The organism is Streptomyces sp. NPDC052496, assembly GCF_040679095.1.
Lineage (GTDB): Bacteria > Actinomycetota > Actinomycetes > Streptomycetales > Streptomycetaceae > Streptomyces.
In genome coordinates, this window is the sequence record NZ_JBFAUH010000020.1 from 1 (window position 1) to 57671 (window position 57671).

At 72.8% G+C, this 57671-nt stretch carries 35 protein-coding genes and 2 pseudogenes (1 of these 37 running past the window's edge); 15 read left to right on the forward strand and 22 right to left on the reverse strand.

Features of this window, described 5'->3' with window-relative positions; translation table 11 throughout:
* Positions 1 to 81: 81 nt before the first annotated feature.
* The 6 genes from AB0L45_RS25290 to AB0L45_RS25315 form a co-directional block, all read right to left on the reverse strand.
* The gene (locus AB0L45_RS25290; RefSeq protein WP_365843636.1) at positions 82 to 2082 is read right to left on the reverse strand and encodes an alpha/beta fold hydrolase; all 2001 of its coding nucleotides are present in this window, start codon (positions 2080 to 2082) and stop codon (positions 82 to 84) included.
* Positions 2079 to 7478 (reverse strand): type I polyketide synthase, encoded by a 5400-nt coding sequence (locus AB0L45_RS25295; protein WP_365843638.1) that lies wholly within the window; start codon positions 7476 to 7478, stop codon positions 2079 to 2081. The genes AB0L45_RS25290 and AB0L45_RS25295 overlap by 4 nt, the downstream gene beginning before the upstream one ends.
* Positions 7475 to 12958, reverse strand: a complete 5484-nt coding sequence (locus AB0L45_RS25300) for a type I polyketide synthase (protein ID WP_365843640.1) — start codon at positions 12956 to 12958, stop codon at positions 7475 to 7477. Before AB0L45_RS25300 ends, AB0L45_RS25295 begins: the two co-directional genes overlap by 4 nt.
* A 2-nt stretch (positions 12959 to 12960) precedes the next feature.
* Entirely contained in the window at positions 12961 to 17079 is a 4119-nt protein-coding gene (locus AB0L45_RS25305) for an acyltransferase domain-containing protein (protein WP_365843642.1), read from the reverse strand.
* A gap of 65 nt (positions 17080 to 17144) precedes the next feature.
* The gene (locus tag AB0L45_RS25310) at positions 17145 to 18311 is read right to left on the reverse strand and encodes a cytochrome P450 (RefSeq protein WP_365843644.1); all 1167 of its coding nucleotides are present in this window, start codon (positions 18309 to 18311) and stop codon (positions 17145 to 17147) included.
* Positions 18312 to 18326: 15 nt separating this feature from the next.
* Positions 18327 to 19505: a pyridoxal phosphate-dependent aminotransferase gene (locus AB0L45_RS25315; RefSeq protein WP_365843646.1), complete on the reverse strand. Its 1179-nt coding sequence runs from the start codon at positions 19503 to 19505 to the stop codon at positions 18327 to 18329.
* A 525-nt stretch (positions 19506 to 20030) separates the two neighbouring features.
* On the opposite strand from AB0L45_RS25315, the gene AB0L45_RS25320 reads away from it, so the two are divergent.
* A complete protein-coding gene (locus AB0L45_RS25320; RefSeq protein WP_365843887.1) occupies positions 20031 to 21257 on the forward strand; it encodes a cytochrome P450 in 1227 nt (408 codons plus the stop codon).
* A gap of 23 nt (positions 21258 to 21280) precedes the next feature.
* Complete coding sequence (locus tag AB0L45_RS25325) at positions 21281 to 25975, forward strand: amino acid adenylation domain-containing protein (RefSeq protein ID WP_365843648.1); 4695 nt, start codon at positions 21281 to 21283, stop codon at positions 25973 to 25975.
* Positions 25976 to 26086: 111 nt separating this feature from the next.
* On the opposite strand, the gene AB0L45_RS25330 is transcribed toward AB0L45_RS25325, so the two are convergent.
* From AB0L45_RS25330 to AB0L45_RS25340, 3 genes are all read right to left on the reverse strand, one after another.
* Positions 26087 to 27286 (reverse strand): cytochrome P450, encoded by a 1200-nt coding sequence (locus AB0L45_RS25330; RefSeq protein ID WP_365843650.1) that lies wholly within the window; start codon positions 27284 to 27286, stop codon positions 26087 to 26089.
* A gap of 291 nt (positions 27287 to 27577) precedes the next feature.
* Positions 27578 to 28114 (reverse strand): DUF1707 domain-containing protein, encoded by a 537-nt coding sequence (locus AB0L45_RS25335; protein WP_365843652.1) that lies wholly within the window; start codon positions 28112 to 28114, stop codon positions 27578 to 27580.
* A gap of 70 nt (positions 28115 to 28184) precedes the next feature.
* Positions 28185 to 29501, reverse strand: a complete 1317-nt coding sequence (locus AB0L45_RS25340; RefSeq protein WP_365843654.1) for a SidA/IucD/PvdA family monooxygenase — start codon at positions 29499 to 29501, stop codon at positions 28185 to 28187.
* Between the two features lie 324 nt (positions 29502 to 29825).
* Here AB0L45_RS25340 and AB0L45_RS25345 point away from each other — a divergent pair, with 324 nt between their 5' ends.
* From AB0L45_RS25345 to AB0L45_RS25355, 3 genes are all read left to right on the forward strand, one after another.
* Positions 29826 to 30482 carry an FMN-binding negative transcriptional regulator gene (locus AB0L45_RS25345; protein ID WP_365843656.1) on the forward strand — a complete coding sequence of 219 codons (657 nt, stop codon included), beginning with the start codon at positions 29826 to 29828 and terminating at the stop codon, positions 30480 to 30482.
* 241 nt (positions 30483 to 30723) lie between these two features.
* Positions 30724 to 31782 carry an NAD-dependent epimerase/dehydratase family protein gene (locus tag AB0L45_RS25350; protein ID WP_365843658.1) on the forward strand — a complete coding sequence of 353 codons (1059 nt, stop codon included), beginning with the start codon at positions 30724 to 30726 and terminating at the stop codon, positions 31780 to 31782.
* A gap of 819 nt (positions 31783 to 32601) precedes the next feature.
* Positions 32602 to 33285 carry an LmbU family transcriptional regulator gene (locus AB0L45_RS25355; protein ID WP_365843660.1) on the forward strand — a complete coding sequence of 228 codons (684 nt, stop codon included), beginning with the start codon at positions 32602 to 32604 and terminating at the stop codon, positions 33283 to 33285.
* A 308-nt stretch (positions 33286 to 33593) separates the two neighbouring features.
* Here the strand turns inward: AB0L45_RS25355 and AB0L45_RS25360 are convergent, their stop codons facing one another.
* Entirely contained in the window at positions 33594 to 34415 is an 822-nt protein-coding gene (locus AB0L45_RS25360) for an ABC transporter permease (protein ID WP_365843662.1), read from the reverse strand.
* Positions 34412 to 35356, reverse strand: coding sequence for an ATP-binding cassette domain-containing protein (locus AB0L45_RS25365; RefSeq protein ID WP_365843664.1), 945 nt, complete (start codon positions 35354 to 35356; stop codon positions 34412 to 34414). Before AB0L45_RS25365 ends, AB0L45_RS25360 begins: the two co-directional genes overlap by 4 nt.
* 84 nt (positions 35357 to 35440) lie before the next feature.
* Between AB0L45_RS25365 and AB0L45_RS25370 the strand changes: the two genes are divergently transcribed.
* Both AB0L45_RS25370 and AB0L45_RS25375 read left to right on the forward strand, forming a co-directional pair.
* A complete protein-coding gene (locus AB0L45_RS25370; RefSeq protein WP_365843666.1) occupies positions 35441 to 36451 on the forward strand; it encodes a TetR/AcrR family transcriptional regulator in 1011 nt (336 codons plus the stop codon).
* 491 nt (positions 36452 to 36942) lie between these two features.
* Positions 36943 to 37713, forward strand: coding sequence for an AfsR/SARP family transcriptional regulator (locus tag AB0L45_RS25375; RefSeq protein WP_365843668.1), 771 nt, complete (start codon positions 36943 to 36945; stop codon positions 37711 to 37713).
* On the opposite strand, the gene AB0L45_RS25380 is transcribed toward AB0L45_RS25375, so the two are convergent.
* Positions 37673 to 39001 carry an activator-dependent family glycosyltransferase gene (locus AB0L45_RS25380; RefSeq protein ID WP_365843670.1) on the reverse strand — a complete coding sequence of 443 codons (1329 nt, stop codon included), beginning with the start codon at positions 38999 to 39001 and terminating at the stop codon, positions 37673 to 37675. The two genes, AB0L45_RS25375 and AB0L45_RS25380, sit on opposite strands and share 41 nt — an antisense overlap.
* 296 nt (positions 39002 to 39297) lie before the next feature.
* Between AB0L45_RS25380 and AB0L45_RS25385 the strand changes: the two genes are divergently transcribed.
* Positions 39298 to 39933, forward strand: coding sequence for a dTDP-4-dehydrorhamnose 3,5-epimerase family protein (locus tag AB0L45_RS25385; protein ID WP_365843672.1), 636 nt, complete (start codon positions 39298 to 39300; stop codon positions 39931 to 39933).
* Here the strand turns inward: AB0L45_RS25385 and AB0L45_RS25390 are convergent.
* Together AB0L45_RS25390 and AB0L45_RS25395 are read right to left on the reverse strand one after the other, a co-directional pair.
* Complete coding sequence (locus tag AB0L45_RS25390; RefSeq protein ID WP_365843674.1) at positions 39908 to 40672, reverse strand: TylF/MycF/NovP-related O-methyltransferase; 765 nt, start codon at positions 40670 to 40672, stop codon at positions 39908 to 39910. The genes AB0L45_RS25385 and AB0L45_RS25390 overlap by 26 nt on opposite strands.
* Positions 40673 to 40787: 115 nt before the next feature.
* On the reverse strand, positions 40788 to 41783 hold the full coding sequence (locus tag AB0L45_RS25395) for an aldo/keto reductase (RefSeq protein WP_365843676.1): 996 nt from the start codon (positions 41781 to 41783) through the stop codon (positions 40788 to 40790).
* Between the two features lie 295 nt (positions 41784 to 42078).
* On the opposite strand from AB0L45_RS25395, the gene AB0L45_RS25400 reads away from it, so the two are divergent.
* Positions 42079 to 43374: an activator-dependent family glycosyltransferase gene (locus tag AB0L45_RS25400; protein WP_365843678.1), complete on the forward strand. Its 1296-nt coding sequence runs from the start codon at positions 42079 to 42081 to the stop codon at positions 43372 to 43374.
* A 62-nt stretch (positions 43375 to 43436) separates the two neighbouring features.
* Here AB0L45_RS25400 and AB0L45_RS25405 read toward each other — a convergent pair whose 3' ends face one another.
* On the reverse strand, positions 43437 to 46724 hold the full coding sequence (locus AB0L45_RS25405; RefSeq protein WP_365843680.1) for a BTAD domain-containing putative transcriptional regulator: 3288 nt from the start codon (positions 46722 to 46724) through the stop codon (positions 43437 to 43439).
* A gap of 189 nt (positions 46725 to 46913) precedes the next feature.
* Between AB0L45_RS25405 and AB0L45_RS25410 the strand changes: the two are divergent.
* Positions 46914 to 47649, forward strand: a pseudogene (locus AB0L45_RS25410) (FAD-dependent oxidoreductase); the annotation flags it as partial.
* Positions 47650 to 47710: 61 nt separating this feature from the next.
* Here the strand turns inward: AB0L45_RS25410 and AB0L45_RS25415 are convergent.
* Together AB0L45_RS25415 and AB0L45_RS25420 are read right to left on the reverse strand one after the other, a co-directional pair.
* The gene (locus AB0L45_RS25415; RefSeq protein ID WP_365843682.1) at positions 47711 to 48730 is read right to left on the reverse strand and encodes an alpha/beta hydrolase; all 1020 of its coding nucleotides are present in this window, start codon (positions 48728 to 48730) and stop codon (positions 47711 to 47713) included.
* A gap of 120 nt (positions 48731 to 48850) precedes the next feature.
* Positions 48851 to 49282 carry a hypothetical protein gene (locus AB0L45_RS25420; RefSeq protein ID WP_365843684.1) on the reverse strand — a complete coding sequence of 144 codons (432 nt, stop codon included), beginning with the start codon at positions 49280 to 49282 and terminating at the stop codon, positions 48851 to 48853.
* Between the two features lie 534 nt (positions 49283 to 49816).
* Between AB0L45_RS25420 and AB0L45_RS25425 the strand changes: the two genes are divergently transcribed.
* Together AB0L45_RS25425 and AB0L45_RS25430 are read left to right on the forward strand one after the other, a co-directional pair.
* Positions 49817 to 50068 (forward strand): hypothetical protein, encoded by a 252-nt coding sequence (locus AB0L45_RS25425; protein ID WP_365843686.1) that lies wholly within the window; start codon positions 49817 to 49819, stop codon positions 50066 to 50068.
* Complete coding sequence (locus AB0L45_RS25430) at positions 50061 to 51248, forward strand: hypothetical protein (RefSeq protein WP_365843688.1); 1188 nt, start codon at positions 50061 to 50063, stop codon at positions 51246 to 51248. Before AB0L45_RS25425 ends, AB0L45_RS25430 begins: the two co-directional genes overlap by 8 nt.
* A 183-nt stretch (positions 51249 to 51431) precedes the next feature.
* Here the strand turns inward: AB0L45_RS25430 and AB0L45_RS25435 are convergent.
* Positions 51432 to 51578: pseudogene (locus AB0L45_RS25435) on the reverse strand (LuxR C-terminal-related transcriptional regulator); the annotation flags it as partial.
* A 236-nt stretch (positions 51579 to 51814) separates the two neighbouring features.
* On the opposite strand from AB0L45_RS25435, the gene AB0L45_RS25440 reads away from it, so the two are divergent.
* Positions 51815 to 52171 carry a hypothetical protein gene (locus AB0L45_RS25440; RefSeq protein ID WP_365843690.1) on the forward strand — a complete coding sequence of 119 codons (357 nt, stop codon included), beginning with the start codon at positions 51815 to 51817 and terminating at the stop codon, positions 52169 to 52171.
* A gap of 285 nt (positions 52172 to 52456) precedes the next feature.
* Here the strand turns inward: AB0L45_RS25440 and AB0L45_RS25445 are convergent, their stop codons facing one another.
* From AB0L45_RS25445 to AB0L45_RS25460, 4 genes are all read right to left on the reverse strand, one after another.
* Positions 52457 to 52777 (reverse strand): beta-ketoacyl synthase N-terminal-like domain-containing protein, encoded by a 321-nt coding sequence (locus AB0L45_RS25445; RefSeq protein WP_365843692.1) that lies wholly within the window; start codon positions 52775 to 52777, stop codon positions 52457 to 52459.
* A 56-nt stretch (positions 52778 to 52833) separates the two neighbouring features.
* Positions 52834 to 54387 (reverse strand): FAD-dependent monooxygenase, encoded by a 1554-nt coding sequence (locus AB0L45_RS25450; RefSeq protein ID WP_365843694.1) that lies wholly within the window; start codon positions 54385 to 54387, stop codon positions 52834 to 52836.
* A gap of 85 nt (positions 54388 to 54472) precedes the next feature.
* Positions 54473 to 55078, reverse strand: coding sequence for a TetR family transcriptional regulator (locus AB0L45_RS25455; RefSeq protein ID WP_365843696.1), 606 nt, complete (start codon positions 55076 to 55078; stop codon positions 54473 to 54475).
* Positions 55079 to 55220: 142 nt separating this feature from the next.
* Entirely contained in the window at positions 55221 to 56255 is a 1035-nt protein-coding gene (locus AB0L45_RS25460) for a helix-turn-helix domain-containing protein (RefSeq protein WP_365843698.1), read from the reverse strand.
* 118 nt (positions 56256 to 56373) lie between these two features.
* Here AB0L45_RS25460 and AB0L45_RS25465 point away from each other — a divergent pair, with 118 nt between their 5' ends.
* Positions 56374 to 57270, forward strand: coding sequence for an alpha/beta hydrolase (locus AB0L45_RS25465; protein WP_365843700.1), 897 nt, complete (start codon positions 56374 to 56376; stop codon positions 57268 to 57270).
* 7 nt (positions 57271 to 57277) lie between these two features.
* On the forward strand, positions 57278 to 57671 hold the start of the coding sequence (locus AB0L45_RS25470; RefSeq protein WP_365843702.1) for an ABC transporter ATP-binding protein. Its footprint extends 1433 nt past the window's final position; only the first 394 of its 1827 coding nucleotides appear in the window; its start codon is at positions 57278 to 57280; its stop codon lies beyond the right edge, outside the window.

Sequence of the window (57671 nt, forward strand, 5' to 3'; positions counted from 1 at the left end):
CAGCTCCGTCGCGGAGCTGTGCGGGCACGACGACGGGGCGGGGCCACATCGCATGTGGCCCCGCCCCGTCGCCTTTTCCGGTCAGCTCCGCGGCGCCGACGGAGATCCGGGCTCTCCGGGCAGCTGGAGCGGGCGTCCCGCAGGGGCGAGAAGGTCCGGGCCCAGGGCCTCGACGCTGTCCCGGCCGGCGAGCGTCAGCGCCAGGTCCAGCTCGGCGAGCAGGCACCGCAGTACATGGTGCACGCCGCGCCGTCCGCCGAGTGCCAGACCGTACTGGTACGGCCTGCCGTAGAGAACGGCGTCCGCGCCGAGGGCCAGGGCCTTGACGACGTCGCCACCGGTGCGGACGCCGGAGTCCAGCAGCACCGGAACCGCGTCCCCGACGGCGTCGCGCACCGCGGGCAGGCAGTCGAGGGCGGCCATCGTGCCGTCCAGCTGGCGCCCGCCGTGGTTGGAGACGATCACCCCGTCCGCGCCGCCGGCCAGCGCGAGCCGGGCGTCCTCCGGGTGCAGCACACCCTTGACGACGAGGGGCAGGTCGGTCAGCTCGCGCAACCAGGGCAGCCGGTCCCAGGCCAGGGAGGGATTGGCGAAGACACTCGCCCAGTGTCCGACGACCGCTGCGGTGCCGGCCCCCGACGGCAGCGCCGCCCGGAACACGGGGTCGCTGGTGTAGTTCGCCAGCCCTGTGCCGTCCACGAACGGCAGGAAGCCGTGGTCCAGGTCTCCGGGCCGGTAGCCGAAGGTGGGCGCGTCGACCGTGAGGACCAGCGCCGTGTAACCGCTCGCCTCGGCCCGGCGGACCAGCGACGCGGCGAGGTCGTCGTCCGAGGGCCAGTACAGCTGGAACCAGCGGGGGCCCGGGCCCGCCGCCGCGGCGACGTCCTCCAGGCTGTGGGACGAGAGGGAGGAGAGGACGAAGGGCAGCCCCGCATCTGCCGCGCCCCGGACGGCGGCCAACTCACCCTCCGGGTGCACGACGGCCTGCGCCGAGATCGGGGCCAGCAGGACGGGCGCGGCCAGCCGCTGGTCCAGGAAGGACACCGACAGGTCGCGGCGGGTGACGCCGCGCAGCACCCGGGGCACCAGGCGCCACCGGTCGAACGCCGCCCGGTTGGCGCGCCCGGTCTCCCCGGTTCCGGCGTCGCCGGCGACGAAGGCGTACGCGGCCGGCGGCAGCACCTCGCGGGCCGCGTCCGGCAGCAGCGTGAGATCGGTGGTGAGCCGGCCCGCGCGGCTCTCGGGGCCCGCCAGGTAGATCTCCCGCACCAGATCGGCCGGGACGCCGGTGGTGGTCCCCGCCAGGTCGTCACGGATGTACCCGGTGAGCAGTTCCGCGGTCGCCGACGCCCGGTCCGTCAGCCCGAAATGGCCGCCGGAGTGGCCCTCCACCGCGAACCCGGCGGTGGTGTGCCGGGACCAGTCCTGTACCTGGGCGCGGGAGTTCTTGGGATCGGACGCGGCGAGCAGCACCGTGAGCGGCGTCTTGAGCGTGACGTCCTCCGCGCTCCGGTAGCGGCGTACCAGACGGTTGTCGGCACGTGCCGTGCGCAGCACCTCCGCGAGGAAATCCGGCTCCTCGAACAGCGCTTCGGGCACGCCGCCCAGATGCCGGAGCATCGTCACGATCACCTCGTCCGCGCTGTCGTCGAGGTCGGGCTCCGCCCAGTCCTGCGACGGCGGCCGGGCGGCGGAGACGAACAGGCGTGTCACGGTGGAGCGCCGCTCCAGGAGGCGAGCCGTCTCGAAGGCCACGAGGGCGCCCATGCTGTGCCCGAGGAGGAACAGGGGTCGGCCGGTGTACGGGATCAGCGCGTCACAGGCCTCCCTGGCCAGGGCGGCGATGTCCGTGGCGAAGGGCTCCGCCCTGCGGTCCTCCCGTCCGGGATACTGCACGGCGAGGAGTTCGACGTCCTCGGGCAGCGCACCGGACAGGCCGGTGAAGGCATGGGCGGTACCGGCTCCGTGCGGGAAGCACACCAGCCGTGCGGAGCTGCGCGGCCTCGGGTGGAAGAGCCGGACGCAGCGCCCGGCGGCGGCCGGCGGAGCGGCCGGGGCGGGTGCGATCGTGCGCTCGGTCATGACGTCGCCGTCCCCTTCTCGGTGGTGGTGACCAGGTCGTCGAGCCGGACGGAACCCGCGCCGGCGTTCCGGGCGCCGGCCTCTCCCAGCTCTTCGCGCAGGTGGCCGGCGAGCGCGCGCGGGGTCGGCCAGTCGAAGACGAACGTGGCCGGGAGCCGGAACCCCAGGACGTCGCTGAGGCGGTTACGCAGGTTCATCGCGGCCAGCGAGTCCACGCCCACGTGGTCGAAGCCGAGATCCGGGTCGATCACGGCGGCGGAGGCGTGCCCCAGCACCCCGGCGATCTCGTCGAGGAGGCGGTCCAGGAAGACGTCACCGTCCCCCTGCGAGGAAGGCGCTGCGGAGCCGTCCGCGTGGTCCCCGGGTCCGTCCGGCGCGGTGGGGGACAGGGGCTCCACGAGGCGCGGCAGAGCGCCGCCCCGGTGCTGCGCGGCGAGGGCGTCGGCATCCCAGCGCCCCGCCACCACCACGGGCCGGTTCCGGCGGACCGCGGCGTCGAAGAAGGCCAGGCCCTGCTCGGCCGGCATCAGCAGGACACCGAGGCGGGCCAGATGGACGATCTGGGCTTCGGTGAGGGTGCTGCCCATGCCGCCCGCCACGTCCCACTGGCCCCACACGACGGACACGCCGGGCAGCCCCGCCGCGTGCCGCTGTTCCATCAGGCCGTCCAGGAACGCGTTGGCGGCGGCGTAAGCGCCCAGCCCCGGGGAGTTGAGCGTGCTCGCGACGGACGAGAAGACGACGAACGCGGACACGTCCAGCCCCGCCGTCAGCTCGTGCAGATGCAGCGCCGCGTCGGCCTTCGGGCGCAGCGGCCGCTCCAGCGCGCCGGCCGTCAGACCGGACAGCACGCCGCTCTCCAGTACACCCGCGGCGTGCACGACACCGCCGACGCGCACTCCGTCGCCGGCCAGTCCGTCGAGCGCGGCGGCCAGCGCGCCGCGGTCGGCGGCGTCACAGGCCACCACGCGGACGTCGGCACCCAGGCCGCGCAGGTCCGCGACGGCGCGCTCCGCGTCGGGGCCGGGGGCGCCGCGGCCCATCAGGACCAGCTGCCGCACACCGTGCCGCTCCACCAGGTGCCGGGCGGTGAGCCTGCCGAGCCATCCGAGACCGCCGGTGATCAGCACGGCCCGCGTGGTGTCCCACAGCCCCTCGGGTGCCGACAGCGGGCGGGCCGCCTCGCCGGTACGGGGGCCGGCGCTGAGGACGGGCCGGTACGCCGTGCCGTCCCGCAGCGCGAGCTGCGGCTCGCCGGTGGCCACGGCGGCGGCGAAGGCCGCGCGTGAGGCTTCCGTACCGTCCTCGTCCACCAGGACGAAACGGCCCGGGTGCTCGGCCTGCGCGGAGCGCAACAGGCCCCACACGGCGCGGTGCGCGGGCTGCGGCCCGGGCCCGTGTCCCCCGTCCACGACCACCGCGCCACGGGTGGCGACCACCAGCCGGGTGTCCGCCAGCCGCTCGTCCCCGAGCACGAACCGCGCCACTGCCAGAACGGCGCTCAGCGTGTCCCGTACGACCGCCGGCGTGGCGGCCGCGTGGACCGGACAGGACAGCGTGACCACCTGCGGAGCGGGTTCCCCGGCGGCGAGTGCCGCGGTGAGCGCCGTGACGGAAGCCGGCCGGTCGCGGCCACCACCGTCCGCACCGAACTCCACCCAGCGCTCGGCCGGTGCGGGCCCGGGCTGTTCGGGCAGCGGTGTCCAGGCCGGCAGCAACAGGCCGTCGGACGGTTCGCCGCCGGTGCCGCCGGTTCCGCCCGGACCGGGCCGCAGCGTGAGGGAACCGACCGAGACCAGCGGCCTCCCGTCGGGATCCGTGACCTCGGCCGTGAGCGTGTCGGTTCCTGTGGGCGTCACGCAGACCCGTACGCGGTCCGCGGCGACGGTGTGGATCCGTACACCGGTCCAGCTGTGCGGCAGCAGGCCTCGGCCTGCCGGAACCTCGGCACCTCCGGCCAGCGACGGGTGCAGGACGGCGGCGAGCAGGGCGGGGTGCAGCACATGCGTACGGGAACGAACCCCTTCCGGAAGCGCCGCATCGATGTACGTGCGCGTACCGTGCCGTGCGACTCCCCGGACGGTACGGAAGGCCGGCCCGTAGTGCACTCCCTGTTCCGAGAGGCCGAGGTAGAGGTCCTCGGGCGATGTGTCGAGGGGAACGGCGGTGTCGGGCATGACGCCCTGCGGGCCGGTGGCCGCGTCCGGCCCCTGCCGCGATACGGTGCCGCGGGCGTGGCGGGTCCAGGCCGGCGGTCCGCTGCCGTCCGCGCGGCGGGCGTGCACGGTGACGGCGCGGCTGCCGTCGGTGCCGGCCGCGGCGATGAACACGCGGAGTGCGACGTCCGCGCCGTCCGGCACGGTCAGCGGCGCCTCCAGGACGAGTTCGTCGACCAGGTCGCAGCCCACCGCGCCGGCGGAGCTCGCCACCAGGTCGAGCAGGGCGGTGCCGGGCAGCGTCACCCGGCCCGCGATGCGGTGGTCGGCCAGCCAGGGGAGCGCGGTGTGCGAGAGCCGCCCGGTGAGCAGGGTGCCCCCGGGTTCGGGCAGCTCGGCGACGGCGGCCAGAACCGGGTGGTCGATGCCGGTGAGCCCGGCGGACCGTACGTCCCCGCTGCTCCCGGAGGGTTCGAGCCAGTAGCGGCGGCGCTGGAAGGGGTACGTCGGCAGCGCGACGGCCCGGGCGCCGCGGCCGGCGAACACGGCGGCCCAGTCGACCTCGGTGCCGACGGCGTACATCCGGGCGAGCGCGGTCAGCAGGGCGGTGGCCTCCGGCTGCCGTCGGTGCTGAGCCGGTATCAGGCTGGGCGCGGGCCCGGCGGCAAGGCAGTCGGCGGCCATCGCGGTGAGGTCGCCCGCGGGGCCCACCTCCAGGAACCGGTCGCAGCCCAGCTCCACCAGGGACCGGACGCCGTCCTGGAAGCGGACCGCTTCGGCGGCGTGGCGGACCCAGTACGCAGGAGTCGCGAGCGCGCCCGGCCGGGCCGGCCGCCCGGTCAGGTCGGAGACCACCGTCAGCTGCGGCTCCCGGAAGGTCAGGCGCTCGACGACGGCGCGGAGTTCGTCCAGAGCGGGTTCCATCAGCGGCGAGTGGAAGGCGTGGCTGACCTTCAGCCAGGTGGCCTTGCCGCCGGAGTCCTCGAACTCGGCGACGACCGCCACCAGGTCCTGCCGGTCGCCGGAGAGCACCGTGGCCGAAGGCCCGTTGACGGCCGCGACGGAGATCCGCTCCGTCCGGCCGGCGATCAGGGCGGCGGCCGTCTCCTCGTCCGTACGCAGCGCCACCATGGCGCCGCCCTCCGGGAGACGTTGCATGATCCGGCCCCGGGCCACGGCCAGTTCGGCCGCGTCCGCGAGGGAGAGCACGCCCGCGGCGTGCACCGCGGCCAGGGCCCCTACGGAGTGCCCGATCACGACGTCAGGCTTGATCCCCCAGGAATCGAAGAGGCGGAACAGGGCCACTTCGTAGGCGAAGAGCGCGGGCTGGGTGTACTCGGTGCGGGCCAGCAGCTCACCCTCGGCGGAGCCCTCGGGCGCGAGGACGACCTCGCGCAGCGGACGGCCGAGGCGGGGGTCGAGCTCGGCGCAGACGGCGTCGAAGGCGGCGGCGAACGCCGGGAAGAGGCGGTACAGCTCCCGGCCCATGCCGGGGCGCTGGGAGCCCTGCCCGGCGAAGAGGAACGCGCTGCGGCCCTCGGCCGCCCTGCCCCGCACGGCCGAGGGCCCGTCGGTGTGCTCCGCGAGGGCGCGCAGGCCGTCCAGCAGGTTCTGCCGCCCCTCGGGGAGCAGCACCGCGCGGTGCCGGTGGTGGCTGCGGGTGGTGGCCAAGGAGAAGCCGAGATCGAGGAGGCCGGCGGGCGCGCCGGGGTCGGCGGTCAGCAGGTCGAGGACGCGGGCGGCCTGCGCCCGCAGCGCGTCCTCGCTGCGCGCCGACAGGACGACCGGTACGGCGGGCAGCGGCGGCGCGGCCGCTTCACCGGAGCGGGCCGCCGTGTCCTCGACGGGATCAGGGGCCTGCTCCAGGATCACATGGGCGTTGCTGCCGCTGATGCCGAACGAGGACACCGCGGCCCGCCGCGGTCGCCCGTACTCGGGCCACGGTCTCGCTTCGGCCAGCAGCGCCAGACCGCTCCCGGACCACTCCACGTGGGGCGTGGGCTCGTCCGCGTGCAGGGTTCTCGGCAGCACGCCGCCGCGCAGTGCCGCCGTCATCTTGATGACGCCGCCGACCCCGGCGGCGGCCTGCGAGTGGCCGATGTTGGACTTCAGGGATCCCAGGTGGAGCGGGCGGCCCGCAGGACGGTCCGCGCCGTAGACGGCGCGGAGGGCGTCGGCCTCGATGGGATCGCCGAGCGGGGTGCCGGTGCCGTGTGCCTCGACGGCGTCGATCTCGGCGGGGGAGAGGCCGGCGTCCGCGAGGGCCTGCCTGATGACCTCTTCCTGGGCGTGGCGGCTGGGTGCGGTCAGGCCGTTGCTGCCGCCGCTCTGGTTGACGGCGGAGCCGCGGATCACGGCGAGGACGGGGTGGCCGAGGCGCCGGGCGTCCTCCAGGCGTTCCAGGAGCAGCAGGCCGGCGCCCTCGGACCAGCCGGTGCCGTCCGCGGACGCGGCGAACGACTTGCAGCGCCCGTCGGGGGCGAGACCGCGCTGGCGGCTGAACTCCACGAACGGCCTGGGTGTCGACATGACCGTGGCGCCCCCGGCCAGGGCGAGGGAGCACTCGCCGCGGCGCAGCGCCGAGCCGGCCAGATGCAGCGCTACGAGGGAGGACGCGCAGGCCGTGTCGACGGTCAGGGCGGGTCCTTCGAACCCGAAGGTGTAGGCGATGCGCCCGGAGGCGACGCTGGCCGCGCTGCCGAGCAGCAGGTAGCCCTCGTAATCGGCCGGAGCCGGCGAGAGGCGGGAGCCGTAATCGTCGTACATGGTGCCGACGAAGACGCCCGTACGGCTGCCGCGCAGCGCGGCCGGGTCCAGGCCCGCACTCTCGAACGCCTCCCACGCGGTTTCCAGCAGCAGCCGTTGCTGCGGGTCCATGGCGTGCGCCTCACGGGGCGACACCCCGAAGAACTCGGCGTCGAACTCCGCGGCGCCGTGCAGGAAACCCCCCTCCTTGACGTAGGACGTCCCCGGCTGGTCCGGGTCCGGGTCGTACAGCGCGGACAGGTCCCAGCCACGGTCGGTGGGGAACGGTCCGACGGCGTCGACCTCGTCGGTGACCAGGCGCCACAAGTCCTGGGGGGACGCGACGCCACCGGGGTAGCGGCAGGCCGTGCCGACGATGGCGATCGGGCCGTGGGCGCGCTCGTCCCGCCGTGCGGCTGCGGTCCGCAACCGCTCGTTGTCCTTCAACGCGGCGCGCAGCGCCTGGACGACTTGCTCGTGGGATGTGGCCGTCATCGCGTTTCTCCATCGGTTCCGTGCGGTGGCGGGTCGGTGCGGCCCGCGCCCAGTGCCAGGCGAACCAGTTCGTCGGCGGTCATGGTGTCCAGGGCGTCGCCGGCCGGCCCGCCGGCGGCGACGGCCCCTGGTGTGCCGGGCCGCACGCCGTCGGCCTGGGGCTCTGCGGTCCCGACGGCGAGTTCGGCGGCGAGGCGATCCGCGAGGGCGCTCGGCGTGGAGCTGTCGAACAGCAGCGTCGGGGGCAGCCGTACGCCGGTCACCGCGCTGAGCCGGTTGCGCAGTTCGAGTGCGGTCAGGGAGTCGAAGCCCATCTCCCGGAAACGGCCGGTGACCGCGACCCGGTCCTGATCGGCGTGCCCGAGGACGGCGGCGACCTCGGCCCGTACGGTGCCCAGGACGATGTGCCGCCGCTCCGCGAGGGGCACGCCGGCCAGCCGGACGCGCAGCTCGGCGGCCGGATCCCCGGCGGGACGCGGGGCCGCCGCCACGCGTGCGGGCGCTGCCGGGACGAGCGCCCGCAGGACGGGCGGCGCCGACCCCGCTTCGAGCCCGCTCAGGTCCAGACGGGCGGGTACGAGGACGGGCGCCGCGTCCGCGACGGCGGTGTCGAAGAGGGCGAGACCTTCGTCGACGGACAGCGCGGCGATCCCGGAGCGCGCCAGGCGCCGCAGGTCCGCGGTACCGAGGCCGTCGGCCAGACCGTCCGCGGGCACGGCCGCGCCTTCCTCGGTTCCCCCGGCCCACAGCCCCCAGGCCAACGACACGGCGGGCAGCCCTGCGGCGCGGCGCCGGTGGGCCAGGGCGTCGAGGAAGGCGTTGCCGGCCGCGTAATTGCCCTGACCGGCGGTGCCGAGCACGCCCGCGACGGAGGAGAACAGCACGAACGCGGTCAGGTCCAGGTGCCGGGTCAGTTCATGCAGGTGGACGGCGGCGTCGGCCTTGGGGCGCAGGACGGTGTCCAGACCCCGCGAGGTCAGCTTCTCGACGACGGTGTCGTCGAGAACGCCCGCCAGGTGCACCACGGCGGTCGGCGGCTGCTCCAGCCCGTCCAGGACGGCGGCCACGGCGGTACGGTCGGCGGCGTCGCACGCCGCGACGGTCACCTGGACGCCGGCGGCCTCCAGCTTGCGGACGAACTCGGGGGCGCCCGGCGTCCCCAGGCCGCGCCGCCCCGTGAGCACCAGCTGCCGTACGCCGTGCCGGCTCGTCAGATGCCGGGCCACGAGGCGGCCCAGGAAACCCAGGCCACCGGTGATCAGGACGCGGCTGCGCCCGTCGAACGGTACGGTGCCGCCAGGCGTCGGCTCGTGCGGGCGCAGCCGTGGCACCAGGAAGGTCCCGGTACGGACGGCGAGCTGCGGTTCCCCGGAGGCGACGGCGCCCACGAGACCGCGGACGGACTCCGGACGGCCGTCGGAGTCGATCAGCGCGAACCGCCCGGGGTGCTCCGTCTGCACGGTGCGCATCAGACCCCACACCGCGGCGCACGCCGGGTCCGGACGTTCGCCCTCGGCCGTGGCGACGGCGTCCCGGGTGAGCAGGGCGAGCCGGCTGGCGGAGAACCGCTCGTCGGCGAGCCAGCGTTGGACGAGGCTCAGGACGTCCCGGGTCTCCGCCCCAGTGGCCGTGTCCTCCCTTCCGCCGACGGTGGCCGCACCGGTCTGGAGGACGACGACCGCGGGCACCTCCGCACCGTCGCCGACGGACCGCAGCAGCTCGTCGAGGTGCGCATGGGCCCGCACGTCCAGCCCGCTCGCCCGCCCGGCGTCGCACACCTCTTCGCCGCGGGGGCCGACCACGGCCCAGCGGCCTGGCCGGGCCGGGGTGTCGAGCGCCCGGGCAGCAGTCCAGTGCAGGGCGTACAGGGAGGCGGTCCCGGCAGGCCCGGAAGTAGCGGGCGTCAGCTCGCGCAGAGCGAGTTCGTCGGCGCTGAGCAGCGGTGCTCCGGTCTCCTCGGCGATGAGCAGCGACCAGGTGTCGCCGTCGTTGCGCCGCAGGTGTACGCGGAGCGGGCCGCCGCCGGCACCGTGCAGTCGCAGGCCGGTCCACGTGAAGGGTACGAGAAGCCGCTCGTCGTCGGCGACGGCGAGCAGGGCGTGCAGGGCGGCGTCCAGAGCGGCGGGGTGCGGCAGGAAACCGTGGCCGGACCCGTCCGCGGCCGGGGCGACTTCCGCGTACAGGTCGCGGCCTCGGCGCCACAGGCCGCGCAGCCCCCGGAAGGCGGGTCCGTAGTGGTAGCCGCGCCCGGCCAGCCGTGCGTACAGGCCGTCGAGCGGCACCGGGGCCGCCTCCCGCGGCGGCCACGAAGTGAGGCCGGCCGGCTCGACGGTTCCGGCGGGGCCCAGGGCGCCGGTGGCGTGGCGGGTCCACCCGGCGTCCGGGGCCGGCTCGGGGCGGGAGTGGAGCGCGAAGGGGCGGCTGCCGTCGGCGGCGGGCGGGTCGACGACGAGCTGGATCGCTGCGGGCCGGCCGAGCGGCAGCGGCTGTTCCAGTACGAGGTCGGTCACCTGCCCCGCGCCGGCGCGACGCGCGGCGTACAGGGCGAGTTCCGCGACGGCCGCGCCGGGCAGCAGCACGGCCGTCGCGATGGCGTGGTCGGCGAGCCAGGCCTCGGTCTCCACGTCGAGACGGCCGGTGAACACCAGGCCGCGCCCGTCGGCCGGCGCCACGCCCTCGTCGAGCACGGGATGGCCGCTGACCGGTGTGCGGGCCGTGCCAGGTGTGCGCAGCCAGTACCGCTCGCGCTGGAAGGGGTAGGTGGGCAGCGGCACGGTGCGGCCGCCGCGGAAGAACGCGCCCCAGTCGACCTCGACGCCGTCGGCGTGGCACTGGGCCAGCGCGGTGGTGAAGGTACGCGCTTCGCCGTGGCCCCGGCGCAGCAGCGGTGTGGCCCGCACGTCCTCGCCCTCGCTGTCCCGGACGAGAGCGGTGAGCACGGCGTCCGGGCCCAGCTCGACGAAGCTGGTGACGCCGTTGCGGGTGAGGGTGCGTACACCGTCGGCGAAGCGGACGCTGCTGCGCAGCTGCCGTACCCAGTAACCGGGGTCGGTCAGTTCACCGGTGGTGGCGATGCGCCCGGTGACGTCGGAGACCACCGGAATGCGTGGTGCCGCGTAGGACAGCCCGGCCGCCACCTCGTGGAACGCGCCGAGAATGCCGTCCATGTGGGCGGAGTGGAAGGCGTGGCTGACGCGAAGACGGGACGTCCTGCGGCCCTTCCGCTCCCATGCCTGTGCGAGGCGCAGCACGGCGTCGGCGTCGCCGGTGACGACCACGGAGGCCGGGCCGTTCACCGCGGCCACGTCCAGGCGCCCGGCGCAGGCGGCCGGCGACGCGCGGATCTCCTCCTCGGTGGCCTCGACCGCCACCATCACCCCGCCTGCCGGAGCGGACTGCATCAGGCGGCCCCGGTGGGCCACCAGCGTGCAGGCATCGGCCAGGTCCAGGACACCGGCGACATGGGCGGCGGCGATCTCACCGACCGAGTGGCCGAGCAGGTAGTCAGGGGTGACGCCGTAGCGTTCGAGGAGCCGGAACAGGGCGACTTCGAGGGCGAACAGGGCGGGCTGCGTGTACCGGGTCTCGTCGAGCAGGGCGGCCTCCGGGCTGTCCTCACCGGCGGCGAGCAGCTTCTCCAGGGGCGCGTCCGTCACGTCCCGCATCCGGTCGCAGACCTCGTCGAAGGCATCGGCGAACGCCGGGAACCGGTCGTGGAGTTCACCGCCCGTACCGGCCCGCTGGCTGCCCTGCCCGGTGAAGAGGAAGGCGGTGCGGCCCGGGCCGGCCGCGCTGCCGGTCACCACGTTCCGGGCCGGCTCGTGGTGCCGCAGCGCGTCCAGCCCGGCGAGCAGTTCTGTGCGGTCGGCCGCGAGGACCACGGCCCGGTCCGTGAAGGCGGACCGGGACACGGCGAGGGAGCGGCCCAGGTCGAGATGCGAACGTTCGAGCGCGGTGGTGGCCGCGGGACCGCTCGCGAGGGGCCGCAGCTGCGCCGCCTGGGCGCGCAGCGCCGGTGCACCGCGCGCGGAGATCACCCAGGGCAGCGGGCAGGGGAGTTCGGGGTCCGCGGTGGGGCTCGGGGAGGGGGTGGATTCCTGGGGCGCCTGCTCCAGCACGACGTGGGCGTTGGTGCCGCTGATGCCGAAGGAGGAGACCGCGGCGCGGCGGGGCCGGTCGCTGTCGGGCCAGGGTGCGCTCTCGGTCAGCAGGCGCACGGCTCCGGCGTTCCAGTCGACGTGGGTGCTGGGCCGGTCGATGTGCAGTGTGGCGGGCAGCAGGCCGTGCCGCATGGCCTGGACCATCTTGATGACCCCCGCGATGCCGGCGGCGGCTTGCGCGTGACCGATGTTGGACTTGACGGAGCCGAGCCACAGCGGGCGGCCTGCGGGGCGGTCCTGGCCGTAGGCGGTGATGAGGGCCAGCGCCTCGATGGGGTCGCCCAGTGCGGTGCCGGTGCCGTGGGCCTCGACCGCGTCGACGTCGCCGGGGCCGAGCCCGGCGTCGGCCAGGGCCGCTCGGATGACGCGCTGCTGCGAGGGGCCGTGGGGAGCGGTGAGGCCGTTGCTGGCGCCGTCCTGGTTGACGGCGCTGCCCCGGAGCACCGCCAGGACCGGGTGTCCGTTGCGCCGCGCGTCCGACAGCCGTTCCAGCAGGAGCACCCCGACCCCTTCGCCCAGGACGGTGCCGTCGGCCGCGTCGGCGAACGCCTTGCACCGCCCGTCGGGTGCCAGCCCGCGCTGGCGGCTGAATTCCAGCAGCATGCCGGGGGTCGCCATGACGGTCGCTCCGCCGGCCAGGGCGAGGGAGCATTCGCCCGCGTCCAGCGACTGGCGGGCCAGGTGCACGGCCACCAGAGAGGACGAGCACGCGGTGTCCACCGTGACGGCCGGCCCCTCCCACCCGAACGTGTAGGAGACGCGGCCGGAGGCCACGCTCGGCGAGGTACCGGTCAACAGGTGGCCGTTGACGTTCTCGGGCCCCTGGCGGCTCAGGGAAGCGTATTCCTGGGCCATGACACCGGCGAACACGCCGGTACGACTGCCACGCAGGCTGTCGGGGACGATGCCGGCCCCTTCCACCGCCTCCCAGGCGGTCTCCAGCAGGAGCCGCTGCTGCGGGTCCATGGCCAGCGCCTCGCGCGGACTGATCCCGAAGAACTTCGCGTCGAACCCGGCGACGTCGCGGAGGAAGCCGCCCTCGCGGATGTATATCCGGCCGGGAGCCCCGGGGTCGGGGTCGAAGAGGGCGTCGGGGGCCCAGCCCCGGTCCGTGGGGAGGGGGCCGACCACGTCAGCGCCCGCGGCGACCAGTTCCCACAGGCGCTCAGGGGTGGCCACACCGCCCGGGTAACGGCAGGCCATGCCGATGACGGCGACGGGTTCCTTACGGCCGGACTCCAGTTCGCGCAGGCGGCGGCGGGTTCTCTGCAGATCGGCGGTCAGCTGCCGGAGGTAGCCGCGGGTCCTGTCCTCGTTCATCGTCAGCCTGTCTTCAGGTCGTCTTCGTGGGGGTAGAGGTCCAGGACGAAGTCCTGGAGCAGTTCGATGAGCCGCGCGCGGGTCTCCTCGTCCGGTGGCGTCTCCAGGACGGTCGTCCGGATCCGCTCGACGGCATCGACCGCGGTGGCCGCGGTGCCGGTCCGTTCCGGCCGGAGTTCGGCGTGCAGCAGGCCGGCGACGGCGGCCGGATCGGGCCGGTCGAACAGCAGGGTGGTGGGCAGGCGCAGACCGGTGACCGCGTTGAGCCGGTCGCGCAGTTCCACCGCCAGCGGCGAGTCCAGGCCGAGACTCTTGAACGACTGCCGCTCGTCGATCGCGGCGGGACCGGAGTAGCCGAGGACCACGGCGGTCTCGGCACGGATCATGTCGGTCAGCAGCCGCAGGCCGTCGGCTCGCGACACGGACCGCAGCCGCTCGGGCCAGGCCGGCGCCGAGTCGGCGGGAGGGAGCGAGGCGGGCGGCAGGGCAGCCGGCAGGCCGGGCGGCGCGAATACGGGCGTGGAGCCGTCGCGGTCCTCGGGGGGACGGGGCCGGGCGGACGCCGGCACGGTGTCCGCGGGCCGGAGCGTCACCGAGCCGATGACCGCCACGGCGGCGCCGGTGGGATCGGTGACCGTGAGGGACGCGGTGTGGGCGTCCCGCACGGTCGTGTGCACGCGCAGCGCGGTGGCGCCGGTGGCCCGCAGCGTCACATCGCTCCAGGAGGACGGCGACGCGAGACGGCCGCCGGCGTCGGCGCCCAGCAGCCCGTGGACCGCCAGCGTGTGCAGGGCCGAGTCCAGCAGCGCCGGATGCAGCCCGTACGCGGCCGCCTCGGCGTGCAGTGCGTCGGGGAGCCGGATCTCCGCGAAGACCTCGTCGCCGCGCCGCCAGCAGGCCCGCATCCCGCGGGAGGCGGGGCCGTGCTCGTAACCGGCCTCCGCGAGCTGCTTGTACAGCACGTCCACCGCGACCGGCTCGGCGTCCCGCGGAGGCCAGGGCGGGCGGGGCCCTTCCCGGCCGGGCGCCTCGGACCCGGGCGCCAGTTCGCCGTCGGCGTGCCGGACCCAGGCCGAGGGACCGCCGTCCTCGGGACGCGCGTCCACGACGACCGGCCGCCGGCCCGCGTGGTCCGCGGGCCCCACAGCGACCCGCACATGGACGGCGCCGTGATCGGGCAGCGGCAGCGGAGATGCCAAGGTGAGCCGGTCGATGCCGCGGCAGCCCGCCTCCGCGCCGGCGCGCAGGGCCAGTTCGACGAACACGCTGCCCGGGAGGGCGGACTGCCCGGTCAGGGTGTGGCCGGCGAGCCGGCGCAGGCCGGTCGGGGAGATCCGGCCGGTCAGCACCCACCGGTCGGCGTCGGGGACGGTGACTGCCGCGCCCAGCAGCGGGTGTCCGGTCTCGTCCTGGCCGAGCCCGCGGGAGAGCCTGCGGGAGAGCTTGCGGGAGGAAGCCGCCGTCGCCGCCGGTTCGAGCCAGTAGCTCTGCCGCTGGAACGGATAGGTGGGCAGTACGCCCCGGAGCGCTCGTGGCACGTCGGCCGCTGAGGCGGGCCATGCCACGTCCGTCCCGTTGACGTGGACCGTGGCGACCGAGGTGAGAAACCGCCGCCAGCCGCCCTCGTCGCGGCGTAACGAGCCGGTGACCACCGCGTCGGTGCCGAGGTCGTCGAGAGTCTCCCGCATCGCCAGGGTCAGCACCGGATGCGGGCTGCTCTCCACGAACGTCCCGTGTCCGGCGGCGGCCAGCGCGCGGACCGCCGGGTCGAACCGGACCGGCTCACGGAGATTGCGGTACCAGTAGCCGGCGTCGAGTTCGAGGGTGTCGAGCAGACCTCCGGTGACCGTGGAGTAGAAAGCGATGCCGGCGCGGCGGGGCGTGATCCCGTCCAGGGCGTGCACCAGCCGGTCGCGCAGCGGCTCCACGCCGGGGGAGTGCGAAGCGTAAGCGACGGGGATGCGGCGGGCGCGGACGCCGCCGGCCGCGCAGTGCGCCACCAGCTCGTCGAGCGCCTCGCCGGCTCCGGTGACCACGGTGGAGCGGGGCCCGTTGAGCGCCGCGACGGCAAGCCGGCCGTCGACGCCACGGACACGCAGCAGGGTCTCCACCTCCCCGGCCGGGAGCGCGAGCGAGGCCATGCCGCCGCTGTCGCCCGCGAGGGACGCCACCATGCTGCTGCGCAGCGCGACGATCCGTGCGGCGTCGTCGAGGGACAGCGCCCCGGCGATGTACGCGGCCGCGACCTCTCCCTGGGAGTGCCCGACGACCGCGGCGGGACGCACCCCGTAGGAGCGCCAGAGCTCCGCGAGCGCGACCATGACCGCGAACAGCACCGGCTGGACGACGTCGTCCCGGGCCCGCCCGGGAGCCGCCTCAGGCGCCGACAGCACGTCGACCGCCGACCATCCGGTGTACGGGGCGAGCGCGTCCGCACAAGCGTGCAGCCGGTCGCGGAACACGGGAGAGGCCGCCAGCAGTTCCCTGGCCATCCCGGTCCACTGGGAGCCCTGGCCGGGGAAGACGAACGCGACCTGGCTGCGGGCGCGCACGGTGCCCTGGACGACGTTCGCCCGGGCGTTCCCCTCGGTGAGGGCCCCGAGGCCGTCGAGCAGTTCCGCACGGTCCCGGCCCAGGACCACGGCGCGGTGCTCGAAGTGCGAGCGCGTCGTGGCCAGCGCCGCCCCGAGGCCGTCACGGTCGCGGTCGGTGTCCGCAACGGTACGGGCGAGAGCCGCCAGCTCCCGGGCCTGGTCGCGCAGGGCGGCCGCGGACCTGGCCGAGACGGTCCACGGCATCGGGGCGTGGCGCGCGTCCGCGGTGTCCGGGACGTCGGCGGGCGGAGGCTGCTCCAGGACGACATGGGCGTTGGTGCCGCCCATGCCGAAGGAGCTCACGCCCGCGACGAGCGGCCGGTCCTCCCGTGGCCACGGACCCGGCACGTCCTGGACGCGGAGGTTCAGCTCCTCCAGAGGTATGCCGGGGTGCGGCGTCTCGAAGTTCAGGCTCGCCGGCAGCCGGCGGTGCACGATGCTGAGGACGGTCTTGAGCAGGCCGACGACCCCGGCGGCGCCCTCCAGGTGGCCCACGTTGGTCTTCACCGAGCCGACGCGCAGCGGTGCCGGCCGTCCCGGAGCGGATCCGAGTACGGCCCCGAGCGCGGCCGCCTCCACCGGGTCGCCGCGCCGGGTGCCGGTACCGTGCAGTTCCACGTACTGCGGCACACCCGCGCGGACACCGGCCCGCCGGTACGCCCGGGTGAGCACCTCGGCCTGCGCGTCGGCGCTGGGCACGCTCAGGCCGTCGGCCGCACCGCCGTTGCCGGTCGCGCTGCCGCGGAACACACAGAGCACCCGGTCACCGTCCGCCTGCGCGCGGGCCAGCGGTTTGAGCACGATGACGGCGCCGCCCTCGCCGCGTACGTACCCGTCGGCCCGTGCGTCGAAGGTGCGGCACCGGCCGCCGGGTGACAGCGCGCCGAACGCGGCGGCGCCGGCCGCGCCCTCCGCCAGCAGGTTCAGGTGCACCCCGCCGGCCAGCGCGGTCTCCGACTCCCCGCGCCGCAGGCTCTCACAGGCGAGGTGCACGGCCACCAGCGAGGACGACTGCGCCGTGTCCACCACCAGACTGGGGCCGCGCGACCCCAGGACGTAGGAGATCCGGTTGGCGATGACGCCCCGGCTGAGCCCGCTCATCGTGTGGGACGTGAGGGCGCCGGTGCCCGCCCGGTCGGTGAGGACCGCGTAGTCACCGGAGATCGCCCCCACGAACACGCCGGTGTCGGTGCCGCGCAGCCGCCCGGGGACGATGCCGGCGTCCTCCAGGGCTTCCCAGCTCAGTTCCAGCATGAGCCGCTGCTGAGGGTCCATCGAGGACGCCTCGCGCGGTGAGATGCCGAAGAACGCCGGATCGAAGCGGTCGATGTGCTCCAGGAACCCGCCAGGCCCCTGCGCGGTGCCCGGGCGGCCGGGCGGCACGTCCGTGACGGTGCTGCGTCCGTCCAGGAGCAACTGCCAGAAGGCCCCGGGGCCGTCGGCACCGGGGAGGCGGCAGGACATTCCGACGACGGCGACGGGTTCCCCGGCGAGACCCGTATCGCCGCGGGTGTCGTCAACGGACATGCCACTCCTCACTGAAAGTCGGGCGGTGCACCGGGAGTCCGGTGCTGCGACGGGCCGGCGGGCGCCTACCAGGCGACCAGCAGGCGGGACAGGCTGCGGGTGACCATGCCGTCCTTCCAGACGACGGGCTCGGGGACGTCGGCGAGCCGCAGCGCCGGGAAGCGTCGCAGGAGCCGTTCGAGAACGATGCGCACCTGGAGTGTCGCCAGCGGTGCGCCCAGACAGCGGTGCACGCCGTGGCCGAAGGTGAGGTGGGAGGCGTCGCGGCCCGCGGCGAGGTGCAGGGACTCGGGGTCGGGGAAGACCTCGGCGTCGCGGTTGCCGTGCATCAGGGCGACCACGATGCCCTCGCCCGGCTGTACGGTGACGGCGCCGACCCGTACCGGCTCCGTGGCGACACGCGGGAAGGTCACCGGCGTGGAGGGGTTCAGGCGCATCAGCTCCTCCACCGCGTTCCCGATCCGCTCGGGGTGCTCGGCCAGTTCGTCGTACACGCCGCGGTCGGTCAGCAGGGAGAGCGTCGCCAGGCCGATCTGGCCGGCGGTGGTCTCGTAGCCCGCCATGAGGAGGGTGAGCCCCAGGGTCAGCAGTTCGTTCGTGGACAGTTCGCCCCGGTCGTGCACGGTGATCAGGTCGCTGAGGAGGTCCTCCTGGGGCTCCCGCCGCTTGCGGGCCAAGAGTTCGTCCATGTAGTCGAGGAGTTCCATGCGGTACCGGGCCTTCTCGCGGGGAGGGCTCGCGTCGAGGTCGAAGAGCACCAGGACCCAGTCGCGGAACCGGAGGGTGTCCTCCTCGGGAATGCCGAGCAGGGAGCAGAGCACGGCCATCGGCAGCGGCCACGCGAGGTTGTCGATCAGGTCCGCGCCGGGGCCGAGCGCGGCGACCGTGTCGAGGTGCCGGTCGGCGAGTTCCGCCACGGACGTGCTCATCCTGGCCATCCGGCCGGTGCTGAACGCACCGCTGACCAGGCGCCGCAGCCGAGCGTGCCGGGGGCCGTCCATGCTCATCATGGAGTCCGCCGCCGGCTGCGCGTCGTTGAACGTCGGGGCCCCGGGCTCGATCGCCGCTGCCCGGCTGAACCTCTTGTCCGTCAGGACCGAGCGCCCCAGGGCGTAACCACGTACCAGCCACATGGCGTCACCGGTCGGTGTGACGACACGGACGACGTCTTCGTCGCCGGGCCGCAGGAAGCCGGGCACCGGACCGGTCCGGTCGGCAATGGGCTGCCTCATCAGGAGAACCTCTCTCTACTTGCCGGCGGCCCGGGCGCCGAATATCCGGCGCTCGACCTCGCTCAGCAGCTCGGCCTGCCGGTTGAAAGCGATCCGCACGTACTGCGCGCCCCGCTCCGGTTCGGCGAAGCAGGGGCCCGCGGGGACGAGCAGGACGCCGGTGTCGTCGAGCAGTTCGTGCGCGAAGGCCCTGCTGTCGAGGCGGCCCCCGGTCAGCGGGCTGATGTCGGCGAACAGGAAGCAGCCGCCCTCGGCCGGAGTGATCTTCATGCCCATCCTGGTGAAGATCCCCAGGGCCTGGTCACGGCGGCGCTCCATCTCCTGGCCCGCCGCCGGGAGGTCCGCGGAGAGCGCCGCAAGGCCGACCGCGATCTGCAGCGGCGCCGCCGTGCCCAGGGTGGTGACCTCGTGCACGCGCCGCAGCGTCTCGGTGCGGGCGGGATCCGCGCGCAGGAAGCCGAGCCGCCAGCCGCTGATCGCGTAGTTCTTGGACAGCGAACCCACGACGATGCTGCGCTCGGCGAGCCCGGGCACCTCGGTGACCGATGTCAGGTCCCGGCCGTCGAAGACGTAACTGCTGTACACCTCGTCGCAGATGACGGTGGTGTCCCATCGCTCGGCCAGCTCGGCGATCTGGCCGAGCTCCTGGCGGGTCAGCACCCGCCCGGTGGGGTTGGCGGGCGAGTTCAGCAGCACGGCACGGGTACGGGGGGAGAAGGCGGCGGCCAGCTCGGCCGGGTCGAAGCGCCAGTCGGGCGCGTGCAGCGGGACGTACCGTGGTGTCGCGCCGCTCAGCGCGATGGCCGCGCTGAACTGCTCGTAGCCCGGGTCGAGCAGTACGACCTCGTCACCCGGATCGACGGTGGACAGCAGCGCCACGCACAGCGCCTCGGTGGCGCCGACGGTGACCGTCAGCTCGGTCTCCGGATCGGCCGGGGGCCGCAGCGTGGCGGCGATCCGCTCCCGCAGCAGCAGGTCGCCGGAGGGGTGGGCGTACTGGTTGTGACCGCTGCGCATCGCCTCGTGGGCCGCCTCGATGATGTCACCGGCGGGCTCGGGATACCCGGGGATGCCGAGTGCCAGGTCGATGGCGCCGCGCTCGCGGGCCAGCAGCAGGAGATCGCTCAGACTGTTTCCCCGCAGCGCCGCGGCCCTCGACGAGACATGGGGCCGACGGGTCGTGGAATGTGCCATGCTCCCCCTCCTCCTGCTGGTGGACTCACCCGGATATCCGGGCCGTTGCCGGTCCGCAGCCGACGCGCAGAACTCGTCCGACAGGCCGGTGCCCGGCACATTGCGCGGAATACGAAAGACGGAATCGAAGCGAAGTGCCGCAGTTTCCCTGAAGTAGTGATCGGCGGTCCGTGCCGCCGCCTCCCCGCGCTCGGCGGGAAATGGAGACGCCGAAAGTCAGGTCGGCGTGCCCTGCGCAGAGCTCACCCGAACATACCCGCCCGCCGCTGAATGGAGAACCCGGCGCAGACGGTGCCTCCGTCCCGGCGACAGGACACCGCGGACCGAGGATCCGAGCAGAACTTCTCGAAACGAGTAAGTCAAGCGCCGGCCTGGCGCGGTCGGTGACTGCCGTGAAAAGGCAGCGGACCGTCCTCACCGTAACTTGACCGGACGGGGCCCGACTTGCTTGCGTTACGGACCCCGGCAGGCAATCCGCACCTCTCGGGTTCTCGGTGTCCCCGGCGAAAGTCGAATTGCGAGGCGCTGACCATGACCACCTTGACCGTCAACGACACCGACCTCACCGATCCGCGCACCTTTCTGGCGCCCGGCACCGAACTCGCCGAGATGTGGGCCCGGTTCAGGGCGGAAAGCCCCGTCCACTGGCATGAGGTCCACGGCCGTGCCGTGCCCGGATTCTGGGTGCTCTCGCGTTACGACGACGTACTGAACGTCTACCGGGACAACAAGCGGTTCACCTCCGAGCGAGGCAATGTCCTGACCACCCTCCTGGAAGGGGGCGACTCGGCCGCGGGCAAGATGCTGGCCGTCACCGACGGGCACCGCCATCGCGAATTGCGCAACATCCTGCTGAAGGCGTTCGCGCCCCGCGTCCTCCAGCCGGTCGTCGCCGGCGTACGGGAGCGCGCCGAACGGCTGGTGCGACACGCCGTCGAGAACGGCGAGTGCGACTTCGCCCAGGACGTCGCCGAGCACATTCCCATGGCCACCATCGCCGACCTGCTCGGGGTACCCCCTGGTGACCGGGACTATCTGCTGTCCCTGACCAAGGAAGCGCTCAGCACCGAAGAGCAGGGCCAGTCCGCGGAAGAGGCGCTGGTCGCCCGCAACGAACTGCTCTACTACTTCTCGGAACTGGCCGGGGAGCGGCGCGAGGACCCGCGCGACGACGTGGTGAGCGTCCTGGCGACGAGCGTGATCGACGGCGAGCCGCTGACCGAGCAGGAGATCATCTTCAACTGCTACAGCGTGATCATCGGCGGTGACGAGACCAGCAGACTCTCCATGATCTGCGGCATGCGCGCACTGATGGAGCACCCGGAGCAGTGGCGACGCCTGAAGTCCGGTGAGGCCGACGTGGACACCGCCGTCGAGGAGGTGCTGCGCTGGGTGAGCCCGGCCATGCACTTCGGTCGGCGCGCCCTGGAGGACGTCGAGGTGGGCGGCCGGACCGTACGCGCCGGGGACGTCGTCACCCTCTGGAACAGCTCGGCGAACCACGACGCGGCGGTCTTCACCGACCCCGGCACCTTCGACCTGGGCCGCACGCCCAACAAGCACCTGTCGTTCGGCTACGGCCCACACTTCTGCCCCGGCGCGTTCCTGGGGCGCGCCGAACTGTCCGCCCTGCTCACCGCACTGCGTACCCATGTCGCCGAGGCCGTACCGGCCGGTCCGGCCAGACCGATCCACTCCAACTTCCTGCACGGCTACAGCAGCCTGCCGGTCTTCCTGCGCCCGGCCTCGTAGCGCAGTACGCATCAGGAGGATCCGTGAACGAGCTACGGGGAGCGAGCACCGGGGCGCCGCCCGCCGGCACGGCCGTCGTCCCGGCCACCTTTCCAGAACTGTTCGAGGAGCAGGCCCGGGCGACACCGGACGCGCCGGCCGTCGAGGCGGCCGGTCACTCCTGGACGTACGACGAGCTGAACGTCCGCGCGAACCGGGTCGCGCACTGGCTGATCGGCCGCCGGATCGGCCCGGAAGACCTGGTGGCGGTGGCGCTGCCGCGCTCGGCCGAACAGCTCGCCGTGCTGCTCGGCGTCCTGAAGGCAGGCGCGGCGTACCTGCCCTGGGACCTGAGCTACCCGCGCGAGCGGATCGCGCACATGGCGGACGACGCCGCTCCCGCGCTGGTGCTGACCACTGAGGCCACGGCCCGGCAGCTGCCCGCCGGCCTGAACGCGGACCTCGTACCGGCGGACGCCCCGTCGACCGCGGCGGCCTGGCGGCGGGCGGCGGAGACGGACCCGGGCGATGCGGACCGGCGAGCGCCGCTGCGCCCGGCACACGCCGCGTACGTCATCTACACCTCGGGTTCGACCGGCCGGCCCAAAGGCGTGACCGTGACCCATACGGGGCTCGCGGCGCTGCGGGCGGAGGCCCTGCGGGTCGGTGGCCTCGACGGGCCCGGCGGCGCGGCGGGCGCGCGGGTGCTGCAGTTCGCTTCGCTGAGCTTCGACATGTCGGTGTGGGACCTGGTGCTGGCACTGACCACAGGGGCGGCCCTGGTGGTGCCGCCACGGGACCGCCTGATCGGCGCGGACCTGGCCGACGTCCTCGTGGCGCACGGCGTGACCCATGCGACGCTGCCGCCGAGCGTGCTGGCCACGCTGCCCCCGGGCACCGCGGAGGCGCTGGACCGGCTGCGGGTCATGGTGATCGGGGGTGAAGCGTGCACGCCGGGGCTGGTGACGGAATGGGGGCCCGGGCGCAGCTTCGTCAACGCGTACGGGCCGACGGAGGCCACCGTGTGGGCCACGTTCAGCACCCCGCTCAGCGACGGCGCCGTACCGATCGGCACGGCGATGACGGACATGCGGGTGTATGTGCTCGACGACCGCCTCGCACCGGTCACCGACGGGCAGGCCGGTGAACTGTACCTGGCAGGCCCGGGCCTGGCGCGCGGATACCTGGGGCGATGGGCGCTGACCGCGACGCGGTTCGTGGCGGACCCCTTCGGACCGGCGGGCGGACGGATGTACCGCACCGGGGACGTGGCGCGGGTGGGCGCCGGGGGGCAACTGGAACACCTGGGGCGCAGCGACGACCAGACCAAGGTGCGGGGCCAGCGGATCGAGCTCGGCGAAGTGGAGGCGGCCCTCGAAGCGCATCCGCGGGTGCGCAGAGCGGTGGTCACCGCCCGTGACAGCGGAGACGGCCGGGGCAAGCAGCTGGTGGGCTACGTCGTGGAGATGCCCGACGACGTGCCCGGCGGAGGCGAGCGTCCCGGCGCGACAGGTTCGCTCACCCTGAAGCCGGGGCTCGGCCCGGCGGAGCTGCGCTCGTTCCTGCTCAGACGCCTGCCGGAGGGCATGGTGCCGGGCGCGGTGCTGGTCGTCGACGCGATACCGCTGACACCGAACGGCAAGGTGGACAGGGCGGCGCTGCCGCGGCCCGAGTTCCGCGGCGCTGCCTACCGGCCGCCCGCCTCCCCTCTGGAAGAAGTGCTCGCCGACGTCTTCGCCGACGTGCTCCCGGTGAGCCGGGTCGGCGTGGACGACGACTTCTTCGCACTCGGCGGTGACAGCATCCAGTCCGTACAGATCACCACCGCGGCCCGAGCCCGAGGAGTGCAGGTCAGCGCCCGGCAGATTTTCGAGTTCCGCACGGTGGCCGCCCTTGCCGGGGCGGTGGCCGCGACGCGGCGTGCCGACGGCCTGACGCCCGGGGAGCCGGACGGCGGGGGAGCGGGCCGGCTGCCCCACCTTCCGATGACGCGGTTCCTTCAGGACCGCGGGCCGGACTCGGCACGGCAGGCGGAGGCGATGCTCCTGGAGCTGCCCGAAAGCATGGACCGGGCGCAGCTCGCCGACGGCCTGAGGGCGGTGCTCGACCACCACGACATGCTGCGCATACGCCTGGAGGAGACCGACGGCGGAGGGCTCGTCGTGGGCCCGCCGGGATCGGTGGACGCCGACGCGCTGATCCACCACGTGGTTCAGGACGCTCCGTGGGAGGACGAGCCGGCGGGAAGCCGGTGCGGGCTCCAGGCCGAACTCGACGCCGCCACGCGGCGGCTGGATCCGGTGGCGGGCGTAGTGGCGCAGTTCGTCTGGTTCGACGCAGGGCCGGGGCGGACCGGGCGACTCCTGGCCGTCCTGCACCAGCTCGTCGTGGACGACGACTCCTGGCGCATCCTCACGGCGGACCTGGCCGCCGCCTGGCAGCAGATCCGCGACGGCAGGCCCCCTGAACTCGCCCCCGTGGCCACCTCCGTGCGGCGGTACGCCCACGCCCTGGCGCAGGAGGCGCGGCGCCCCGAGCGCGTCGCCGAACTGGAACGCTGGCAGTCCATCGTCCAGACCCCCGGCCTGGTGCCCGGCGGCCACCGCCCGGCCGCGGACGGGAACCCCGCGCCGTCCGAGACCCGGCTGCGGCTACCGACCGCGACCACCGAGCCCCTGCTGAACGCCCTTCCGGCCGCCTACCGCTGCGACGTCGAGGACGGGCTGCTCGCCGCTCTCGCGATGGCCGTGGCGAAGGTGCGCGGGGAGTACGGCGCGGAAGCACCGGCCTTGCTGATCCGCAAGCACACATCCGGCCGGGCGGAAGCCACCGTGCCCGGCGCCGACCTGTCGCGCACCGTCGGCCCGCTCACCGGCGTCACCCCCGTCCGCCTGGACCTCTCAGGAGCCGACCTGGAGGAGGCGTTCACGGGCGGACCGGCCGCCGGAACCGTCCTGAAGACCGTCAAGGAACAGGTCCGGACCCTGCCCGGCCAGGGCATCGGATACGGCCTGCTGCGCCACCTCAACCCCGAGACCGCCACCGTCCTCCAGCGGTACGGCAGCGGGCAGATCTCGTTCCGCCACCGGGGCCGCTTCTCTGCCACCGGCCTTCCGGCCCGGCCTGTGGAACCCGACCCGAGCCGCGCCCCGCACCAGCCCTCTCAAGCCGGTATCGCCCTGGACGTGACGATCACCGACACCGCCGACGGACCGTGTCTCGACGCCCGGATCACCGCCTCGCAGGGCATCCTCCGGCCCGCCGCGGTACGGGATCTGGCGGACGCGTGGCGCCAGGCCCTCGAAGCCCTCGGCCGGCATGCCGCCCGGCCTGGCGCGGGCGGCATGACCCCGTCGGACGTACCGCTCGTCACCGTCGAGCAGGACGACATCGACGACTGGTGGGACCGTTTTCCGGGCCTGTCCGACATCTGGCCGGTGCCGCCCATGCCGATGAGCCTGCTGGTGCACTCGATGATGGCGCGAGAAGCCGGAACCGAGCGCGACACGTACCAGGTCCAGTACCTGCTGCGCCTGTCCGGCCCGGTGGATCCCGCCCGTATGCGCACCGCCGCACAGGCCCTCCTGGACCGGCACGCCGCGCTGCGCGCCGCCTATGATCCGGGCCCCGACGGAGAACTCGTCCGGCTCGTGGTGGACGGCGTCGAGCTGCCCTGGCGGCAGCTCGACCTCAGCGGCCTCGACGAGGCCGTGCGGAACGCGGAGCACGAGCGCTTCCTGGCGAGCGACCTCGCGGAACAGCTCGACCCCGGCCTCCCGCCGATGCTGCGCATGTCACTGCTCACGCTGACCGCGGACCGCCACGAGCTGGTCCTGACCGCACATCACGCCAACATCGACGGCTGGTGCCTGGCACTGCTCGTCCAGGACCTGCTGCGCCTCTACGCCGACCGGGGGGACGCCTCGGCACTGCCTGCGCCCCGCAGCTACCGTGACCACCTGGCCTGGCTGGCCCGGCAGGACACGCGGGAATCGGCGCGGGTGTGGGCCGAGGAGCTGGCCGGCCTGGACGGGCCGACACTCCTTGCGCCCGGTGCCGCCCCCGCCACGGACGGGCAGCTCGCCATCGGCCGGATCGACGTGCCGCTGCCCGCCGGCGCGGCCCGCGCGCTGCCACGCCACGCGGCCGAGTCGGGCGTCACCCTGAACACGCTGGTGCAGGGGGCCTGGGCCGTCGTCCTGCACCGCCTGACCGGCCGTCAGGACGTGGTGTTCGCCGCTGTGACAGCCGGGCGCTCCGCCGGGCTGCCCGGTGCGGATGCCATCGTCGGTACGTTCATCAACACCGTTCCGGTGCGCGTCCCCTGCGAGCCCGGCGAGACCGTCGTCCGCTTGCTGACGGCACTTCAGGAACGGCAGGGCGCTCTGCTCGGCCACCACTACTACGGGTTCTCCGGGATCCAGCGGGCCGCCGGGCTCACGGCGCTGTCCGACAGCCTCGTCGCCTTCGAGTCGTTCCCGCTGGACCGCGCGCACATCGCGGAGGCCGGTGAGGCCGCCGGCATCGCCGTCACGGACATCGGCCTGCACACCCTGAGCCACTTCCCGGTGACCGTCTTCGCCTACCCGGACGGCACCCACCTGCGCCTCCGACTCCAGTACCGGCCGGCCCTGTTCGGCCACGAACAGGCGCGGGAAGCGAGCGAGCTGTTCGGGCGGGTGCTCCAGGAGATCGCCGTCGACCCGCGGGCCCGGCTGCGCGACCTGGCGAGGTCCTGACCCGCCGGGTTCCGCGACCGGGCCGGTGGCGCCGACGGGTCAGGGGCGCCGGCGAGGGAAGGCACAGCGTCCCGCCGACAGGACATCGGCGGGACGACGACGCGTACAGCCCTACCAGGTGACCAGCAGGCGGTGCACGCCGAAGATGTCCGCGTCCGTGCGCAGCGGCACCTCTTCCGGGCGAACCGCCAGGCGAAGCGTGGGGAACCGGCTGACCAGCGCGGGGAACGCGACGCGCATCTCCACCCGTGCCAACTGCTGGCCCAGGCACTGGTGGGCGCCGTGGCCGAAGGAGACATGCCCGGAAGACTGCCGGCGCAGGTCGAGTACGTCCGGATCGGGGAACTTCGCCGGGTCGCGGTTGGCCGCCTGGACCGAGACGGCCACACACTCGCCGGGTCTGATCACCTGGCCGCCGAGTTCGACGGTCTCCAGCGCGGTGCGCATCCCGGTGTGGGTGATGCTCAGGTACCGCAGCAGTTCCTCCACGGCACGGTCGGCGAGGCCCGGGTCGGTGCGCAGCGCGGCGAACTGACCGGGGTGGCTCAGCAGGGCGAAGGCGCCCAGCCCGAGCATGTTGGCGGTGGTGTCGAACCCCCCGCCCAGGAGCATGACGCCGATATTGGTGAGTTCCTCGTCGGTGAGGTCGCCGACGGCGATGTCGCTGAGCATGTCGTCGGTGGGCCTGGCGCGCTTGTCCAGCACCAGCTGCTGGACGTACTCCTGGAGCACGCCGAACGCGCCGTGCTTCTCCTCCGGAGTGGCGTCGAGCTCGTTCACCTTCGTCACATGGCTCTGGAAGAAGTCCCGGTCCTCGTAGGGGGCTCCGAGCAGCTCGCAGATCAACAGCGCGGGGATGGGGTTGGCGAACGCCGCCACCAGGTCCGTCGGCGGGCCCTGCCGTTCCATGGCGTCCAGGTGCTCGGTGGTGATCTGCTCGATGCGTTCGGTCAGCTGCTGCATCCGGCGGACGGTGAACTTGCCGGTGAGCAGGCTCCGGTAGCGGGTGTGCTCGGGCGCGTCCATCCCGATGAACAGCCCGGGCGGGGCCGGCGGCGTGCGTTCCATGGCGGCCTCTCCCGGTAACGGGGAGTGCAGGAGCTCGTACCGGGAACTGAAGCGCGTGTCGGCCAGGATCGTGCGGACCAGCGCATGGCTGGTGGCCAGCCAGCCCTCGTGCCCGTCCGGGAAGACCATCCGGGACAGGGGACGCTCCGCACGCAGCCGTGCCAGCTCCTCGGGCGGGTCGAACGGGCAGCCCGCGGGGCGTGTCATCGGCAACCCCGTCAAAAGGGGGAGGGGTTCGGTCATCTCGGGTCCTCCCTGGGTGGCGGGAATCGGCGTGGGACACCGACGCCGCCGCCCCGGTCACACGTCATGGGAAAGGCATGGGAAAGGCATGGGAAAGGCAACAGAGGGCAGGCCGGGCGCGGGTCTTCGCCTGTACGTCCGGCAGGGATGCGGAGCCGAGCCGGAACCGGTGGACAGCGCGGAGGCGAGCGCACTCCGGCGCAGGGGAAGAAGTCGAGGCGCGAAGGTGCCTGCCTGGCACCTTCAGGGGCTGCGCCGGGCCGTTACCGCTGGACCATGGTGGATCGGCACTCAGTGCCGTGCGTGGCGGACCTTCAGGCGTCCGAATCCCATGGTCCCGGAAATCCGGATCTTCGGCCCGCCAGGCCGTGGCTGCTGGTGGGGGCGGTACACCGGGTCCTTCCAGCCGGCTTGCAGACCGTCCACGTTCACGATCGCGTCCCGGGGCACCGTGATCGTGGCCCTGCCGGTGCCCAGCGCCAACTCGATGTCGATCACGGGGTGTTCGATGACCGCCCGGGACAGGTCCAGGTGCACCCTCCCGAAGGCCGACTCGACCTTGAGGTTCCTGGGTACCCGCCAGCTACCGCGTCGCTTGAGCCGTCCGCCGGCGGCGGAGATCACGGCGTTCGACGTGTCAGCCGGGAGCGAGGCCAGCGCCGACTCGATGTCGCGCACCGACGTGGCGGAGAGCACGCGGTGGAGGTGCTCGTCCAGGTCCTCGTACGAGATGTCGCCCTCGGCGTACGCGTGTTGCAGGCGCCGGACGGCCGAGTCGCGGTCGTCCTCGCTGATACGTGGCTGCGGTTCTTCCGGCGAAGAGGTCACCGGCTCAGCCTACGAGACGCGGGGGAGCCCGGGCCCGCCGACGGACGCACGGCGGCCTGGACCGGGCGTCCTATGCCGCTCCCGGTTCCTCCTCGGCGCGCCGCCGGCCGATGGAGTGGGCGATCTCGCCACTGCGTACGGCGATGTTCGAGAGTAGGGACGACGTCAGCCCGTGGGTGTGCTCGGTGCCGCCTTGCAGGTAGATGCCGCAGGTCAGCGGCGGGGTGGTGACGAGCCGGTAATCGCGTCCCACCTGGTACCGTCCCGCTGCGTCGCGCAGGCAGTAGCGGTCGAGGTCGCCGAGCAGTCCGCTCGGGTCCATGGCGTCGTAACCGGTCGCGCACACCAGCGCGTCCACGTCGAGCTCCTGCGACTCGGTGTCGAGCAGCGACTCCAGCGACACCCGGGTCTCGTTGCCGGCCCGCTTGACGTCGCTCACCCGGGTCAGGTTGAGGAAGTGCAGGCGCTTGCTGCCGCGCACGTCCTCGTCGTAGACCCGCCGGTGGAGGTCCCTGATGACATCGTCGTCGACCACCGAGTAATTGGTGTTCTTGTGGTACTGCCAGAAGGCGTCCCGCGTGCGGTCCGTGCCGAAGTAGTAGTGATCCACCGCTTCGGGATCGAAGACCTGGTTGGCGAAGGGCGTGCTGTCCGCGATGGAGTACCCGTAGGACGGGACGATCGCGAAGATCTGGGTGTGCGGAAGGGTGTCGTGGAGGAACCTGGCGATCTCGGCCGCGCTCTGGCCGGCGCCGACCACCGCCACCCGCCGCAGGTCCTGGAGGTCCGTCTGCCGGAACCGGTCCAGGAACTCCGAGCTGTGCCAGACGCGGTCGTCCCGGTCCACACCGACCGGCATACGGGGCACCAGCCCGGTCGACACCGCCACGTTGCGCGCGTGGACCAGCCGGGTGCCGGATCCGCCGCGGTCACGCACCTCGATCCGCAGGTACTGGTCGGCCCCCGGCGCGGGCTCGGGCGGCAGCGTGATCCCGACGACCTCCGAGTTGTAGGAGACGCGGTCCGAGAAGTTCTCCTCCACCCACTCCAGGTACTGGTGGAATTCCTGCCGCGTCGGAAAGAACGTATGGGTGTTGACGAAGTTCGCCAGCCGGCCGGCGGCGTGCAGGTACGAGACGAAGCTGAACCGGGACGACGGGTTGCGGAAGGTGACCAGGTCCTTCAGGAAGGACACCTGCATCGTCGTGGACGGCAGCAGCATGTTGCGGTGCCATCCGAACGCGGGCTGCCGCTCGAAGAACGCGGCGGTGAGCGGGTGTTCCGGGACGTCGGTCCGGTGCTCTTCCAAGGCGGTGGCGAGGGACAGGTTGGACGGGCCGAAGCCGACGCCGACCACGTCATGGATCACTTGTGCTCCCGTACGCATGAATTGAGTCCCTCACTGTCCTGTGAGTCGTGTGAATGAGGTGTGCGGGCGGTGGGGTGCAGCGTGTTCGAGATTCCGTATTCTTCGACGGGGCGACTTCGTGGCGCAGCGGCGCTGATTCAGGAAAGCCTTCTTGACGTCAACGTAGATGGCGCGTACCGCCCTTTGCAAGAGACCTGTACGGACTCCCGGACAACCGTTGTCCTGTCGACAGGACGGCATTAGGCGCAGCTCGCAACTCCGGCGGCCGCGAGCGGAGTTCGGGTACTCTTCGACAACTTGTTCCGCGCTATGACCGCTCACCACTGAAGGCGTGATTCACGCGTGTTCATACCCCCTCACTACCGCGCACCGGACAGCTCGTGGATGGTCGACCTGATCCGTGACAATCCGCTGGCGCTCGCGATGAGCAACGGTGGTCCCGGCGACGGTCCGTTCGCCACGCACCTGCCGGTCATCCCGGATCCCCGCTCGCCCGGCGGGTGGCCCGACGACCTGGCGGGTGCCACCCTGGTCGGGCACCTGAACAGGGCGAACCCCCACTGGAACGCACTGGCGACGACGGATGTCATGCTGCTGGCTTTCACCGGGCCGCATGCGTACGTGTCGCCGACCGTGTACGAGGTGACACCGGCGGCACCGACCTGGAATTTCACCTCGGTCCATGTACGCGGGTCGGTGGAACCGATCGATTCGACCGAGGAAACACTCGACGTGGTGCGGGCCACCGCACAGGCCTTCGAGGGCCGTTTCGGAGCCGGCTGGGACCAGTCCGAATCGGTGGAATATTTCCGTAAGATCGTTCCTGGCGTCGGAGCCTTCCGGATTACGGTGACGGGGGCCGAGGGCATGTTCAAACTCAGCCAAGAGCAGCCCGCCGAGGTCCGTGAACGGGTGCAGCAGTCATTCGCGGCCCGGGAATGCGGCCGGCACCGCGCGACCGCCGAGCTCATGAGCCGACTGCCACCGACGACGGTCTGAGCCGGGTGGGCGATCTGCTTTTCCCGCGCGTACTACAGAAATGCACGGCCGCTTTCCCGAGGCCCGCTCCCGGCGCGCGGCGTGCTGCCTGTCGGCCGGACGCCGGACCGGGCTGCCCGGTCCGCGAGAACGAAACGGGGGCACAGGGGCGGGAGGCGCAGCCGGCCGCCGTTCCCGCCCGGCTGTCCTGTCGTCGGGACAGCCCTGCCTGGAGTGACCGGTGTGACGAAAGGTGGATGTGATGCGTGTTCTGATCACCGGTGGAGCCGGGTTCATCGGGACTCGGGTGGCAGCTGCGATGCTGACCGCAGGGCACGAGGTCCGGGTGCTGGACGCCTTGCTGCCGAGTGTGCACTCCGGCCCGCCGGACCTTCCGCCGGACGTCGAGTTCGTCCAGGGCGACATCCGCGACGACGACACCCTGCGCTCGGCGCTCCGGGGCGTGGACGCGGTCAGCCACCATGCCGCGATGGTGGGGCGCGGGCGCGAGATCCGTGACGCCGCGGAGTTCTCCTCCTGCAACGATCTGGGCACCGCGAAGCTGGTCGTGGCGATGACCGGGGCCGGCGTCGACCGGCTGATCCACGCCAGCTCGGTGGCGATCTACGGCGAAGGCCGCTACCGCTGTGCCGAACACGGACGGGTGCGCCCCGGGCGCAGGCTGGCCGCCGATCTGGAGGCCGGCCGCTTCGAGCAGCGCTGCCCCGAGTGCGGCCGGGCGGACCTGACGGCCGAGCCGATCGAGGAGACCGACTTCGCCGCGCCTGTGCACAGCGTCTACGCGGGCACGAAGGCGACCCAGGAACACCTCGCGGCCGCGTGGGCGGCGGAGACCGGGGGCCGTGCGGTGGTGCTCCGGTACTTCTGCGTGTACGGCCCCGGCATGCCCTTCGACAGCCCGTACACAGGCGTCGCCGGCACCTTCCGGTCGGCCGTGATGGCGGGCCGCGCCCCCCGGGTCTACGAAGACGGCCGTCCTCGTCGCGACTACATCCACGTCAGCGACGTGGCCGCCGCGAACGTCGCCGCGCTGGGCCGGGACGAGCCGGGTTTTCGTGCGTACAACGTCGCCGGCGGCAGCCCGCGCTCCATCCACGACGTCGCCACGGTCCTGTCCACGGAGGTGGGTGGACCGCCACCGGTCGTATGCGGCGAGTTCCGGGCGGCCGACGCCCGGCACGTCTTCGGCTCGCCCGCCCGGCTGATGCGCGAGCTGGACTGGCGGCCCGCCGTGGACTTCGACTCCGGAATGCGGGAGTTCGCCGTCGCCCCGATGCGCGGCGCGCCGCTCCATGTGTGAGCGGGCAGTGAACCGACCTGTCGGACCGCGCCGGCCGGACGTATGGCCGGCTATCCCCTCTCGATAGACCAATTCTTTTTCCCAAGCCGGATCCGCCGGGGGAGAGATGGACGCCGGATCCGCCATTAAGAACGTCTACGTCTTCCGGCCCGAGACGATGGAAAGTCTCGATTTCCGGCGCGAAGGTTTACGTTCGGCCCACTCGTTCAGGGCGTCGTCACACCTGGTGGCTCAGCGGGCCGGCGTGCCGCATATGGCGGGACGTCCCTGGTCACCGACGACTGCCGACCCGGTCCCGGCCGGGGCGGTCCGGCCGGGAGAAAACCTGGCAACCGTGGATAAGTTGGGCAGACCAGTTGCTCTCGCGCACCGGCCGGCCGGTGGACCGTAAAAGACTTCGGTCAATCCGGAATCAGAGATTCAGGAAGGCCACCGGCCGGCTCGGCGTGGCCGATGGCTCTCTCTGTGGCGCCTTGGATGCCCATGAATAGGGTGCCGATCAGTCTGGTCGTCAGTTATTGACCATTCAGGCGCGAGGGTGGTTCCATAGGCCACTGATCGAGATTAAACAGCGAACTCCAGGGCACTGAGCGCTGACCACGCATGCCGAGGGAGGCAGGCCGGAGACTGTCATTGAGGGGAGAAAGGATTCTATCTGGGTGAATTCGCTTCCATGCCTGCGTATCGGGATCTTAACGCTTCCCATACGCCGGCTCGACCGCTCTTGCAGCCCCGGCGGCGCACGACGCCGGTTCGGCCTGAATTGCCGCTGCCAACGCATCAGGTCATGTTGCTCATTCGATTCCCGCGGGAGGGATGATGACAGGTCAGGTCAGCGACCGCCAGAGAGAGCGCTCCATCCTTTATCGGCAGAAGGTACGCGGAGGGCAGGAACGGGAGACGGTCGTCGATCCGCGCCGGGCCCAGGTGCTCACCACCCAGGTGGGGCTGGAGATACCCGCCGAGCTGCCGTTCGAGGACTGGGAACGGGCGGGGCGCCAGCTGTCCGGGATCGTGAATTCGTCCGCCTGGTGGCTCGGTGACTGGCTCGTCTACGGCAAGGAGCATTACCACGACCGGTACGAGCGAGGCCTCCTCGTGGCCGGGCTGCAGTACCAGACGCTGCGGAACTACGCATGGGTCGCCGGGCGGTTCCAGATGCACCGGCGCCGGCCGGCACTCAGCTTCCAGCACCACGCGGAAGTGGCCTCGCTGCCGGCCGAGGAACAGGACCGGTGGCTCGAACGGGCGGAGCAGCAGAAGTGGAGTACCAAACAGCTGCGTGAAGGCATCCGCCGCGCCCGCGAGGACGACGCGCGCGAGGCGATCGCGGACGACACCACGCGGCGGCTGATGGTGCCCGGCAGCAATCTCCAGCGGTGGCACCGGGCCGCGGCGCAGTCCGGCACCGACTTGCGGCAATGGGTGCTGGCGACGCTCGACCAGGCGGCCAGAGCGGCCTTGGAGGAAGATGCTGCTCATCCCATCGCCTTGAATACGTGAGCGGGAACCGGCCAGCCGGCCCGAGCGCGGGCGGCACCGGCCGCCCCGGCCGGACCGGTCGGCGCCCAGACCACCCGGCTCGGCCGTCGTGTGGTCCGGCCGGCGTCCTGACGGGTGATCCGGGGACCTTGCGGGTAGTGCCCTGACGGCGCTGCCGTGCTGCGGGTACGGGACCGTTTCCCGAGCCCGGCGGACGGGGACCTCCGGCCCCGGCGCCTGCGACCAGCCTTCGAGCGTGATCGCAGGTCGGCCAGACCGGACGGTACCGCAGTCCCCGGGCCGGTACTACGGCCCGTCGGCCCGGTTCCTCACCGCCCCCTGCGCGAGTAGGCGCGCAGCGACAGCGGGGCGAGGACCACCAGCAGTACGGCCGACCAGAGCAGGACGGTGGCCACGGGGTGCTCCATGGGCCAGGCCCGGTGTGCGGAAGCGGCCATTCCGGGGTTGCCGAACAGCTCGCGGCAGGCGGCGGTGAGCGCGCTCACCGGGTTCCAGTCGGCCAGGAACCGCAGCCACGCCGGCATGCCGTCGGTCGGCACGAACGCGTTGGACAGCATGGTCACGGGCAGGAACAGCGTCGCCAGCTGGGTGACCATCTGCTCGTTCTTCGCCACCAGGCCCACATAGACACCCACCCAGCTCAGCGCGTACCGCATCAGCATCAGCAGCAGGAACGCCTCGACCGTGGGGACCAGGCCGCGGTGCGGCTGCCACCCCACCAACAGGCCCGTCCCCGCCATGGCCGCCAGCAGCGGCACACCGACCACGGAATCGGCGCCGGTGTGCCCGAACGGCACCGCCAGCCGCGCCATCGGCATGGACTGGAACCGGTCCATCACGCCGAGCGAGGCATCGGCGGCCATCCGCCCCATGACCCCTTGCACCGAGGTGAAGGTGACCATCGCGAACAGTCCCGGCATGAGGAACTCGCGGTAGTCACCGCCGCCCGGCACCTGGATCGCGCTGCCGAACACGTACCCGAACAGCACCACCATGATGATCGGGAACATCAGCGCGGCGATGATCTGTCCGGGTTCCTGCCGCAGGCGTGACAGTTCGCGCCCGACCAGGACCGACCCGTCGGCGAACGTCCAGCGCAGCCGGCCCAGGGGCGAGGTGATGGTGGTCATCGGACGGGCTCCTTCCGGGCGGTGAGGCGCAGGAACACCTCGTCGAGGGAGGGACGGCGCAGCCGCACATCGGCAGCGTTGACCCCGGCACGGTCGAGCTCGCGCACGATGTCGGCCAGCCGGAACCCGCTGCCGGGCAGCGCGACGCTGAGCTGGTCGTCGCCGGCCGTCGTGGGTTCGGTCCCGGCCAGACCGCTGAGGACGGTCGTCGCCGGCCGCAGCGCGGCGGGGTCCGCGAGGACGACCTCCAGATGCTCCCCGATCGTGGCCTTCAGCTCGTCGGGGGTGCCCCTGGCGATCACCTGTCCGTGGTCGATGACGACGATGTCGTCGGCCAGCTGGTCGGCCTCGTCCAGGTACTGGGTGGTGAGCAGCACGGTGGTGCCGCCGGCGACCAGTTCACGGACGCTGTCCCAGATCTCGCCGCGGCTGCGCGGGTCCAGGCCCGTGGTCGGCTCGTCCAGGAACAGCACTTCGGGGCGCAGGATGAGGCAGGTGATCAGGTCGAGGCGGCGCCGCATGCCGCCCGAGTAGCCGGCGACGGGGCGGTCCGCGGCGTCCATCAGCCCGAAGCGCTCCAGCAGTTCGTCGGCCCGCCGGCGCGCCTCGCTCCGGGGCAGGTGGTAAAGGCGCCCGAACATGTGCAGGTTGCTGCGTCCGGTGAGTTTTTCGTCCACTGCGGCGTACTGGCCCGCGAGGCCGATCCGGCTCCGTACCTTGTCGGCCTCCCGGACGACGTCGTACCCGGCGATGCGGGCGTGCCCGGCATCGGGATCGGACAGGGTCGCGAGGATGCGGACGGCGGTCGTCTTTCCCGCGCCGTTGGGCCCGAGTACGCCGCAGACCGTTCCCCTGCTGACACTCAGGTCTAAGCCCCGCAATGCGTGCGTGTCACCGAAGGACTTGTGCAGTCCTTCGGCGACCACGATGGGATCTGCCATGATCTCTCCATTGGGTACCTTGTACGCGGTCGAGAGCCAAGGTAGAGCACTGGGTACCATGTACGCAACCCGGGAGGTGGCACGGTGGCCGACGCCGAGTACGTGAACATTTGGATGAGGCCCGAGCGCCCGGCGCGCGGCGGGCCGAAGCCGGCCTACAGCCGCGCACAGATCACCGAGGCCGCGGTCCGGATCGCCGACGCCGAAGGGCTGGAGGCGGCCACCATGCGGCGGATCGCCGCCGAGATCGGCGCGGGCGCGATGTCGCTCTACCGCTACGTCCCGCGCCGCGACGACCTGGTGGACCTGATGGCCGACCACCTGATGGGTGAGGTCGACGTGGCGGGCATGCCCTCCGGCGACTGGCGCACGGACCTGAGGCGCTATGCGAACCAGACGCGGGCGATGTGGCTGCGGCACCCGTGGATCGCCACCGTACGCCGGGCGCTCCCCGGGCACGGCCCCAACCAACTGCGCCTGATCGAGCGGGTGATGGGGACGCTCGACCCCTACGTCCCGATCGACGAGAACCTGGCCCTCATGGCCATCCTGAACAGCTACGTCGAGGGCGCCGTGCGCGAAGAGGTCATCGTGGCCGAGGAGATCCGCCGCAGCGGGCTCAGTGAACTGGAGTTCATGGCGCGCAGCCTGCCGCGCGTCCAGGAGCTGCTGGCGAGCGGGGAATACCCGATCTTCGCCAAGATCGTGACCAAGGCGGGCCGGCCGCTGCTGAACCATGAGGACCAGTTCCGCTACGGACTGGAGCGCGTCCTCGACTGCATCGGCGCCGCGTTCCCGTCGGCGGCCGCGCCGTCGTCGGCGGGCGACGCGCGCGACCGCGCCTCGGCCGCACGGTCCGCCGCGACGGAACCGCCGCGTGACGAAACTTTCGTCACAGCGGCCGGCCGGTCATCCGCTCGTGACGAAACCCGGAGCGCTCTTCCGCACCCGGCCACGTGCGCCGTATGCGGCGAAACCGTCCCGCGGACCGACACCGGGCGGCCGCGCCGGTACTGCTCCCGGGCTTGCCAGCAGCGCGCCTACCGTACGCGGCGGAGCCACGACCCCTCCGACCAGTCACCGGAACTCCGGTGACGCTGCGACCACGCCGTACTCCGGTAGCACCACGAACGCGCCGCACGGGGCCTCCGGTCCGATGACCACCGTGATGACCGTGATGAAACGCTCGTCGCCGGAGTCCCCGGCCTGCCGAGGACGGCATGCCCGCTGCTCCGGCGACGGACCTGTCCCGCCGACAGGACGCAGCGCACCGCATGTGACCGGGTCGCCGTCGGCCGATCTGAGGTATGTTCAGGATCAGCCGGAGTGCGATGTCAGCCCACGGTTCTGACGCCGGTCCGCACGCTTCCCGGGCCGGGAAAGGCGCTGAAATCCCTGCCCGGAGTCACGTGCCGCCGCTCCGGCTTTCCATCACCCGCTGAATTCCGCTCCGACCCTTCCACGGGCGGCCCGCCGGACCGGTCCGGCGAGCGGGGCGGTATGCCATGCAGAGCGCACCACGCTATGAGGACTGCGGCGTCGTCCGGTCCGGACGGACGTCTTTTCAGCAATTGGGAGGTCGCAGCGTGCGATACGAGATTCTGGGACCGCTCCGTGTCATCGACGGAAAGAACGCGACGACCATCAGGGCGCAGAAGGTGGAGATCCTGCTGGTCGCCCTGGTCATCCGCGCCGACCAGGTCGTCAGCACCGATCAGCTCATCAGAGAGATCTGGGGGGAGGAACCGCCGCGCAGCGCCACGGCGAGCCTCTACGTCTACATATCCCAGATCCGCAAACTGCTCCGGCGCCCAGGTACGGCGGGCAGCCCCGTCCTCACCAGACCCCCGGGATACATGCTGACCCCGGGGCCCGACGCCCTCGACCTCCACGACTTCACGCGCCTGCTCAAGGAGGGCCGGGAGCACCTGCGGAGCCGCCGCTACGAGGCAGCGGTGCGCGGCTTCGAGGACGCACTCGGCCTGTGCCGGGGTCCGCTGCTCGCCGACATAGCGCGTGGGCCGATCCTCCAAGGGTTCCGCACCTGGTTCAACGAAGCCCAGCTGGAGTGCAAGGAGAGCCTGATGGACGCACACCTTGCCCTGGGCCGGCACCGCGAGCTCGTCGGCGATCTCTACCTCCTCAGTACCGAGCACCCCATGAGGGAGGCGTTCCACCGGCAGCTGATGCTGGCGCTGCACCGCAGCGGATGCCGGGGTGACGCCCTGCTCGTGTACCAGCGGGCCCGCCGGACTCTCCGGGACGAGCTGGGCGTCGAGCCCGGATCGGCGCTCAAGGACATCCAGCGGGTGATCCTCACGGACGACGGGTCGATCGGGAGCGGTAGCGGTCGGTGAGCCGTTCCAGTTCGCCGACCACTTGAGCGGGGGCCGGCTGGGCACGCAGGCCTTCGCGCAGCCGTCCGGCGCCCTCCCGGAACGCGGGGTCGTCCAGGAGCCGCACCAGGTGATCGCGGATCCGGGCGCCGCTCAGCTCCGCCGGCTCGTCCCCGGGGATCCACAGCCCGGCCCCGGCCCGTTCCAGTCGCGGGCCCCGTTCGCCGATGTCCGGGACGACGCGGCTGACGATCAGCTGGGGCACGTCATGAGCGATCGAGTCCAGGAACAGGCCGGGCCCCCCGTGATGGATGACGGCCGAGCACGACGGAACGATGGCGTGCAGCGGCACGAACGTCACCATGCGCGTGTTGTCGGGGACACGCCCGAGCTGCCTCTGGAACTGCTCGGGCAGGGTCACGACCAGCTCGATGTCGAGGTCGGCGAGGGAGTCCAGCATGCCCCGCAACTGCGCGACGGAGAGGGCCTGATGTCTCTCCGCCTGCTCCAGGCTCACTCCGAAGGTGGCCAGGACCCGCCGCCGCGGCGGGTCGCCGCGCAGCCAGTCCGGCACGACGGAAGGCCCGTTGTACGGCACGTAACCCAGGGGCACCCGGGGAACGTCCTGGTCCAGCAGCATGGAGGCCACGGTCTGGTCGATGGTGAAATGCCCGGTGACCATCTCCTCGGAGAACGACGCCCCGTACTTCTCCGCCCAGCCCCCCAGCCAGTCCGCCAGTGCGTCCTCGCGGTCCTCGGGGGGCTGCTGCGCCCGCACCCGCAGAAAGTGCCGCCGCATCCGGGCGTCCACGTTCAGGCCGAGCAGGAAGCGGCCGTGGGCCGCCCCCACCGCCGTGGCCGCGATCGAGCCCGCGTAGCTCACCGAGTCCCAGACCACCAGATCGGGCTGCCACCAGCGGCAGTACTCCACCAGGTCCTCGACCATCGAGTCGTTCATGGCCGCGTTGGTCATCCTGGCGCCACGGAACCCCCAGCGCAGCCGCTCCCAGGTGAGCTCCTCCTCCCGGTTCTCGGACAGGTCGACCAGGAGGTCGCCGCGCTCCGCGAGTTCCTGCACCGTGGCCCGGAGCTCGTCGTCCATCATCTGTTCCAGCTTCTCGAAGACGGGCTGGTCCGAACCGACCGGAACCGCCGTCAGACCCGCCCCGGTGATGACGTCCGTCAGCTCTGGGCCGCTGGCGACCCGGACCTCGTGGCCCGCCGCCTGCAGAGCCCAGGCCATGGGGGCGAGGAGATGGAGGTGGCTCCGGACAGGGATGGTGGCGAACAGGACGCGCATGGCGGTCATGACCTCCGTAGACAGAGCGATACCGGGACCTTCGCGAACACTCCTTAAGAGCCCCTTGAACTGTTCTTGTCCGGTCCGGCACCCTGAGCCGGAACGCCCGCCCGCCCTCCTGCTCCACGGGCCGGGCGGCCTGGACCCGGCCGGTCGGTCAGGCCGGCTGTGCGGTACCGGATGCGCCAGGTCGGCACCGTCGGCCGCGAGTTCGTCAGCCCGCGGGCGATCCCGCTCCCGGACGGCGTCATCTTCAGCGGTACGCAAGAGGGCCGCACCACACTGCATGCACAAGGAGGGCATCCATGCGTATCACTGAGATGGCCGTACCTGACGCTTATCTGATCGAGCCGGACCATGTCGTGGATGCTCGCGGTACCTTCCACGAGACGATCCGGCACTCCGCGCTCGGCGACATCGCCGGGCACGACCTGGTGGTGCGCCAGGTGAATCACTCGGTGTCCAGCCGGAACACCGTACGGGGAATTCACGGTACCGCGCTGCCGCCCGGCCAGGCCAAACTCGTGACCTGCGTGCGCGGCGTCGCGCTCGACATCGCCGTGGACCTGCGGGTGGGTTCACCGACGTTCGGCCGGTACGCGGTCGCCCGCCAGGAAGCCGAAGCGGGCACGGCCGTCTACCTGCCGGACGGGATCGGGCACGCGTTCCAGGCGCTCACCGACGACACCTGCATGTCCTACCTGTGCTCGCAGGAGTACCTGCCCGGCACGATGATCGTCGTCGACGCCTTCGATCCCGCGCTCGCCCTGCCCTGGGAGCTGACGGGACCGGTGATCCGTTCCGACAAGGACACGGCCGCCCCGACACTGGCCGAGGCGGCCGCCGCCGGACTGCTGCCCGGCTATGAGGAGTGCGTCGCTTCCTACGGGAAGTCAGGTGCCTGGCGCGGGCGGGTCACCGGCCCCAGCGCAGGTAGGTGACGGGAGGCTCGCGTCCGGGAAGGTGGTGCAGGGTCACGTCCTGACCGCAGACCTCGCGGAACGCGGCGGTTTCGCCGGGCCATTTGGGGTGGGCGAGTTCGTCGAAGGCGATGATGCTGCCTCTGACGAGATAGGGGCGGATGATGTCCAGCACTTCGCGGGTGGGGGCGTACAGGTCCATGTCGAAGTAGGCCAGGGCGATGACGGTCTGCGGATTGTCCCGCAGGTACGTGGGGACCGTTTCGCGGACGTCGCCTTCGACGACGAAGGTCCGCTGCACGTGGCCCATGGGCTCGCCGAGTTCGTGGGCGCTCAGGACGTCGCGCAGGTGGTCGGGGTACGCCGTGCCGAATCTGCCGACGACCGCGCTGGGGCTGACCTCGTCCACGGGGCTGATGTCGGGAAAGCCGGCGAAGGTGTCGAAGCCGATGATCCGGCGTACGGAGTTGTAGGGCTCGTACACACCGCGCAGGGCGGTCAGAGTGGCCAGGTGACGGCCGTGCAGTACCCCGAACTCCATGATCACACCGGGTACCTCGCGGACCTGCCGGTAGAGCGCGTCCATGGACAGCAGATCGCTGAGCTGGTGCCGGCGCAGATAGACCGGGAGGTTGTCGATCAGGTACGCGGGCGGGATCGGGGACTTGGACAGCAGCGTGGCCAGCCGCTCGCGTGCCTCGCGTTCGGCCGCCGACTCGTGCGGGACGAGGTGCGGGTCGGTGTAGCGGGGGTCGGTCATGAGCGTCCTTGTCTGCCGGGTTCGGGAGCAACCGCACCACCGAGAGGGGCGCGCGGAGCGTGACGGCATCGCCGGAATCGGACCCCTGGGGGAGCGGGGACGTGCGAGACGGCGGTCAGTCGAGCCACGCGTCGGGTGCGGAGCCGCCGTGCCCTACGGGCGGGAACAGCGTGTCGAGCCGGTCGAGTTCCGCGTCGGACAGCGGCTGACGCAGCGCGCGCAGCGCGCCGTCGACGTGCTCCGGGGTCCGCGGCCCGATGACCAGCGAGGTCACGCCCGGGCGCTGCAGTATCCACGCCATGCCCACCTCGGCAGGATCCCGGCCGAGGTCGGCGCAGAACTTCTCGTACTCGGTGATCGTCGAGCGGTGCGCCTCCAACGCGGTCGCGGCGCGCCCCTGGGCGGACTTGACCGCGGTCCCCTCGGCGGCCTTGCGCAGTGCCCCGCCCAGCAGCCCGCCGTGCAGCGGCGACCACACCAGCACACCGACACCGTAAGCACGCGCCGCCGGGACGATCTCCAGCTCCGGCTCCCGCACCAGCAGGTTGTACAGGCACTGCTCGGAAGCCAGCCCCGGCGCTCCTCGGCGCACCGCGGTCTCCTGCGCGGCGGCCAGGTCCCAGCCGGCGGCGTTGGACGAACCGACGTACCGCACCTTCCCCTGGGAGACCAGCAACTCCATGGCCCGCCAGATCTCGTCCCAGGGGACGGCGCGGTCCATCGTGTGCAGCTGGTACAGGTCGATCCACTCGGTGCCGAGCCGGCGCAGCGAGTCCTCGCACGCGGCCACGATGTGCCGCGCCGACAGCCCGCGGTCGTTGGGGCCCTCGCCCATCGGCCAGCCCACCTTGGTGGCCAGCACGACATCGTCGCGCCGCCGGCCCTTGCCGAGCCAGCGCCCGATGACCTCTTCGGTATGGCCCTTGTGGACCCGCCAGCCGTAACAGTCGGCCGTGTCCACCAGGTTGACCCCGCACGCCAGCGCATGGTCCATGAGCCGGCCGGCCTCCGGCTCCTCGACCCGCCCGCCGAAATTGACCGTGCCCAGCGCGAGCCGGCTCACGGTCAATCCGGTGCGGCCCAGCCGGACCTGCAATTCGTGATGGTTCACCGTAATCCTTTCTCCAGCCCCGTTCCAGCACTCGCCGGCAGCAACGTAATGGTTGTTCCGCCGTTCCACATCCCTGCTGTTGCCGGCCGAATACGCGGCTGCGGAAGAGGCCGCCATGCTGTCCTGTCGACGGGACGGCCAAGTCCGGCAGAGCGGCTGTCACCTGCCTCCCTCGACCTGATGCCGGTGGCCGGCCCGCCGGATGTGCGGGAGGGGCAAGCGCAGTTCAAGACCTGCTTAAGGTCCGTTGGCGAGCGTCTTGCAGGTTCCGGTGTCGACAGAGGGGTCAACCGTAATGCGCGTGCTGTATGTGACGTTCCCTTGGCGGACTCACTTCCAACCCGCCGTGCCGCTGTGCTGGGCTCTCCAGACGGCGGGGCACGAGGTGCGGGTCGCCAGTGGCCCGGAACTGACCGACGTCATCACCCGCTCCGGCCTGACGGCGGTCCCCGTGGGCTCGGACGTGCCCATGCTGCAGAAATTGGCCGAAATGCAGAGCGCCCAGGCCCAGGAGGCCATGGAAAACCTGGGGACGCAGGACGATCTGCTGTACGACTATGCCGAGAACCGTGAGGAGAAGCTCACCTGGGATCGCCTGCCGTGGCTGACCGCATTCCTCACCGAGATCCTCAAGATAGAGAACGAGACGATGATCGAGGATCTGGTGGAGTACTGCCGATGGTGGAAGCCCGACCTGGTGCTCTGGAACTACATGAGTTATGCGGGTTCGGTGGCGGCCACCGTGACAGGGGCGGCCCACGCGCGTATGCCCACCGAAATGGACCTCGACGCCCGGTTCCGCCGGAACTTTCTGCGGGTGCGGGCGCAGCAGCCTCCCGAGGACCGCGCGGACGCACTGGCGGACTGGCTGGGGGGCTGGGCGGAGAAGTACGGGGCGTCGTTCTCCGAGGAGATGGTGACCGGACACTTCACCGTCGACCACATGCTGGGTTCCATGCGGCTGGAGCAGGACGTGCCGGTGGTCCCCATGCGCTACGTCTCCTACAACGGGCCTGCCGTCGTGCCGCACTGGCTCCGCGAGGACCCGACGCGGCGGAGGGTACTGGCCACCTTCGGCGTCAGCCAGGAACAGGGCGCCGCCTACCAGGCGCTGTCCGTCGAGCAGTTGCAGGACATGCTGGACGCTGTGGCCGATCTTGACATCGAGCTGGTCGTGACCTTGCCTGAGAAGATCCAGCAGGAGCTCGCACGCGTGCCCGACAACGCCAGACCGGTGGAGTTCGTGGCGCTGAGCGTCATCACCTCGTCGTGCTCGGCAGTGATCCACAACGGCTCGACCCCCTCGTTCATGGAGGCGATCGCCCACCGGGTGCCCCAGCTCATGGTCGGCCGGGTCTGCCCGGACATCGAAGTGCGCGGTCCACTGCTGGAACAGGCCGGTGCCGGGCTGTGGATCCCGCGGGACGAGATGAGCGGGGCGCGGATCCGCGACGACCTCGTACGCCTGCTGGACGAACCGGGCTTCCGGGACGGCACCGAGCGGTTGCGCCAAGAGCTGTACACCCAGCCCACACCCAGCCAGGTGGTCCCGGAACTGGAACGGATGGCGGAGCGCTACCGCTCCCGTTGACCTACGCCCGCCCCCGTACGCGGCTGCACGCGGCTCGGAAGGCCGTACGTGGCTGAACGTAGCTATGCGTTGCGCAGCCGCGCCGGGTCGGTCCGTAGCAGGGCCGCTGACATGTCCAGCTGGTGGCCGGTCTCATACGCCTCGGCGAAGTGCTCGTCGCCGAGGGCGGCTCGGGCGCGGCCGCTCAGGGTGCGGACCTGTGGGGCGGTGGGGTCGTGGGCGCCGCGCAGGCGGGCCGCCGCGCCGAGCAGGGCGGCGGCATCGCGGTGCCGCCCGTGCAGCGCGGCGAGGCCGACCACGGCCACCGCCACCGTCGCGACGATCGGCATGTCCTTGCTGTCGACCGCTGCTGCGTACGCCTCGCCCAGTGCCTCTTCGGCGCCCGGGCCGTCACCGAGTTCGAGGCAGAGCGCGCCCCGTACCGAGCCGACCAGTGCCTGGCCCTGGCCGCCACCGAACAGGGGCTGCTCGGGCAGTGCGGCCTCGACCGACTCGATCAGCTCGCGCGCCCGGCCCGTGTCACCGGTGCGCACCCGCAGAGCGGCTTCCCGTACGTCGAGCAGCATCGCCGTCCCGGGCGACGCCGAGCGCAGGGCGCGCTCCCGCGCCGCGGCGATCATCTCGTCGGCCCGCGCGGTCTCATCGAGCCGTACGCGCAGGTCGATCAGGCGCAGTTCGATGCAGATCTCGTCGCTGAGGCTGAGCGAACCGAACCCGCCGGCCAGCCGCTCGGCCTCGGTCAGGTCGGCCAGCGCGCCGTCGAGGTCGCCGTCGTACTGCCGTACCAGCGCGTGCAGCGGCAGCGCCTTGGCCGAGCCCCAGCGGTCACCGGCCCGGGCGAAACACTCCAGCGCGGCGCGTACGTCGCCGCGGGCCTGGTCGAGCCGGCCGTCGTTCTCGGCGAACTGCGCCCGGAGCAGGCGCGCCATCCCGGCCGGCCACACGTCGGGCCCGTCGATCAGCCGCTGGAGGACCGCCGGCGGCACCTCGGCCTCCGCCGGCACGGCCAGCCCGATCGCGGTCAGCACGCCGCGGCAGCCGGACAGCTCCGGCCGGCTCAGCAATCGGCGGGCCAGCGCCCGCAGTTCACCGCGCCGCTCCGTGATCCAGTCGCGGGCCGGTGCGCCCTGGACAGCGACGGTGTTGAGCGCCAGCCGCGCCTCGGCGATGTCGCGTCGCACGCTCGGCCCCGCGACGGGCAGCGCGACCGCCGCGCCGAGCCAGTACGCCGCGTCGGAGTGCCGGCCGAGCATCTGCCAGTACCAGGTCAGGTCCAGCGCGAGCGCGAGCGCACCGGCGGCGTCGCCGGTGTCGCACAGGTGGCGCAGCCCGGCGAGCACGTTGTCGTACTCGGCGCGCAGCACCTGGAGCGCGTCGAGCTGCTGGGGGCCGCGGAGCAGGGGGTCGTGGCGGGCGGCCAGCTCGGCGAAGTGCCGGGCGGCCAGGTCCCGCACGCTGGTCAGGGCGGCCTGCTCGGCCAGGCGCTCCAGGCCGTACTCGCGGATGGTCTCCAGCATCCGGTACCGGCCGGTGTCCGGCGCCAGGTGCGGCAACGACCGGTCGACCAGGCCCGCGAGCAGCTCCGGGACCTCGGCGGCCGGCACCGCGCCGGCACAGACCGCGGTGGCCGAGGCCGCTGTCACACCACCGGGCAGGACCGCGACGCGCTCCGCGACCGTACGGGCGTCCGCGCCGAGCAGGTCCCAGCTCCATGCGATGACCGCGCGCAGCGTGCGATGCCGGGGCGAGGCGGTCCGGCTGCCGGTGGTGAGCAGGCGGAACCGGTCGGACAGTCCGGCGGCCAGGTCGGCCAGTGCGAGCGTACGCAGGCGGGCCGCTGCCAGTTCGAGTGCGAGGGGCAGGCCGTCGAGGCCACGGACGACGTGCAGCACCTCGCCGAGGTTGTGTTCACCGACGTCGAAGCCGGGCCGGACGGCCGCCGCCCGCTCGGTGAACAGGCGCACCGACGCCGTACGGCGGGCCCGCTCGACCTCCTCCCGCGGCCCGGGCAGAGGGAGCGGGCCGAGCGGGACCAGCGCCTCACCGTCGACCGCCAGGGGCTCCCGGCTCGTGGCCAGCACCCGCAGCGCTGCGCAGCGGGCCAGCAGCGCCGAGACCAGGTGCGCCACAGCGTCGATCAGGTGCTCGCAGTTGTCCACCACGAGCAGGCTCTCCCGGCCGGCCAGCTGGTCCGCCAGTACGTCCAGCTCGCCGGCCGGGTCGCCGCGCCGGGCGGCCGAGGCCCCGAACAGCGCCGAGCCGCGCAGCCCGATCGCCGCCAGCAGCGCCACGCCGGCCTTGGCGGGCTCGGTGACGGAGGCCAGGTCGATCAGCCACACGCCGTCGCGGTACGCGTGCCGGTGGCGGCGGGCGGCCTCCACCGCCAGGCGCGTCTTGCCGGCGCCGCCGGGGCCGAGCACCGTCACCAGGCGCCCGGAGGCGAGCAGGGTGCCGGTCCGGGCGAGGTCGTCGTCGCGACCGATGAAGCTGGTCAGCGGCGTGGGCAGGTTGTTCCGCCGGATCCGGTCGTGCTGTCGGGTCTGGTCGTGCTGTCGGAGCTGGTTGCTCTGTCGGAGCTGCGCGGGGTCGGGGCGGGGCCGCTCCGCGCGCAGCAGGCGCAGGTGGCGTTCGTTCAGGGCGGCGCCCGGGCCGGTGCCGAGGGCGTCGGCCAGGCGCTCGCGGACCCGCTCGTACAGGGCGAGGGCTTCAGCCTGCCGCCCCTGGGCGGCGAGCGCGTCCACGAGCAGGGCGGCGGCGCGTTCGTGGACGGGGTGTGCGGCGAGCAGGGCGGCCAGCCGGTCGGCGGCCGCGTCGGCACGGCCCAGCGCCAGTTCGGCGTCGGCGAGGTCGGCGACGGCCTCGGCCGAGGCGCGGGCCAGCCGGGTCGCGACGGCAGGCGCCACCGCGGCGACGGCCGCGGGTTCGGTACCGGGACGGTCACCCCACAGCGCCACGGCCTCGCCGAGCACGGCCGCCGCGGCATGCGCGTCACCGGCGCGCAACCGGTCACGGCCGACGGCGGCGAGCTGCTCGAACCGCAGCGCGTCCACGTCGCCCGCTTCCACGGCCAGCCGGTAGCCGCCCGCGGACTGCGAGACGTCACCGGCCGAACCGAGGGCCCGGCGCAGCCGTGAGACGAGGGCCTGCAGAGCGTGAGCCGGGTCGGCCGGCGGGTCCTCGGCCCAGACCGCGTCGATGAGGCTGCGCTGCCCGGCCGCGTGACCACCGGCGAGAGCCAGCCGTACGGCCAGCGCCTGTAACCGGGCGCCCGCTACGGACAGGGTGGCGTCCCCACGCACCACGTGAAAGGCGCCGAGCAGCGTGACCCGAAGCCGTACACCCCCGTCCATCCCCTGATCCTCGCACGCACACGGCCCGGCCCGCACAACACGGCGCGGGGTCGCTCGTGCACCGTCACGCGGACGCCGTGTGAGCCCCGTGTGAGCTCCGCGTGAGCGGCCTTCAGCAACCTGTGCCAGGCACGAAGAGCAGAACCGGTATCGGCTTCGAACCTCCGAACTCTCGGAAAGGCATTTCTCATGCGGGCTTCAACGCGGTCTCTCAGGCATGACGTCGTGATCGTGGGCGCCGGTCCGGTCGGCCTCTTCCTCGCCTGCGAACTCGGCCTGGCGGGCTGCTCGGTCCTGGTACTCGAACGGGAACCGGAGCCCGGTTCCCCGTGGCGCCCCGTGGCGGGCGGACCCGCTCGGGATGCGCGGCCTGTCCGCCGCGTCGGTCGAGGCGTTCTACCGCCGCGGGATGCTGCACCCACTGCTGAAGGCGTCGGGCGTTCACGACGATCACGTCCCGGGCCCCGACACGGACGGACCGCAACCTCCCCGCGCTGTGGGCCACTTCGCCGGCATGGTGCTCGATCCGGCCGACGTCGACCTCGACGCCCTGCCGTTCCGGCTGCCCGGGCCGGCCACGGACGGCATGCTGACGAGCCTCGAAGCGGTCGAGACGGTGCTGACCGAGCGGGCCCACGCACTCGGCGTGGAGATCAGGCGCGGCGTCACGGTCTCGGCCGTGTCGCAGGACGACGGGAGCGTGATCGCGTACGCGGGCGAGCAGGCGTACCCGGCGCGCCGGCTCGTCGGCTGCGACGGCGGACGCAGCGCGGTACGCAAACACGCCGGCTTCGCGTTCACCGGCACCGAACCGCTGCTCACCGGCTACGTCATGCTCGCCACACCCGACGATCCCGACGCGCTGAGCCCCGGGATCAACCTGACACCGACAGGCATGTACCTCCGCATGCCCACCGAGGGACACGGTCACGTGACAGTGCCGCGCGCCCGCACACACCGGCTGCGGACACCGGCCTCGACGCCCTTCACCGACCGTGGGCCGGCGCCCGGTCACCGGCTGTGGGAGCGTCGTACACGGCCTTCACATCTGCGGCCGGAGCGCCGTACACGGTCTCCGCACCAGCCGCTGGAGCACCGTACGCGACCCCCGCACCGGCCGCCGCTTCGACACGGTGGACCAGGCGGGCGATCAGCGTGGCGAGCTGAGGCCACAGTGCGTCGGGCAGGCTGTGGCCCATGCCGTCGATGAGGGCGAGCTCGGCGCCGGGGACGGCCGCGGCGGTGGCCCGGCCGCCGCTCGCGCCGATCATCACGTCGTCGGTGCCGTGGATGACGAGTGCCGGGACGCGGAGCGTCCGCAGCTGTGCCGTACGGTCCCCGGAGGCCATGGCCGCGGCGAACTGGCGCACCATGCCCGCGGGGTCGTGCCCCCGGTCGTAGGCGCGCTCGGCCCGCTGGACCACCGCGGCCTCGTCGAAGGCGAAGCCCGGGGACGCCACGGCGCGCAGGGCCCGGAGCTGCCAGGCGATGAAATGCCGGCGGTCCTGCGGGGGCGTTCCCAGCACCGTGAGCGCGGTGGGGTCGGACCGGCCCACCGCGGGGTCGCCGGTGGTCGACATCATCGACGTCAGCGAGCGGACCCGCTCTGGGTGCTCGACGGCCACGGTCTGGGCGATCATCCCGCCCAGCGACGCGCCCACCAGGTGGACGCTGTCCAGACGCAGTACGTCGAGCAGGCCGGTGATGTCGTCGGCCAGGTCCGACAGGGTGTAGGGCACCGCGGGAAACCTGTGGTCCAGCGCTGCTTGCAGATCGGGTACCGGCAGGTCGGGAAAGTGCGACGACCGGCCGGCGTCCCGGTTGTCGAACCGGATCACCCGCAGGCCGCGGCGGACCAGCTCGGCACAGAAGCCCTCCGGCCAGGCGATCATCTGCGCACCGCCGCCCATCACCAGCAACACGGGCGGGTCGTGGTCGGCCCCGAAACACTCGTACGCCACCGTCATCCGCGATGGGCCGACATCCAGAGCCCGTTGCTCAGCCATCGCCGGACCACCCCGATCGCAAGAAGCCGACGACTCCAAAGGTACTGGCGTTTCCCGGGTCCGCGATATCGAACAGGGGAGCCGGGGGTGCCGCGGCAGTGCGCCGGGGGCCGTGCCGGGTCAGAAAGTGACGTTCTTCGTGGCCCGCGCGAGCACGGTCTTCTCCGTCGCCAGGACCGCTGTGACGTCGGCCTTCGCGCCCTTGTCGATCGTGTTGTACTTGGCCACCAGCTTGACGTTCTCGGTGTGCTCCTTGCCGTCGCAGGTGGGCTCGATGAACAGGGGCTGACTGTGGACGTTGCCCCAGGAGAACGTGGCGGTCACGGTCATGCGTACGGTGTCCGCCGTGGCCGGACAGGTGTACGTGACGCCGACCGTGGCGAGGCGGTTGCCCTGCGCCTGGCCGGAGTTGACGGCGATGGAGGCTTTCGGGGCGGCGTGCGCCGTGGTGGACGTGGCCGCTGTGGCGCCGATCACGGCTGCGGCGCACAGCCCGGCGGCGGCCGCACGCAGGGTGTGAGGGCGTGAGCAGGCAAGGGCGGAGGACTTCATACGGATCTCCGGAAGTGGGGGATGGGCCGTGGCTCTTCACGTCACCGGCCGCTCACCAGTCACTTACCCACTCACAGAGCAGACCTGTTCACTCCGGGCCACCGGCGTGAAGTGCGCTGCCGCGTCCGTCAGGCGCCCGCGGGCCGTGCGCGCCGTCTCACGAGCAGGGGGAGCGGTGCCCCGGCGGCTCGCGCCGGGAACTCCGGCGCGTATCCGGCCCGAATTCCGACACCCGTAGATCCCGTACCTGCCATGTAGCCACCCGTGCGCGGTCCCGGCCGCGCCACGGGCCAGCCGGATGTCGTCACCGCTGACCGGTCGCGCTACGCGCGCACCGTGCGAAGCGGAACGGGTGGGTGCGGGAAACGGCAACTCGCGCACCGGAACCCTCCTCGAAAAGCACGCGATCCGTTGAGAACGCGGCTCCGCTTGCGGATTTTGTCACAGTGCCAGGGCATTCCCGCGCTCGTGCCATCCGGGAATGCCGGGACCGACGAACAACAGCGCAGGAGAACCCGATGAAAGAGGAGAAGGATGAAAGAGAGCCTGACGCACAGCGAGGTCACCAAGATGGTCTCGGGACTCATCCGGGCGGGGGTCGTCGACGGCGGCCTGACCCTCGGGAAGCTGGTGGAGTCGCAGGCGGCGATGCTGGACGACGGGCCCGCGGACCCGGACCTCCACGTGCTGTGCTGCAACGAGTACTTCCTCGCCACCCAGGGGATCCCGCAGCCCACCGAGGATTCCGACGCGGTCGCGGAGAGCGTGCGGAGCGACCTTGCCTAGCCAGGACCAGGTGCCCGCCGGCTCGCCGGCGGGCACCGCCGTGGACGCGACCTACCTCAGGGGCCGGATGGGCGAAGTCCTGGAATTCGCCGTGCGCCACATCCCGCGGCTCCCTTCCTACGCGCGGCACTGGAAAGGGAAGCAGGATCCGATCGTCTCGATGAATGAGAAGATCGTGGTCGAGGCGGCCCTGCTCGCCCTCGTCTGCCACCGGGTGAGCCACGCGGAGCCGCGTATCGCGACCGCCGTCCGGGAGCTGGCGGAAGTCCTGCTGCCGCACGCCAGAAGCGCGCGGAACGCGGACCTGCTGGCGCGTATACCGCAGTCCGCGGCCTCGATCGGCACCTCGCACCTGCTGCTGGACCGCATCGGATTCCCCGACGCGCGCTACGACGCGCTCCACGCGGCGGCGGCCGCCGCGGCCCACCCCTGCGTGCCCGAACGGCTGCCGTACCGCTACATGGAACAGCGGTGGCTCGCCTCGCTCGCACCCGGCGGCAGCAGCAGGTACCCGGTCGAGGCGCCCCCCGGGTCCGTCCTGTACGCGGACCTGACGGCGGTCGAGATGCACCCCAACGACGTCTACGCACTGACCCACGCGGTCATGTTCGGCACCGACTTCGGGCGCCGCGCGGCCGATCCACGGGTCGGCACCGAAGCCGTACTGGACACCCTCGACTCCTGTCTGGCACTCCAGGTCGCCGAGGAGAACCTCGACCTGATCGGCGAACTGCTCTTCTCCGCCGCGATGCTGCGCCCCGGCACCACCTGCGCGTACACCCGCGCGGGCTGGGACCTGCTGACCGGCGTGTGGGGGCGGTTCGGCTATCTGCCGAGCCCGCAGTTCTCGACGCCCGAGTACGAGCGGCTGGCACCGGAGGCCCGCCCCGCGTACTCCTTCCAGCACACGTACCACACGATGTTCGTCGCCGGGATCCTCTGCGCGGTCCTGTACGACGGGCTCGGCCGGCCACCGCGGCCGCACGCGCACGCCGCCCCCGACGACGTCGCCGCGGACGCCGCGCTGGCCCTGGCCGCCAGGAACCACCGCCTCGACGTGCTCACCCGGCTGCTCGGGCGGCTCACGGCGGCGGGCGAACCCCGCACCCCGACGGCCACGGCGGCGGCTCGCTATCTGGAACTCGGCCTTGAGGAACATCGGTACAGCGGGTATCGATGAAATCGCTCTTGGCCGCAACGCCGCCGGCGACATGCCGACGCGTCTTCCGCCGGCTGCCGGACAGGTCGCGCGGCTGCTCCGCGTCCGGCGAAGAAGTCCCTGATCCACGAGCCCCGCATGGTGCGCCAGGATCGCCGCCTGGACGCGGTTGGTGAGGGAGAGCTTCGACATCCGGCTGATGTGGGTCTTCGCGGTGGCCTCGCTCGCGTGCAGGGCCGCGGCGATGCCCGTCTTGGAGAGGCCACCGCTCAGAGCGATCAGGACCTCGCGCTCCTTCTCCGTCAGGGCCTCCAGGCGGCTGCGGGCCTCGGACCGGCGGCGCTGCCGCACGGCGGAGGGGCCGTCGTCTTCCTCGTGAAGTGGCGGATGAGGCGGCGGGTCACCTTCGGGGAGAGCATCGCGTCGCCACGGGCCGCGCTGCGCACCGCGGCGATCATCTCATCCGCGGTGGCGTCCTTCAGCGGGAAACCGACGGCCCCGTGACGTAGCGCTGCCCGGACGTACTCGTCCAGATCAAAGGTGGTCAGCACGACGACCGCGGCGGGCGGGCGAGCGGGCTGGACCAGGTGTCGGCCCGGGCGGAGGAGCGCGGCACGCGCGTACTGCGGGCCGACGCCGCCTGGCCGGAACGGGACTTCCCCCTCGGCGCGGTCCGCCAGCTCTTCGAGCCCGTACCGGCGGAGCCCCGGATCCCGTACGACCCCGAGTCACCCGAGGAGCCGGTCCCCCTCCCGGTACTGCGCCAACTGCGCGCGCAGGCGGAGGAACTGGCCGCGGCCGAGCCGTTGCTGATCGCCGTGGACGATTTGCACTGGGCCGACGAGGGGTCGCTGCGCCGGCTTGCGTACGTCGCCAAGCGCCCGCCCCACGCCCTGGGCCGTCACCGTCGTGGTCACCCTCGCCGACGGCGACCCCCGGGGTGACACACCGCTGGTACGGGACATCCCGGAGGACAGCGCGGCGGTGCTGCGGTTGCGCCCGCTGTCCCGCCAGGGCGTCCGGGCCCTGGTGGAACGGCGCTTCGGCGCGCCGGCGGACGAGGCGTTCGCGCACGCCTGCCACCGCGCGGTCGGCGGCAACCCGATGCTCACCGTGTGCGTCAGCGACGACCTGCACCGCGCCGGACCACGGCCCACCGCCGAGCACGGCGAGGCCGTGACCCGAGCCGTCCCGCCCCTGCTCAGGGACCACCTGGCCCTTCGCGTCAGTCAACGTCCCGCGCCCGTCCCAAAGTTCGCCACGGCCCTGGCGGCGTGCGCGAACTGGGTCCGTGAACCCGCCCACCTGGCCAGGTACCCGCCGCGGCGGGTGGGCGTCCTGCCCGGGGCGCCCGGGTCGGCGTCGTACCACGCCTCGGCGTCCCAGCGGTCCCGCGGCGTCTCACCGATGGCGTCCACCCCCTCGCGGAGGAGGTTCCAGAAGGCCCGGGGCGCGGGGCCTGGGAAGCTGGCAGGAGAGTCCGATCGCAGCGATCGGAGTGTCCTGGCCGTCGGGCGCGCCAGGGGCTTGAGGGTCGGTCTGCCGCACATAGGACTCCATGGCGTCCATCCTGGGAAGCCCGCAGGACGCGGCCCTGACTTGCGCCTTACCGTGTCGGACGCCCGGTACCGGCGTGCCTCCCGGGGGCGCCGCGCTCCGGGGGCGCCCCGGTTCCCGGCTCCGTTCCGTACGCCGGACGTATGGTCCGAGCCGGCCCGAACCAGGTACGCAGCGCCTCGTGCAGACCCTCGTCCGTGGTGCCTTGCCAGGCGACGTAGCAGTCGGGCCGGAGCAGCAGCGCGGTGTCGAGTTCCGGGACGGTCACGGTGTCGACGTGCGGCGCCCAGGCGCTCAGCTCCAGCGCGCCGGTGGGGTCCAGGAGGAGCGGGCGGCCGGTGCGGGTGTGGTCCCGCAGGCCCGGCAGGTCCGGGGCCCACCGGCCGACGAGTGGCCCGGCCGCCGGCCCCATGTCGTACCGGATGTCCGCTCCGGACAGCAGGTCCGCGATGTACTGCCTGGTCGTGGGCCGGTCCAGCAGCTCGCCGAACAGCTCGCGCAATGCCGTCACATCGCCGCCCGGGCGGGTGAGCAGCGACTGGGCCTGGGTGTGCATGGCGACCCGCCGCGCCACCGGGGCCCGCTCCGACTCATAGGTGCCCAGCAGTCCTTCCGGCGCGTGGCCGCGCACGGCCGCGGCCAGCTTCCAGCCCAGGTTCACGGCGTCCTGCAGACCCATGTTGAGCCCTGGGCCGCCGATCGCCGCGTGCACGTGCGCGGCGTCCCCGAGCAGCAGGACGCGGCCCTCCCGGTACCGCGCCGCGATCCTGGTGTTGCCGCCGGACAGCCGCCGCATCAGGTGCGGCCCCGGCCCGGTCGGCGGGCCGAGCGGGACGGGTACGCCGAGCACCCGGGAAGCACTGGCCCGGAGAGCGTCGAGGGACGCGTCGCCCTCGGCCGGCCGTCCCCACTCCACCGTGGTGATCAGCGGAGCGCCGTCCGGGAACGGCCCCCAGGTGATCAGCCCGTGTGCGGTGCGCAGGTGCTGGAAGGGCGGTACGACACCGTAGCCGGGTACGGACAGGCCGCCGTCGGCGCCGACCGCGTCCGGGGGCACGCTCACATGCCCGGTGAGCGACACCGAATCGTCCGTGGTCACACCGGGAAAATCGATCCCGCTGAGCTTGCGTACCGTGCTGTGGCCGCCATCGGCGCCGACCAGGAACGCCGCTTCGACCGGCTGCCGCCCGCGCAGCTCGACCGTCACCGACTGCCCGTGCTGCGTCAGGCCGGTGACCTCGTGCCCGTAGCGGATCTCGACGCCCAGTTCGACGGCACGCTCGGCGAGCATGTGCTGGATCCGACGCTGCGGCACCATCAGCGTGCAGAGCGGGTTGTCCGGCAGATCGTGCAGGGCGAGCGGGAACGCGCCGAACACGAAGTGGGGCGCCGGTTCGGGGACGGTGCCGGGCGCGGTCAGCCGCTCGTACAGTCCGCGCCGGTCCAGCATGCGGACGACCTGGCCGACCAGGCCGTTGGCGCGCTGTTCGGCGGCCGGTCCGGTGCGGGCTTCCAGGACGAGCGGGCGCACGCCGGCCAGCGCGAGTTCGCAGGCCAGCATCAGGCCGTTCGGTCCGGCGCCCGCGATCACGACGTCGATCATGGATGGACTCCTCTTTCCCGCAGGGGGTTCTCCGCAGGGAGCAACGGCCCGGCGGCCCGCCGGGCCGCGTGTCCACGGGGAGTTGTCAGGGGGTGGGCAGCCCTGCCGCGATCCGGGCCAGGCCGTCCGCGAGCAACTGCGCGGCCGGTACCGGGGGATCGGTGCGCAGGTGGTGCGCCATGGCGGTGTTGGTCGCGGCCATCACCACGGACGCGACGAGGTGCGGATACTGGTCGTGTGCGAGGTCGGTGCCGGTGCGGTCGGCGACGGCCGCGGCGATCTCGGCCTCGGCACGGGCCCCGGCCCGCAGCAACTCGCCTTGCAGGGCCGGCTCGGCGAGCATCCTGCGTACGCCCGCCGTCCACCGCGCCGTGTCGGTGCCCGGGTGGGCGGCCGCCGTGGTCTCCGGTGCGAACTGTGTCAGCACCGCGCGGGTGATGGCGTCCCACAGGGGTTCCGCCGGGTGCTCGCGCAGCGCTTCCGCGATGCGCAGGCAGCGGTCCAGGTGGTGGGTGGCGATCGCCTCGCCCTTGCTGGAGAAGTAGTTGTTGAACGTGCGCGGCGAGACGCCGGCGGCTTCGGCGATGTCCTCGACCTTGACGTGGTCGAGTCCGCGCTCGACGGCCAGGCGTAGCGCCGCCCAGCTGAGCGCCGCGCGCGTCTCGGCCTTCTTCCGGTCCCGCAGTCCCATGGGAGGACCGTAGCGGAAATTGCGTGCTACGCAAAGATGCGTGGCACGCAAGTTCGCGCCGGCGTCGTGCGTGCCGCCATCGTGCGTGCCGGAGCCGAGCGTGCCGGGACCGTGCGTGCCGTGTCGGGCCCGGCCCGTCGGCTCAGCCGTCGAGCAGTCGCCACATGGTGAGGGCGAGCCGCGCCCGCATGAGTCCGGTGGGCTCGGTGAGTTCGATGTCCAGGGCCCTGCCGAGGAGTTCGAGGCGGCGGGAGACGCTGCTGTGGTGCAGGTGGAGGAGGTCGGCGGCCCGGCGCAGGGAGCCGGTCTCACAGTAGGCGGTCAGGGTCTCCAGGTCCTCGGGGGCGCCGGCGATCCGGGCGATCGCGGCCACGTCGGCGTTGTCCCGCGCGCAGTCGAGTGGCACGTGCGCGAGAAGCGCCAGCGCTCCCAGATCGTCGTAGCGGACGACGGGCCGGCCCGAGGTGGTGAAGCGGAGGGCGGTACGGGCCTGCTGCCAGGACCGGTCGGGGCTCTCCGCGGCGCCGATACCCGCGCGTACGCCCGCCGGGAACAGCGCCGGATCCGCGGCGGTCGTCAGGATGACCCCCACCTCCCCGATCAGGGCCGCCTTCACGGGCCGGGCCGGGCAGACCGCGCTGCCGATCCGGTCGAGCGGCAGGCCCGAGCGTACGGCGACGACCTGGACCGGCAGACCCGCGGGGAACCCCAGGAGGCGCAGCGCGCGGGCGCGGGCCGCCTCGTCGGTGCCGGCGCTGATGGACAGTTCGACGAGGGCGGGGTCGGCCATGGTGGTACGGGCCGGGCCGTACCGCTCGGCCACCGCCGCGGCGGCGATGGCGAGGCGGTCGAGCAGCGCCTCGTCCAGCGGGCTGGGCGGGCTCGTCCGTTCCAGCCACACCGTGCCGATCTCCTCCCCGTCGAGGATGATCGGGACCGTGCTGGACGCCGCCGGCGGCGGGTCGGACGCTCGTCGGCCGTCGGGCGCCATGCGGATCGTCTGCCCCGTACCGTGCAGCCGGATCCCGGCCACGCACTCGGCCAGTCCCGCCGACGCCCGGGCGAGCGCCGGCAGGTCGACCCGCCGGCGCATCAGCGTGTCGTAGAACATGACGACGCGAATGGCGCCTTCGACCTGCGCATCGATTCCTGACAGCCGTACGGCCAGTGCCTCCATGGCAGGAGGATAGAGCCCGCCCGGCAGGGGGGCTGCGCGCCGACCGGCGCGTGAACGGGGCCGGATGGCCGACAGGTGGCGGATGAGCCGGGGAGTGGTGCCCGCCAGGATGACGGGTATGGATCCCGAACTCGAAGCATTCGTCCCGCTGCTGCCCAGTGCCGACCTGTCCGACCCGGAGGCCTGCCGCAAGATCTACGACGAGCTGGCCGCCGCGCGGCCGGCGCCGGACACCTCCGGGCTGGAGGTCCAGGACCGCACGGTGCCCGCCGAACCGGACGTGGCGGTACGGATCTACCGCCCGGCCCAGGCCCGCGGCGCCGTCATCTGGATGCACGGCGGCGGCTGGACCGTCGGCACCCTGGACACCGAGGAGCACTGGGCCGCCCGTATCGCGGCCACCTCCGGCGCGGTGGTGATCTCGGTGGCCTACCGGCTGTCCCCCGAGAACCCGTTCCCGGCCGCCCTGGACGACGCCTACGCCGTACTGACCTGGGCGCACGAGCACGCGGCCGAACTCGGCACCGACCCGGACCGGATCGCCGTCGGAGGCCACAGCGCCGGCGCGAACCTGGCGGCCGCGATGTGCTTGCGCTCCCGTGACCAGCAGGGGCCACCGATCCGCTTCCAGCTCGTCAACGAAGCCATCCTCGACGACCGGCAGCAGACGTGGTCGGCGCGCCACTTCACCGAAACGCCCTGGAACACGCGCGACGTACGCGCCACCGCGTTGCGGCACTACCTGGGCTCCCGGCCCGCCACCCCGTACGCGGCCCCCGCACGCGCCGACGACCTGTCCGGCCTGCCGCCGGCGTACGTCGCCACCGCGGAGTTCGACCCGAACCGCGACGAAGGCATCGAGTACGCGCTGCGCCTGCTCCAGGCCGGCGTGTCGGTCGAACTGCACCAGTGGCCCGGCACCTTCCACGGGTCGATGGCGATCCAGTCCGCCGACGTCTCACAGCGCCAGCTCGCCCGACTCGGCGAGGTCCTGCGCCGCGCCCTGGCCGCGTGACGTCGCCATGACGCTCACGGATGCCGCCGGGACGAGGGAGCAGCACGCTCCGCCCTCCCCGGACGCCGGCCCCGCGGCGCGGCAGCGTCTGACGGCGCTGCTGCGCCCGTACGGCCCGGCCTTCGCTGTCGTCGTCCTCCTCCAGGTCGTCGGCGCCGTCGCGGGGCTGGCGCCGCTGCTGGCGGTCGTCGAACTGGGCCGGGCGCTGCTCGCGCCCGGCCCGGCCGACCCCGGTCATGTGTGGACCGTCGTGGCGGCCGGCGGGGCCGGCCTGCTCGTCCGCCTGCTCTTCACGGCCGCGTCGTCCGGCATCGGGCACCTCCTCGACAGCCGGGTGCAGTTGGCGTTCCGCAGGCAGCTGGCCGCCCGGCTGGGGCGGGTGCCGATCGGCTGGTTCGCCC

What these genes read in the sequence shown, in the direction of transcription:
- AB0L45_RS25290 (WP_365843636.1), bottom strand. Translation starts at nt 2,082, where the DNA reads ATGACCGAGCGCACGATCGCACCCGCCCCGGCCGCTCCGCCGGCCGCC.
- AB0L45_RS25295 (WP_365843638.1), bottom strand. Translation starts at nt 7,478, where the DNA reads ATGACGGCCACATCCCACGAGCAAGTCGTCCAGGCGCTGCGCGCCGCG.
- AB0L45_RS25300 (WP_365843640.1), bottom strand. Translation starts at nt 12,958, where the DNA reads ATGAACGAGGACAGGACCCGCGGCTACCTCCGGCAGCTGACCGCCGAT.
- AB0L45_RS25305 (WP_365843642.1), bottom strand. Translation starts at nt 17,079, where the DNA reads ATGTCCGTTGACGACACCCGCGGCGATACGGGTCTCGCCGGGGAACCC.
- AB0L45_RS25310 (WP_365843644.1), bottom strand. Translation starts at nt 18,311, where the DNA reads ATGAGGCAGCCCATTGCCGACCGGACCGGTCCGGTGCCCGGCTTCCTG.
- AB0L45_RS25315 (WP_365843646.1), bottom strand. Translation starts at nt 19,505, where the DNA reads ATGGCACATTCCACGACCCGTCGGCCCCATGTCTCGTCGAGGGCCGCG.
- AB0L45_RS25330 (WP_365843650.1), bottom strand. Translation starts at nt 27,286, where the DNA reads ATGACCGAACCCCTCCCCCTTTTGACGGGGTTGCCGATGACACGCCCC.
- AB0L45_RS25340 (WP_365843654.1), bottom strand. Translation starts at nt 29,501, where the DNA reads ATGCGTACGGGAGCACAAGTGATCCATGACGTGGTCGGCGTCGGCTTC.
- AB0L45_RS25350 (WP_365843658.1), top strand. Translation starts at nt 30,724, where the DNA reads ATGCGTGTTCTGATCACCGGTGGAGCCGGGTTCATCGGGACTCGGGTG.
- AB0L45_RS25355 (WP_365843660.1), top strand. Translation starts at nt 32,602, where the DNA reads ATGACAGGTCAGGTCAGCGACCGCCAGAGAGAGCGCTCCATCCTTTAT.
- AB0L45_RS25360 (WP_365843662.1), bottom strand. Translation starts at nt 34,415, where the DNA reads ATGACCACCATCACCTCGCCCCTGGGCCGGCTGCGCTGGACGTTCGCC.
- AB0L45_RS25365 (WP_365843664.1), bottom strand. Translation starts at nt 35,356, where the DNA reads ATGGCAGATCCCATCGTGGTCGCCGAAGGACTGCACAAGTCCTTCGGT.
- AB0L45_RS25380 (WP_365843670.1), bottom strand. Translation starts at nt 39,001, where the DNA reads ATGACCGCCATGCGCGTCCTGTTCGCCACCATCCCTGTCCGGAGCCAC.
- AB0L45_RS25385 (WP_365843672.1), top strand. Translation starts at nt 39,298, where the DNA reads ATGCGTATCACTGAGATGGCCGTACCTGACGCTTATCTGATCGAGCCG.
- AB0L45_RS25390 (WP_365843674.1), bottom strand. Translation starts at nt 40,672, where the DNA reads ATGACCGACCCCCGCTACACCGACCCGCACCTCGTCCCGCACGAGTCG.
- AB0L45_RS25400 (WP_365843678.1), top strand. Translation starts at nt 42,079, where the DNA reads ATGCGCGTGCTGTATGTGACGTTCCCTTGGCGGACTCACTTCCAACCC.
- AB0L45_RS25405 (WP_365843680.1), bottom strand. Translation starts at nt 46,724, where the DNA reads ATGGACGGGGGTGTACGGCTTCGGGTCACGCTGCTCGGCGCCTTTCAC.
- AB0L45_RS25415 (WP_365843682.1), bottom strand. Translation starts at nt 48,730, where the DNA reads ATGGCTGAGCAACGGGCTCTGGATGTCGGCCCATCGCGGATGACGGTG.
- AB0L45_RS25420 (WP_365843684.1), bottom strand. Translation starts at nt 49,282, where the DNA reads ATGAAGTCCTCCGCCCTTGCCTGCTCACGCCCTCACACCCTGCGTGCG.
- AB0L45_RS25425 (WP_365843686.1), top strand. Translation starts at nt 49,817, where the DNA reads ATGAAAGAGAGCCTGACGCACAGCGAGGTCACCAAGATGGTCTCGGGA.
- AB0L45_RS25445 (WP_365843692.1), bottom strand. Translation starts at nt 52,777, where the DNA reads ATGTGCGGCAGACCGACCCTCAAGCCCCTGGCGCGCCCGACGGCCAGG.
- AB0L45_RS25450 (WP_365843694.1), bottom strand. Translation starts at nt 54,387, where the DNA reads ATGATCGACGTCGTGATCGCGGGCGCCGGACCGAACGGCCTGATGCTG.
- AB0L45_RS25455 (WP_365843696.1), bottom strand. Translation starts at nt 55,078, where the DNA reads ATGGGACTGCGGGACCGGAAGAAGGCCGAGACGCGCGCGGCGCTCAGC.
- AB0L45_RS25460 (WP_365843698.1), bottom strand. Translation starts at nt 56,255, where the DNA reads ATGGAGGCACTGGCCGTACGGCTGTCAGGAATCGATGCGCAGGTCGAA.
- AB0L45_RS25465 (WP_365843700.1), top strand. Translation starts at nt 56,374, where the DNA reads ATGGATCCCGAACTCGAAGCATTCGTCCCGCTGCTGCCCAGTGCCGAC.